The organism is Pseudoalteromonas sp. SWXJZ94C (genome assembly GCF_015864385.1).
Lineage (GTDB): Bacteria > Pseudomonadota > Gammaproteobacteria > Enterobacterales > Alteromonadaceae > Pseudoalteromonas.
Genome location: NZ_JADYXF010000013.1, coordinates 57,672 through 103,159, shown reverse-complemented (window position 1 = coordinate 103,159; position 45,488 = coordinate 57,672). Strand labels below are relative to the sequence as shown.

Genomic DNA, 45,488 nt, shown 5'->3' with positions numbered 1-45,488 from the left:
TATTTTGTTTAACTCAGTATTATATTTATTCATGCTCTGCTTTTGGGATAGATAGTGGTTTGGCGATTACTATCAGATCAAATTCAGAGCATGTTTTCAAGTTTTATTCCTTAAGATCCAACCTATGAGCTGCTTATAGGCGCTCTGCTCGGGCGGAGTTTAATTACTCATTGCGAATGTCGCTTTGGCGTAAGCAAGGTGAGCAATGGCAAATGGTGTTTCATCAAGGAACGCCTTGTGCACCGTTTACAATTTCGATGGATGATGATTAAAAATCACATAACCGTTAAAATAACCTTATTAAACATTTTATTGGGCAATTACCTCTTGTTAATGCGAACCGACCCCACTATTAGTCGACTATTAATGCTGCGAAGTGGCGCAATTGCCGTGCAATTAATCGCTGTGCTTAGCGTATATTTTTTACTAGAATATCAAATTGCGTTACTGCCTTTACTGATTGTTATTGCGTTAGAGGCTGTTTTTCAGCTTATTAGTCTATTTGCTTATCGTAATGTGAGCCGCGCTAAACCTTTAGGTATGTTGATGCAATTAACCGCTGATGTATTATTTTTAACGGTTTTACTCTCGCTAAGCGGTGGTGCAACTAATGCATTTGTATCACTGTTATTGCTCCCGATAATGATAGCCGCTGTTACTTTGCGTGAAAAAGGATTGGCATACATCGCGGTTTTAGCCATTGCTGCATATAGCTTTTTACTGATAAAGATGCCCGATCACAGTATGTATCAAATGAATATGAGTGGTCACTTTATTGGCATGTGGGTCAATTTTGTTTTAAGTGCTAGTGTAATTGCACTTGTTATTGGCGCTATGAGCAGGGCACTTAAAGAGCGAGAGCGAATTATTGCAAACGTGCGTGAAAAGCAATTACGTAATGAGCAGCTTGTTACTCTTGATGGCGCTGCTGCACAAATAACCCATCAATTAGCGACCCCTATAGCAAATTTACAGCTATTGTTTGAAGAGTTATTAGAAGATCAACCAAATAATCCCATTGTTAAACACATGCAAGCACCGCTTACTCAGTGCAGTACACAACTTAACGACTTTAGAAAACTCTCGGAGCAGTTACGCCTTAAAAATTCACAAGAACATGTGACGGTAAAGCAACTGCAAACACAAATTACAGACGCACTTTTACTGCAATACCCTGATCAGCACATTAAGTGGATTACGCCACCTATTGCAGCAACGTTGATGAGCGATGCTATGTTATTACCCGCTATTTTAAATTTATTGCAAAACGCAGCGCTCGCCAATCAAAAGCAAAGCCAAACCCAGTTAGAACTGAGTTGGCAACAAGACAACTTACATAGCGAATGCGTTTACTTATTGATTCGTGATTTTGGCTCTGGTTTTTCATCATCGCAATTAGCAGAGCTGGGTGGGCAACTTATGCCAAGCGATCAAGGAATGGGGCTTGCTGTGCTTTTATCAAACGTTACTTTTGAGCGTTTAAATGGCTCACTTACCTTGTTTAACCATACCGATGGCGGCGCTGTCGCCAAAGTTAAGCTCGCGATTGCAAACACTGAGAATAACGCCTCATGAAGTTACTTATTATTGAAGACGACATTAATTTAGCTAATACACTTGCAAGGCGCTTAACTAAGCAGGGCTTTACTTGCGAAGTGGCGCATAACCAAAGTGATGCCTTACTTGCTGCACGTAAACTGCTACCTAACTTTATATTACTAGACATGAAACTCGGTGACGATAATGGGCTGGCACTCATAAACCCATTGCGTAGTTTACTTGCACAAGCACATATTGTTTTACTAACTGGGTTTGCCAGTATTGCAACCGCAGTAGAGGCAATGCGTTTAGGCGCAAACGACTACCTTACCAAGCCAGTTGATATGGCAACATTACTAAAAGCGCTTAACACCGAGCCTGTGGCACCTACATCCAGTGCCATTGATGATGCGGTTATGTCGCCAGAGCGCTTAGAGTGGGAGCATATTCAACAAGTATTACACAGTAATAATGGTAATGTGTCGGTTACCGCAAGGCAACTTAATATGCATAGACGTACTTTGCAGCGCAAGTTACAAAAAAAGCCGGTGCAGCAGTAATTTAGTACTTAATTTAAGGAAGGTGTTATGAGTGATGATGCAGCTAAATTAATGCTTAATCAAAAAGTTATATTATTCGACGCCCAATGTAAGCTTTGCAGCGCGTGGTGTAATTTTATTATTACTCACGACACTAATACTCTTTTTAAATTATGCAGTGTGCAATCCCCAAAAGGGGAGCTGTTGCTAACACACTTTGGTTTTTCAACCACTGAATATGCCTCAATGGTGTTTGTGGAAAATGGTAAAGCGTATACGCAAAGCCATGCTTTTTTTAACGTTGTTAAGCAACTAGGTTACCCATATAAACTAGCAAACGTATTTAGTATTTTTCCAAATAGGCTTAATAATTGGTTATACGATAGGGTTGCTTTAAATAGGTATTCGTTATTTGGTAAATATCAGTATTGTAGAATTCCCAACCCAGATGATACCAAACATTATTTATAAATTAGTGGTTAATACACGGCAGTATAAGTAGATGCTAGGTTTATGGGGTTGTGTTAAAATCGCCGCGTTTAATTTTAGCTAACGGTATAAAAGGTTTTTTTCATGGCAAACACAGCACATGCACTTCACATTTTGGTTAAGCACAAAGAAATTGCAGAAGACATTATTAAGCAATTAGGTAAAGGTGCAAAGTTTCAAACCTTAGCTAAAAAGTATTCGTCATGCCCATCGGGCAAAAAAGGCGGCGACTTAGGCGAATTTGGACGTGGGCAAATGGTCCCACAGTTTGACAAAATTGCATTTAAAGGGGCAATTTTAGAGCCACACCTAGTTAAAACAAAATTCGGCTGGCATGTAATTAAAGTACTTTATCGTACTTAGTTTACTTGAGCAGTTTGGTGAATTGGCGCTATATTGGGTAGCGTCCATTACATCACCTATTCGAAATTTTATACTTTGAGCAATTAAGAATAATTCGAGTGGGTGCCATCCTAATTTTTCAATAAATTCAATGCCGTAAATATACTTATGGAAAGTTAATAAAGGAATAAGGACTTTGAGTGGAAAAGTTAAAGAATTTTTCTATAGAAAAAAATTTGCATTAATCACATTCGTTGCACTAGTTGTAGCCTTTATTGGTGTTTATGAAATTGTTGTTCACTCTAAGAGTCATTTTGATTTTTTCCCTGCGATAGGTAGTTGGGTTGGTGGAGTCGCCACGGTCTATGCTGTGTACATAGCGATAGTTGAATATTGGAAAAATAAAAAATTAGAAGGCATCAACGAGCGAATTAAAATAAACCGTCTAATTACTGATTCCTTTGCTCCAAAATTAGGATTTTCAGAGTTGGCCTTTATACAAGCAAAAAGAAGCTATGAAAGCATAGTTAATAAATCAGAAGATTTAGAAAAAAAATATAAAGATGATCTTTTAGTGGCTACAAAATCGTTAGAAGATCTTGATATAGAGATAGATAAACTCATAATTTTAGAAGAAAATATAAAAATTTCTTCTAGAAATCGATATGATGATTTAAAACCTTTTTTAGATAAAATTTTCGATTTGAGAGGGGATCTTACAGAATTGAGTTATTACGTAGATGAAAAATTATTTCATAAAAAAAACAATAATTGGTCATCTGAACTCCGGAAAGTAACAGATACGTTAAGTAAACACAGGAGTATTATTGGTATTAAAGGCATAGAAAATAATCATGAATATAAGGAATATGTGGCTAAGGTGGAAAATACAATTTTCAAACCGTTTAAAGAACAAATAGAACGTTAACATGAAAAAAGTAACACTGACCCCGGTCCTAATTTTATTAGCAAAATGTGTATTACCTAGAGACCCAATCTAAATCAAAAAAGTTACTATGAAAATTCAGACCGAGAACGGGAAGCAATTATCAGTAACTGCAAAAAGCTGCTCGCATAAAGTTTAAATTAATTAGTAAAAAATTAAAACTGCATCATACAGTCATTCCTATACGTGTAATTTAGGTTTAGTAGTAATAGCGGCTTATTTGACGAGTGATACCTGAGTAACAACATGAAAAAAGATGAACGCTTAGCCAAAAAAATAAATTCAATAGCACAGCTTTGTTTGTTCAATTATGATGGACGTTTAGTTTAATTCTTAGGGTCTAAATATGCTGTCAGATCTACTTTAATTTTTTATTGAATAATAAGTTTTATAAAATAGCAGATAAAGGTCAGGGTAGACATATTACAGATAGCATGACTAGCATTATAAATGAAAATATAAAAAGCTATAACAAGCGCCATGAGAACTTATCTGAGCTTCTAGCTAAAAAGGTATTCAAAGATGTCTTTTATTAAAATAATAATATCATTTTTTTTTATTGTATTACCAACGCTGTCACCTGCCAGTGAATTCTCACTCACTGAGATTAACGAACAAGAGTATGTTTTATCTTCCCCGAATGATGACTCTGCCAAAGTGATTGCAGATCGCCAAGCATCCAGAGATTTAGAACTTCTTGCTGTTTTGCATGTAAAATGCCTTGACAGCAACTACAGAGTACCTGTTCTACGAGGTTTTTTTGAGTCAAAAATAAGTAGTGCAGAATACCTAGAGTTTTTTATTTATGAGTTTATCAATAACCAATACCTACCAATTAAATCAATAACTTCATTAAAAGTCACATCTGATGAGATTTCAAAAGAGCACAATTTAAATTCATCATCTCAAAGTATTCCTTACGATTTCTGTGAGTATATAGACACAAAATCAGAATTTGAGAATAGTATTATTTTTTTCACTAAAGAGAACAATAAATAATCTCACTTTAATTAGCACTTTATAAGTATTAAATCCCTAGTTTAGTAAAGCGAAAATAAAAGACTAGGGTCTTATAAAGCACTAAAACCTTAACAGTGATAGAGGCTTAATTAAAGAGTGATGCCCGAGTAACAACATAAAAAGAGATGAACGCTTAGCCAAACAAGCAAATTTAGTCGCATAGCTTATCTATTATTTTCTCTTATTTAAAATTCGATGCACAACGCTGCTTCTAATTAATAAAAATTTGTGACGTTTATTATTCGCCAGTCCAATCAGGCTGATTTTCCATCCCCTCGAAGTAATCTGATGCTTTTACAAAAATGATACCGGTATAGTTCTGCTCACGAATATAATCCACCACGCGTTGATGGCAATATAAATGTGGCATATTAACATTGGCCATTTTAAAAATAAGTCGTTGTTCTTCAGGGATAGCGCGTAAAACTGAATCATCAAAAATAGTGTTATCAACAATTAATCGGTCACCTTCATCCCACAGATCTGGATCATAATCTATTTCACTTTTTTGTTTATCGATACAATCGATACCTTCAAAAAAATTAACCAGCCATAAATTTTCATGCCATTTTTCATCGTCATCAATATAAATAGTCGGAAAAAGTTGTAGTCCGTAAATATCAAATTGACGAAGAAATACCATAAACGCCTTAGGGATGATCATAGCGCCAAAATCAAGAAAGATATCAGGCAGCACTGTTTTAATGCCTAGTTTTAAGTTTTCTTCTTTGTAATTGTTAAGATAAACCATGGGGCCATCAGCAATATTAAATTTTCTGTAATGATAATAACGACGGCTTGATTTTTCATCGGTATTAATGAATAACTTATCTTTAGTATTAGCCCTGAAGGGGATGTAATATTCTTGCTGAAGTTGACTCATAGACTTGCCTTTAATAAATAATTTTGTATTGATTTTTATTCGCCAGTCCAACCAGGCTGATTTTCCATTCCTCTTTTGTAATCAGATGCTTTTACAAAAATGATACCGGTATAGTTCTGCTCACGAATATAATCCACCACTCGCTGGTGGCAATATAAATATACCATATCAACATTGTCCATCGTAAAAATGAGTCGTTGATCTTCATGGATAGCACGTAAAATCGAATCATCAAAAACAGTTTTTTTAACAACTAATGGATCACCTTCCTCCCACAGTTTTGGGTTATAGTTAATTTTACTTTTTTCTTTATCAATACAATTTATACCTTCAAAAAAATTAACCAGCCATAAATTCTCATGCCATTGGTCGTCATCGTCAATATAAACAGTCGGAAAAAGTTGTAGTCCGTAAATATCAAAGTTTCGAAGAAATACCATAAACTCTTTAGGTATGATCATTGCTCCAAAGTCATGAAAGATATCAGGCAGCGGCGTTTTACTTCCTAGTTTTAAGTTTTCTTCTTTGTATTTATTAAGATAAACCATTGGCCCATCAGCAAGGTTAAACTTTGTATGGAAATAATAGCGCCGTTTTGATTTCTCATCCCTTCCAATAAATAACTTATCTTTAGTATTAGCCCTGAAAGGGATGTAATATTCTTGTTGTAGTTCACTCATGCTTTTTCCTTCTATTTATATCATTACTATTTACATCACGGAAAACGAGGGCGTGTTGATCTTTGTGGATTGAAATTTGTTCAATCTAGGGACGATTTAATCGCGGCGCGAGGTTTGTAACCTAGTGGGCTAAGTAAAAACCGAGCAACAAAGAGTCAATCGTCCCTAGGAAGAACCCAAAGGGCAGCGCATGTTTGGTCTTTATGCTGCGTTATCGCCTATGTATGGGGAACAACCACACTTCATAGGCTCTGCCTTGCCTAAAAACCAAACATACTGCTGCAAATTCAACCACTAAAGGTCAACACGCCCTAGTCACACCATTTTATATCGACTTTAAATTTAATAAGTTGTAACGCCATCAAAGCCTTCATGGTTCTGCATGCCTTCTTCAAAGTCAGCGACTTTAATAAACTGAACGCCTGTGTATTTCATTTTCCGGATGAAATCAACAACACGTTGATGACAGTAGAGATGAGGTAGACTTACATTATTTATTTTTAGTATTAACCGATTTTCTTCTGGTATTGCATTTAAAGCCGCTTCACAAAGAGATGGCTGCTTAACTTTATGATCATCGCCTTCTTCCCATGTTTTAGGATTGTTTTTTATTCGACTTTTTTCAAAGTCCAAACAGTCTACTCTTTCATAACAGTGAATAACCGATAAACTTTCATGCCAGTTGTCATCGTCATCAATATAGACTGCAGGAAAAACCTGGATACCAGGAAGATCAAATACACGTAGAAATTTCATCATTTCATTAGGTATCACCATTTGACCCGCTACTATCATAATGTCTGGAATAGGTAATTTAACGCCTTCTTTTTTATCTTCTACCTTGTAAGAATTCATGTAAAACATAGGACCTTCAGAAAGGTTAAGCTTTCTATGTCCACGTCGCATTACCGTTTTTTTATCCATGCCAACAAATAATTTACTATCATCCATTGCCGCAAAAGGAAGATAATATTCTTGATCGTATTTACTCATTTAGCTGCCTTGGTTTGTGTGTTGTTATTGATAAAATATTGCAATATGGATTTAATATGTTGGTATGACAAAACCATCAGGGCAGTTTTCCATTCAACAAATTAACGTGACACCCATCTAATTGGGATAAATTAACGTGACACCCATCTTAATTGGGATAGCTTTGCTTGTTCAATTAAGGTATCTGTCTTGCTTTATTTTACTATATAAATTACTTGTTTATGTTCGTCGAAACTCAAATAAGTTACTGTGTCGGATGGGGTTCTGCTTATCCGACCTATGTTTTCAAATATATTTGAAGGGTGGTGGTTACCTTCTCTGCTAAGCTAGTTGTCTAATATTGAATATTCGTTGGGTTTCGCTACGCTCTACCCAACCTACGTGTTTAACTTAAATATTACGTAGGCGAGAATAGCGTTGCCTGAGCGTTCTGCCTATTAGCCGAAATAACGCCGATATCTATCCTAATTTTATACGGTTAAGCGCATCTTACGAGAATTCTAGAGGCTGTGTTAGAGATAAATCGCTTGTGATGTTACGAATAACCACACGCATTTAGTGCTGTATGTTGACGATAAAATATCTAATAAGTTTATAGTAAGATAATTCTTGTTCGCTTACTTATACGTAGTAAAAAAGGCTGCACATTGCAGCCTTTTTTAAGTGTTGAATAACAATTTTACTCGTTAAGCCTCTTGCTTGGCTTCTTCTTCACTAATTTGTTTAAGTGCTTGAATGAATGAGTCGCTTGGTTGTCCGCCAGTGAGCGCATATTTATCGTTTATGATAAACGTAGGTACTGACGTAATACCCATTTGTTTAAAGTTGTCTTGCTCTTGGCGTACGTCTTGTACGTATTTGTCTGAATGCAGGATACCGCGCGCAGTTTCTTTATCAAGACCCACTTTTTCAACAACGTCGAGTAGTGCTTCTTCTTGATTTAAGTATTTTAAATCAGTGAAGTGCGCTTCAAAAAAAGCAAGTTTAAGCTGCGTTTGCTTACCTTCTTCACGTGCCCACATTAATAAACGATGCAAATCAAAGCTGTTGATCATGATACGTTTGCCATCAAAATTAAAGGTAAACCCTGCACGTTGACCTGCTTCGAACATGTTTTTACGATTTTCGTCGCCTTGCTCTTCACTTAGGTTGTACTTTTGCATTAAATGTTCGTTTAAATCTTGACCTTCAATTGGCATATCTGGATTTAGTTCAAAAGGATGCCACGTAATATCTGCGCTCATTTCGTCTTTAAGTTGCTCTAGTGCAGTTTCTAGGTTTTTATAACCCACTACACACCAAGGGCACATTACGTCTGAAACGATATCAATTTTAAAATTTTTCATATTTATCCTTTTGAGGATTGCTTTGGTATAACAAACGATATTGGGATGAACTGCACTTTATCAATACCAAACTAAAAAGAGCAGCTATACAGCTGCTCTTTTGAAGGTATTCAGTTTAAGCGTTAAGCCCAAATGGGTCGTCAATACTGTAACTTGGCTCTGTAAACCAATGAGGGCCGGTGTCGGTCATGTAAAAATGATCCTCTAGGCGCACGCCAAATTCATCGGGTATAACTAACATTGGCTCGTTACTAAAGCACATGCCTGTGGCAAGTGGGGTTTTATCACCGCCAACTAGGTATGGCCATTCATGAATGTCTAGCCCAATGCCGTGACCAGTTCGATGCGGGCAACCTGGCGTTTGGTACTGCGGTCCTAGCCCTTGCGCCGCTAAATAGTTACGTGCGCCAGCATCTACGTCTTCGCAGGTGGCACCGATTTTAGCTACGTTAAATGCCGCCATTTGCGCTGCTTTTTCATGATCCCAAAACATTCGTTGGCGTATGGTTGGTTCGCCAAATACATAGGTACGGGTTATGTCTGATAGGTAATCGTGTACTTTACAGCCGGTATCTATTAATACCATATCGCCTTTTTTAAGTACTTGGGCGTCTTTAACACCGTGCGGAAAAGACGTTGCAACACCAAACAAAACAATACAAAAATAGTTACCTGGTGCGCCTACCTTTTGGTGTGCTTGTTTAATAAAGGCTTCTACTTCGGTGGTAGTTATTCCCTCGTAAAGCATGCTTGCTGTGGCTTGATGTACGGCTAAGGTCATATCCATTGCGCGCTGCATTAAGCTAAGCTCGTGAACAGATTTATGCATGCGGCAATGCGCCGTTACAGGCTGTGCATTGATGAGTGTTAAACCCGTTTGCGCTTTATTAATGCCGTCGAATATAAAAAATTGCGCGCTTTCATCAATGCCAATGGTTGCGTTTTCATTAATGTTTAGTTTTTTTAGTACTTCAACAAAAAGTGCATAAGGGTTTTCGTGCTCTTGCCACCCGTGAATAGGACCATCTATAACTTTAAACCCGTTTAAAGAGCCAATTTCGAAATAAGGCGCAATGTATTGTACTTCACCAAGGGCGGGTAATATTGCGCCAACCATGCGCTCGCTCGCGTACCATTTCATACCTGTAAAGTAGGTTAGGTTGGTGCCAGCGTTTAAATAAATTGCATCAATATTGTTTGCTAACATATAAGCTTGCGCCTTTGCTATGCGCTCTAAATGTTCGTCAGCAGCAATAGGGGTCAGCGTTAGTGTCATATTACTTAAGCTTGCCAACGCTTGCTCGCTTGATTGTGTACCTATACCTATAGTGGTCATGTTTTTCTCCTTGGATTTTTAGCTAGTGTGATTAATACCAAGGTAAAATTCAATGTTATGCGATAAAAGGATGCAATTACTTGCAGCTTTAAACACATAACATTCACTTTTTAGCATAAGGTAAGCGAGTTAGTTTGTTACTTGTGTGATAGCTATCAAGCCCGGTTACTGCAACTGTTTCTATTGCTTGTAAATCTAGGAAACCATCGCTTTGCAGTGCTTCTTTATCAACAAAAACATCCATAATTTCGCCAATAACGAGCTCAGTACCATTGATGGCTAAATGCTGGTTTTCTACAAATTTAACCGAGTACTTTAAGCGGCTTTCTTTTACAAAAGGCGCTGCAAAGTCGTTTAAGTATTCAGGTGTTAAGCCTGTAGCATCAAACTCAGACTCTTCTTTATCGTAACGAGCTGAGGTTTGATGAGCTTGCTTGTAAATTGACTTATTAACTTGGTTAATTGTGTAGGTGCCCGTTTGTAAAATATTTTCAAACGTATGACGCGGCACACTATGAGGGCGTATTATCATTGCGACTAACGGTGGGTTAGCCCCAAGATGAATAACAGAGCTTACAATCGATAAGTTGGTATTGCCGAGTAAATCTTGCGTGCCAATTAAATTAGCGCTTTTAAAACCCGAAAGCGAGTTGATTAAGTGTGTACGGGTATGTTTTTCAAGTGCGTCTATACGCGCTTTAGTAAAATGCATTAAAAATCCTTACCACGGTATGGTTGAGCCTTGCCAATCTAAGTAAGCAGGTTCACCGTTTAGTTTTAAATCAGGGTTATTGTTTGTTAATTCAAAAAGTTGACCAGCTACAAATTCAGGTGTAAATAATTTACCTTCAGGTACATTTTTTTGAAAGGGCTTTGAAAGTGCTGTATCGGTAGTGCCAGGATGAAACAAAATGAGTTTGGTATTTTTAGCGCGACGAGCAAGCTCTATAGCCGCCGTTTTAAATAGCATGTTAAGCGCCGCTTTAGATGCGCGGTAAGTATACCAACCACCTAATTTGTTGTCGTTTATGCTGCCTACGCGCGCACTTAATGCTGTAATAGTACACTGCGTTTTGTGGGTTAATAGCGGCAATACGCTCTGCAAACACAATAATGGCGTGAGTGTATTAGCATTTAGTAACTCGTTAAAATAATCAGCGTTTAAATCTTCTAACTTTTTTTCGGGCATGTTCTGAGTATTATGCAATTTACCGTTAAACATAATAACTTGATGTAAATCAGCTTGCTGTTGCTTAAGACTAGATGTGAGCTGAGCCAAGCTATTTGCTGAGTAGTCGGTGTTAAAGTGCTCAGTGTTGGGTGTGTTATTTATTGCAGGTTCATCTGTTTTTGAGCTAACACAGATAATTTTAAAATTGGCTGCATGATTATTCAAATGTTTAACGTAAGCTTTTGCAATAGCACTGCTTGCACCAAATAAAATAATAGTTTTCATTTGCCACCTTTGTTTTTTAAATTGCATTGCCCATTAGAACACGTTGTGTTCGGCATTAAAAATCGACTAATTGGGTGCCTGTACTTGGCGAACAGCAAATATCCGCAGTCAGCTAAAAAGCGAATAATTGGCAAGCGAAAAATTTTCAACCAGCCATGTTTTCCTACTATTTTCCATGCCTCATAAGTAACATCAAGCCCGTAAATCATTTCGCCCGATTGCTTTTGTGCTTGTAGGTAAGTCATTGCTTTATTTTTATCAATGTGCGAATAACGCTCATTAAAATCGGTGGCATTGAGATCTTCAAGAACAATCAAATTTTTGGTATCAGCTTGTTTTAGCTGGTTCATTTCGGTGCTGCATAATGGGCAATTACCATCGTAAAAAATGATCATGTTATTGCTTTGTGATTATTTTATATATGCTTTTTTACGAACAAGGTTTGCAAATCGATCTATTAAATTTGTTCTCATAATGATATTAATAGTGTCCTACGAAAAAATGGAGACTAATAAATGAGTGAACAATACGCCGCCTTGCGAGGTAATGTAAATTTACTAGGGCAACTTCTAGGACAGACAATTAAAGATGCCCAAGGCCAAGCTATTTTAGATAAAGTAGAAGAAATTCGCGCTTTATCAAAATCATCTCGCAGTGGAAACGAAGACGACAGACAAGCGCTAATAGAAGTATTACATGCGCTTAGTGATGAAGAGCTTTTACCGGTTGCCCGTTCATTTAATCATTTTTTAAACCTTGCTAATGTAGCAGAGCAATTTCATACCGTTTCGCGTTTTAATGACGTTGGCCTTGGTCAACAAAATCCTCTCACTCAAACATTAAAAACGTTAGCTACAAAAGCAGAACAAGGCCAGTTAGACAGTAATCATTTGGCCGAAACACTCTCAAAACTCCACATAAATTTAGTATTAACCGCTCACCCAACCGAGGTGACGCGCCGTACTATTATTAATAAACATGTTGAACTAAGTGATTGCTTAGCCTCATTAGAGCGAAAAGATAACTTGCCGTTAGAACGGGATACTATTTTAAATCGTATTGAACAGCTTATTAGTCAGGCTTGGCATACCGATGATATTCGTCGCTCTCGCCCAACGCCAGTTGATGAAGCTAAATGGGGTTACGCAGTAATTGAAAACAGCCTGTGGCATGCGGTACCGCGTTTTTTACGTGAATTTTCAGCCAATGTTAAAGACCAGTTAAGCTTAGAGTTACCAATAGATTACAGCCCGATTGAGTTTACATCTTGGATGGGTGGGGATCGTGATGGTAATCCGTTTGTAACATCGCAGGTTACAACAGAGGTGCTTGATCATGGTCGTTGGATGGCACTTAATTTATACATTCAAGACTTAAAAACGTTGTGCGCTGAATTATCTATGTCAGATGCCAGTGATGAGCTTATTGAGCTTGCAGGGCAAGAGTTTGAACCATACAGAGCGGTGATCAAAAAGCTTAAAAATCAGGTTGCTGAAACAGTGGCTCATCTTGGCGCTAAAATTAAAAATAAGCGCAGCGATTCACAAGACTTAATTACTAATATTAATCAGCTTAAACATCCGGTTGAGGTGTGCTACCGCTCGTTATTAAAGTGTAATATGAAAGTAGTTGCTGATGGCTTATTACTTGATTTACTGCACCGTATTAATAGCTTTGGTTTGCGTTTAGCTAAACTTGATGTGCGCCAAGATTCATCTCGCCACGGCGATGTGTTTTCAGAACTGACTCGTTACTTAGGTTTAGGCGACTACAACCAATGGCAAGAGCAAGACAAACAAGCCTTTTTACTTGCAGAGCTTAACTCGCGCAGACCGCTTATTCCAAAACATTGGCAACCAAGCCCAGATGTACAAGAAGTACTTGATACCTTTGATGTAATTGCCAAGCAAGACGAAGCAACATTTGGTTTGTATATTATTTCGATGGCGCGAACAGCGTCAGACATCTTAGCAGTACAACTATTGCTAAAAGAAAGTGGCTGTAGCTTTGATTTACCAGTAGCACCGTTGTTTGAAACACTCGACGATTTAAACGCAGGCAGTGATGTAATTACCACATTGCTTGATAATGTTTGGTATCGCGGACACATTAAAAACACCCAAAACGTAATGATTGGTTATTCTGATTCAGCTAAAGATGCCGGCATGATGGCAGCAGGGTGGGCGCAGTACGAAGCAATGGATAAACTAGTACAGCTTGCTGATGCACGCGGTATTGAGCTTGTTTTATTCCACGGACGTGGTGGTACAGTAGGGCGTGGTGGTGCACCCGCTGCACAAGCGCTGCATTCACAACCACCTGGCTCATTAAAAGGTGGTTTGCGTGTAACCGAGCAAGGCGAGATGATTCGCTTTAAATTTGGTTTACCCGATGTAGCACTGCAAAGCTTAAATATTTATGCCGGTGCAGTACTGCAAAGTAACTTATTACCGCCGCCGGAGCCAAAACCAGAATGGCGCGAAGTAATGAAGCTAATAAGTGAGGAGTCGTGTGAACATTACCGTAATGTAGTTCGCCATGATGAAAACTTTGTACCTTACTTTAGAATGGCAACACCTGAGCTTGAACTGTCTAAGTTACCACTTGGTTCTCGCCCTGCAAAACGTAATCCTAATGGTGGCGTTGAAAGTTTACGTGCTATTCCATGGATTTTTGCTTGGAGCCAAAACCGTTTAATGCTTCCAGCATGGTTAGGTGCGTTAACAGGCTTAAAAGCTGCGCTTAATAAGTACGGTGCAGAAACCCTAAACGAAATGAGCTTACAATGGCCGTTCTTTAGATCGCGCTTAGAAATGCTAGAAATGGTATTTAGTAAAGCCGATTGCTGGTTGAGTGAGCATTACGACAATGCGCTAGTGGAAGATATGTACAAACCACTGGGTGTAACACTTCGTAAAGAGCTTCAAGAAGCCATTAGCTTAGTGCAATCACTTAGCCCGCAAAAAAGCCTCTTAGCCGAACAGCCTTGGATTAAAGAGTCGATTAGTTTACGTAACCCGTACACCGATCCACTTAATTTATTACAAGTTGAGCTTTTACGCCGTGCTCGCTCAGAGGAAAAACGCAACGAAGGTGACATTGATAATGCATTAATGATCACAATGACAGGTATTGCAGCAGGCATGCGTAATACCGGCTAACATGTTATTTTATTAGGTATACCAGTTAAAATTAAAGGGAGCACGCGATGTGCTCCCTTTTTTTGCGTTTAATAACCTAGCAATTAGCGGCTTAACCTTTTAAACTACTTAGCCATTGAATAATGAAAAAATGTTATGGCTTCAGCAACTTTTACTGTACAGCAAGATACAGCACTTACAAATTCGCACATCACATTAAACGTAGCGCAAACAGCGTCATTACGTAGTCAATTAAAATCACAATGTGGCATATTAAATTCTAATAATATTAAACAGTTATGCACGCAGCTTAATGTATCTGATGATGCATTATTACAAGGTTTAGTGCCTTTAGCTTCTGAGTTTGCTGTTGCACCGGTATCGCATTTTCATGTGGGTGCAATTGTTAAAGCGCTTGATGAAAAAGGCGAGGTAAACTTTTACTTTGGTGCAAATGTAGAATTTAACCAGCAAGCGTTGAGTTTAGTCGTTCATGCAGAGCAATCGGCAATAAATAACGCATGGTTAAACGGCGCTAAAAAAATAGTTAAAATAGCGATTAGCGATGCACCGTGTGGGTATTGCCGCCAGTTTATGAATGAACTAGCCGATGCAAAAGAGTTTGATATTTTACTTCCTGGTCAGCAATTTAAACTCGCTGAGCTACTGCCGCATTCATTTGGTCCTACCGATTTAGGTAACGAATTTAGCTTATTTAACCCAAAACCACAGCAAGCCAAGTTTAGCGTTGATGATGTTTATGAAACACTTGCTCGTTTTGCTCTTAATGCTTATGCACCTTACAGCCAAAACTTTAGCGCCGTAAAAATAAGTACATTTGGTGATGGTGATTTTTACGGAAGTTACGCCGAAAATGCAGCTTACAGCCCAAGTTTATCGCCACTACAAAGTGCGCTAAGTCAGTTCTTTTTAGCTGGGCTTAGCTTTAACGAAAGCACGGTGAAGGGAATAACATTGTTAGAAACTGCAGGCCGAGAAAATCAGTCGCAAGTAGCAAAAGCTGTGCTTGCCAGTTTTACGCATTTACCAACACTTAAAGTAATTAGCGCACCACTTAAATAGTGGCTCGCATACAATAAAGCACAGCCAGAGCTGTGCTTTATTAAAACGTGCCATTTTATCGCATTAAATAACTCACTAACAGCGTTAAAAATTATTCATATAAAACAACTATACTTCATAATTTTTGCTTGTTACTGAGCCATTTTCTTATCGTTATAATAGCCCACTAATTAATATAACCTATATTAATCAAGTAATACTTTAGCTGCTTCTAATACGACTGCTACAGATTTACGTTCAATTTCACCGTGGTCAACATTTGGTATTTCTTGGCGAGTACGGTTAACAAGTACGCCTGCTACACATGCAGCTTGTAAACCAAGGGCTGCACACATAGTAAATAATGTTGCTGATTCCATTTCGTAGTTCATCACGCCCAGTTTTTGCCACTCTTCGCAGCTACCTTGTAGTGATTTAGGAACGTAACCAGAATGCGTATCGTAACGCTCTTGCCCTGGGTAGAATGTGTCGCTTGATGCAGTAATACCAATATGGAAGTCGATATTTAAGTTTTTACATGCTTGTACCATAGCTTGTGTTGCATAAAAGTCAGACACAGCAGGGTAGCTAAGCGGTGCAAAATGTTGGCTAGCACCGTCTAAACGTACAGACGCTTGGCTAATTAAAATTTCGCCTTCGTTAATATGTGGCTGAATTGCACCTGTTGTACCAATGCGTAAAAATTTACGCACGCCAAGTTGTGCTAATTCTTCTACTGCAATAGACGTAGATGGACCACCAATACCCGTAGAACAAACAACCACAGAATGGCCATTTAATTGACCTAAATAAACATGAAACTCACGAGTTTGAGCAAGGCAGGTTGGATTGTCTAGGAATTGTGAAATGCGTGCAGCACGATCTGGGTCACCTGGTACAATCGCAAGTTTTGCACCTTTAAGATCGTCAATACATAGTCCTAAGTGAAATACCTTTTCCATAGCTAAGCCTTATTATAATAAATTGTGTCAATCTAGCATCATTGCTAGAAACGTTTACTAAGTACAGGACGATTGTCCGTTTTACCTTAACTCCTCCAATTAAGACTTAATAATGTTATGTGCCAATTTGATTTATTCATCAACTATGAATATTCAACCAAGTACTTATATACCCAGCACAAACGCACTGTTGACTTGTTCAAGTAGACATAATAAGTATCACTCAAGCGCGTAACTACAATTAAATAGTTGATTGCCTAATGCTATTAATTTCAATTAAATTCAACCACTTACATCGAACTTGGTTGCTTCAGAGCTAAAGTGTTTATTTACTTTAGGCACTGATTTATTTAGCAAAGTAAATTTTATTTGAAGTTTAGGCATTTTTAGTAATTTTGCATAACTAATCAAAATTAATTAGCTACGTACAGAATAAAAAACGAAAGGGTTTATTATGAGCACACAATTTGAAGCATTTAAAAACAAAGTTGAGCACTGTTTGTGCGCACCAGGTGATGGCGTATACACAGTAAACACTGCAAAAGAGCGCAAAGCCGCACTGCGTAATAAACTTTATGGGCAAACTGAAAACGTTGATAACTTATGGCGTGAATCATTAAATGAATTACCAAATTCGCCACATAAAGCGGTAATGCTAGGTATTAGCTCTGATTGTGGCGGTGGTATTTTACGCGGCGCAAATTGGGGGCCATTGTTTGTGCGCTCAGCATTAATTGATCAGCAACCGCAGTGCCATTCGTTTGATTTAGGTGATGTACGTGTAATTCCGCATTTACTTCATGATAAATACCTAAATGATGCAACCATTTCTAATTGCCAAAAAGCCCTATACGGGAGCGAAGATAACGACTATTACGTAAGTCCGTTATCAATCACTGAGGATGTATGCGACAGTTTTTACGCAACATTTAAAGATAAAGGGATATTTGGCATTGGTGGCGATCACTCAATAAGTTACCCACTTACTAAAGCGTACTTAAAAGCAAAACGTGAGCAGGGCAAACGCACCGCTATTATTCACTTTGATGCCCATACCGATTTACTTGTTGAGCGCTTGGGCATTGATTTATGTTTTGGCTCTTGGTGTACACATATTTTAGAATTTTTACCGGCACCACATCATTTAATTCAATTTGGTATACGCTCAAGTGGTAAGCCTAAAGCGCACTGGGAAAGTACCTTTGGCGTTAAGCAACATTGGGCTGCTGATATTATTGAGCGTGGCGCAGCAGCGGTTGCTGCCGATGCTATTGCGCAATTAAAGGCTGATAACGTAGATGAAGTATACGTAAGCTTTGATATTGATGCGCTTGATGCAGAGTTTGCATCTGCCACCGGTACGCCAGAGCATAACGGTTTAACACCACAGCATGCGCTTGATATTTTATCAGCCATTGCAGATGAGTTCCCGATTACGGGTGCGGATATGATGGAAATAGCGCCATTTACCGACAGCTCTTTAGTTGGTCAGTCAAGCTCTGAAACAACACTTAGAGAAGGGGCAAAAATTTCAGCCTTTTTGATTAATGCAATGAACAAGTAATAATCTTAATTTAGCTAATTAAGTAATCTAGTCCTATCTACGTATATGGCTAGATTTATATTGCAAGAACTGGCAGTTAACCTGCTCTAAGCTATATTTAGCGTATACCTAGTATAAGCATTTAAAGGTTTCGTTGAATGAAGGTTTTATTATTTTTTTTATGCATCTTAAATATTAGTGTTAGTGCAACAGAAATAACATTGGTGACTGAAGTTTTCCCTGATTTACAGTATATAAATAAAGATAATCAACTAGTCGGTAGCTCAATCGACAAAGTAAATAAAGCACTTGATGGCTCAGGTATTGATTACACTATTTTAGTTCATAATTGGACCGTGTCTTATAATGCTGTACTACGTGACAAGTACACCTGTATTTTTTCTATGGTTAGACTGCCAAACAGAGAAAAAAAGTTTACCTGGATAGCTGAACTCGAACCTTTTGACTCTGCTATTTATGCCCTAAAATCTCGCAGTATAAAACTAAATACTTTAAACGATGCTAAACGCTATAAAACAGCCGTACTTAGAGAAAACTTTAGCCATCACTATTTAGTTGAGCGAGGGTTTAGTGAGTCCCAGCATTTATTACTAATCGACAACTTAGATAAAATAGATAAATTAGTGAGTACAAGGCACGATATTTTAGATTTTATAGTATTAAGTAAAAAGCAATTTGCTCATAGAGCTAAAACTGAACCAAAGTTAAAGTTACTTGAACCCGTACTGAGCTTAAACACCGCACAATCTCCTTTGTACTTTGCGTGCAATATTAATATGGATCCTTCCTTAGTAACTCAATTAAAAGCCGCCTTTAGTAAAATTTAAAGAGTGAAATTTATAGTTTTACAAGCTTAACTAATTGAAATTTAGTGGTTAAAATATATATTGTAAATTTAAATTGCTGCGTTTAAAAAAGCGATTATAATCAGCTGCTTTTGTTTCAAAAGCACTAACTTTTTTGGAGCGTTAAATGGGTGATTTAATCGGGATTAGCTTATTGATCTTGATCAGTGCGTTGTTTGCTATGTCGGAAATAGCAATTGCAGCGTCACGAAAAATAAAGCTGCGAGTAATGGCAGATGAAGGCAATATAAAAGCGGCTGCGGTATTAAAACTGCAAGAGAATCCGGGTGCTTTTTTTGCCATGATTCAAATAGCACTCAATGCAATTGCTATACTGGGCGGTATTGTAGGCGAGCAGGCACTATCTCCTTATGTTGAAAGTATATTAGTACTTTTTTATCAAGGCGCGCATTTAGAAAAAATTAGCTTTTTATTCTCGTTTTTTACTATTACTTCTTTATTTATATTGTTTGCCGATTTAATGCCAAAACGCTTAGCGATGATCATGCCTGAAGCGGTAGCAGTTAGAGTGGTGACAATAATGCGCTGGGTTACCTTTGCATTAACGCCGCTGGTTATGTTTTTTAACGGCGTAACAAACTTTGTACTGCGTTTATTTAAAGTACCGGCTGAGCGAGAAGACAATGTAACAACGGAAGATATTGTAGCAATGATGGACGCAGGTGCTGCATATGGCAGCTTACAAAAACAAGAATACGAACTCATTGGTAATGTGTTTGACCTAGAAGCCCGATTTTTATCGAGTGTAATGACGCCTCGCGACCAAATTGTGTATTTTGATTTAAACGAAAGCAGCCATGATATTGCGACTAAAATTATTGACCATCCTCATAATCACTTTTTAGTGGTATCAGGAAACTTAGATAAATTACATGGCTCAGTAGAATCTAAAGATATTTTAAGGCAAGTGCTTAAAGGTGATGTAGCAAATATAAATGATGAGCTTATTGATAAGGATGTTTTTTACCTTCCAGAAACACTGAGCTTATCTGAGGCGTTAAATGCATTTAAAAGTGCAGCAAAACCATTTGCCGTTGTGGTTAATGAATATGCTTTATCGGTCGGTATTGTTACGGTTAAAGATTTAATGAAAGGCTTTATGGGGGATTTAATTACCCATCAAGGTGATGAGCTAATAATTGAGCGCGACATGGACTCTTGGCTGGTGGATGGTTTAACACCTATTACTGATTTAGCTAAAGTATTAGATATAGAAGAGTTTCCACAGCAAATGCATTACGAAACGGTTGCTGGTTTTTTAATTTATACCATGAAACGTATTCCTAAACGTGCCGAACATTTTACGTATGCAGGGTTTAAGTTTGAGGTTGTTGATGTAGAAGGAATTAGGGTGGAGCAGTTACTTGTTTCCCGAGTAGCTCCTACAATAACGTCACCACCTGTAACTGAGTAAATTGCACTTTTAAAGTGAGAGTATTTATCTATAGGTACATTTAAAGGCCAAGCTATGCTTGGCTTTTTGTTTTTAATTAGTAAATAACCATTACTGCTATTTTATTAATAAGCTAGATTATTTAATTTTCATCAGGTTAACATGGTGCACTACCTAATACTTACATTGTTTTTTTAGAGTGTAAGTTTCTATAAATTTCGTCGTATTAAGATTCATTATTGAACACTTTTACTTTAGAATGATCGTTCACTCTAAATTAAAAGGTATTTGACATGCAGCGTTCCCGCATCGCTTTATTTGTATTATCAGCCCTCGTCGGTTCTGTTGCTTTAACTGGTTGCGACCAGGCAGCTGAACAGTCGCAAGCTTCTGCACCAAAAGCCGTTCCAGTAGGGGTTATTACATTAAAAAGCCAAGCGCTTACTCTCAAAAAAGAACTTCCTGGTCGTATCAGTGCATTTCAAATTGCTGAAATTCGCCCACAAGTAAGTGGTATTGTGCAATCTCGTTTATTTGTAGAAGGTAAAGAGGTTAAACAAGGCCAGGCTCTGTATCAAATAGACCCTGCGACATTTGAAGCAGACTTAGCAGCAAGTGAAGCAAGTGTTGCACGGGCTCAGGCAAGTATTTCAAGTAGTAAAGCCAAGGCATCTCGTTTTAGCGAGCTTTTAAAAATAAAAGCGGTAAGTCAGCAAGATTTTGACGAGGCTGATGCTGCATACAAACAAGCAAAAGCTGAATTGTTAACAGCTAAGGCGCAGTTACAAACAGCGCAAATTAATCTTGATTACAGCCATGTGTCTTCGCCAATCAGTGGGCAAATTAGTAAATCAAGCGTAACTGTTGGTGCTTTAGTTAGCGCAAACCAATCAACAGCGCTTGCTACCGTTACTCAGCTTGATCCAATTTATATCGATTTAACACAATCAAGTAACGAACTTACAAAGCTTAAAAAATCACTTGCATCTGGCGATTTAACGGTTGATTCTGCGAGTCAAACTGATGTTGAACTCACTATGGAAGATGGGTCAATTTATCCTCACAAAGGCACATTGCAGTTTTCTGAAGTGACTGTTGACCCAAGTACTGGCTCAGTAACACTACGTGCTAAATTTTCAAACCCAGAAAAATTATTACTGCCAGGCATGTACGCCCGAGCTTCTATTGTGGAAGGTGTTAAGGCGGGTGCTATTTTAGCTCCGCAACGTGGTGTTAGCCGTAATTCAAAAGGCGAACCAACAGCAATGGTTGTGAGCAAAGACAACACAGTAGAAAGCCGCGTATTAAAAGTAGACAGAACGATTGGTTCTGATTGGCTTGTTACTGATGGCTTAATGGATGGCGATAAGTTAATAGTTGAAGGTTTACAAAAAATCCGCCCTGGTGCACCAGTTAATCCATCTGAAATTCAATCGTCTGCTAAAGCCGATCAAGCGCAATAACGGAGAGTTTTAATGTCACGATTTTTTATCGATAGACCGATATTTGCTTGGGTACTCGCTATTGTAGTGATGCTTGCAGGTATTTTGGCGATTAGGAGTTTACCTATTTCGCAGTATCCTTCAATTGCACCACCTGCAGTGAGTATTACTGCAACGTACCCTGGTGCATCTGCACGTACACTAGAGGATACGGTTACGCAAGTTATTGAGCAAAAAATGAAAGGACTTGATGGCTTGCTTTATATGTCATCTACTTCTGAGTCGAGTGGTTCTGCTACGCTTACACTTTCGTTTAGCGCTGAAACTGACCCTGATATTGCACAAGTTCAAGTGCAAAATAAACTAGCGACAGCGACTCCACTATTACCAGAAGCCGTTCAAAGGCAAGGCGTTGTAGTTGCAAAGTCTGCACGTAACTTTTTAATGGTTTATGCTTTTGTGTCTAAAGATGGCAGCATGAATAACATTGATATTGGTGATTATGTTTCATCAAACGTGCAAGATATTGTCTCGCGTGTTGAAGGCGTAGGTGAAGTGCAGTTGTTTGGTTCTCAGTACGCGATGCGTATTTGGTTAGACCCTGCAAAGTTACAAAATTATAAGCTTACACCTGCTGATATTAGTGCATCAATTAGTGCGCAAAATGCACAAGTATCTGCCGGTCAACTTGGCGGTATGCCTGCCGTTGATGGTCAGCAACTTAATGCAACAGTAACTGCGCAAAGTCGATTACAAACGCCAGAGCAATTTGAACAAATATTAGTTAAAACCAATCCAGATGGCTCTTTTGTACGTCTAGAAGACGTTGCTAGAGTAGAGCTTGGCGGTGAAAGCTACCGCGTTGTTGCTCGTTACGATGGACAACCAGCATCAGGATTAGGTATTAAATTAGCCAGTGGTGCTAACGCACTTGATACTGCCGCTGGAGTTAAAAAAGCAATTGAAGAGCTAAAACCGTTTTTTCCAGAGGGGTTAGATGCTGTTATACCTTACGACACAACGCCGTTTGTATCGTTATCTATCGAAAAAGTTATTCATACATTAATTGAAGCTGTTGTACTTGTTTTTGTAGTTATGTATTTGTTCCTACAAAACTTTAGGGCAACGCTTATACCGACAATAGCAGTGCCAGTGGTTTTACTAGGTACGTTTGGTATTTTATACACCTTTGGTTATTCAATAAATACGCTAACGATGTTTGCGATGGTGCTTGCCATAGGCTTATTAGTAGATGACGCAATCGTTGTTGTAGAAAATGTTGAGCGCTTAATGACCGAGGAAAAGCTCTCGGCGCTTGAAGCAACACGAAAATCTATGGATGAAATTAAAGGCGCGCTGGTAGGTATTGCCATGGTGCTTTCTGCGGTATTTATCCCAATGGCATTTTTTAGTGGTTCTACCGGTATTATTTATCGTCAGTTTTCTATTACGCTTGTATCGGCAATGGGCTTGTCGGTATTGGTGGCACTTATTTTAACACCTGCATTGTGTGCAACGCTTTTAAAACCAAGCCATGTTCATGATAACACGTCATTTATTGGCAAGTTTTTCACTGGTTTTAACCGTGGGTTTGATAAAACTAATAGCGGTGCGCAAGGCTTTGTTAGCCGAATGATCAACCACTCTAAGCGTTATTTACTTATTTACGCGGTGATAGTGGGTGGCATGGTGTATGTATTTTCGCATTTACCAACGGCATTTTTACCAGACGAAGACCAAGGTATTTTATTTAACCAAGTTTCATTACCAGCGGGTTCTACAACACAGCAAACGCTAGAAGTTGTTAAAAAAATGGAGAACCATTACCTAAATGAGCAATCTGAGGCTGTTAACGGTATCTTTACTGTAACAGGATTTAGTTTTGCAGGTTCAGGTCAAAACTCTGCAATTGGTTTTGTTAACCTTAAACATTGGGATCAGCGTCAACGCGATGATTTATCGGTACAAGGTGTTGCAGGTAAAGCAATGGGGTACTTCTCAACTATAAAAGAAGCATTTGTTTTTGCCTTTCCGCCACCTGCAATTGTTGAACTGGGTACTGCTAATGGTTTTAATATCTTTTTACAAGACCGTGTAGGCCTAGGGCATGATGCACTTTTAGCTGCGCGAAATCAGTTGTTAGGTTTAGCAAGCCAAAGTCCAATTTTAGCGGGCGTACGTCCAAATGGACAAGAAGATATGCCAGAACTACAACTTGATACAGATTTGGCAAAAGCCGAAGCGCTTGGCGTGTCGCAAAACGATATTAACAGTACACTTTCGACAGCATGGGGTAGTAGTTATGTGAATGACTTTATTGACCGTGGTCGAGTTAAAAAAGTGTATATGCAAGGTGATGCACAATCGCGCATGGTGCCTGAGGATCTAAATAAGTGGTATGTGCGCAATGATAATGGCGATATGGTGCCGTTTTCAGCGTTTGCTAGTGCCTACTGGACGTATGGTTCGCCACGTTTAGAGCGTTACAATGGTTTTTCAGCAATGGAAATTCAAGGTAGCGCAGCGCCGGGTTACAGTACAGGTCAAGCAATGGATGAAATGGAGCGTTTAGTTAAACAATTACCTAATGGTATTTCGTCTGAGTGGACCGGTATTTCATTCCAAGAGCGCTCAAGTAGCGGTCAAGCACCTTTACTATATGGCTTATCGCTGTTGTTTGTATTTTTATGTTTAGCCGCGCTTTATGAAAGTTGGTCGGTACCGTTTGCGGTAATGATGATTGTGCCACTGGGTATATTTGGGGCAATTATGGCTGCGGTAACAGGTGGATTATCTAACGATATTTACTTACAAGTAGGCTTATTAACCACCATTGGTCTTGCCTCTAAAAATGCGATACTGATTGTAGAGTTTGCGATTCATAAAATGGATGATGGGCTCGGATTAGTAGATGCAGCAGTTGAAGCAGTTCGCTTACGTTTACGTCCAATACTCATGACTTCGATGGCCTTTATTTGTGGTGTTATACCACTTGCTATAGCCTCAAGTGCGGGTTCTGGTGCGCAAAATGCGTTAGGTATTTCTATTATTGGCGGCACACTCGCATCATCAATATTAGTTGTTGTATTTGTACCGTTGTTTTTTGTATTAGTTCGTCGTGTATTCCCTGGTAAGTCTAAAGAACCTATTAAGGAGAGTGCAGAATGAGTGTGAAAACATTTACTTTAAGTGCTATAGCACTTGTTGTATTAAGTGGCTGTCAACTTGCACCTGAGCAAAAAGATATCACTTTACCAGTACCTGATGCATATGCATCGGGTGCTGGGCAAGCACAAGAAGCGGCTTTAAAGTGGCAGCAGTTTTTTAGTGATAAAAAACTACAATCACTTATAACGCAAAGCTTAGAGTACAATAAAGATATGCAAATGGCTGTGCTTAATGTGCAACGTGTACGTGGTTTATATCAAATTGAAGACTCTGCATTGTATCCGTCATTAGACTTTAATGGTTCGGGTACGCGCCAGCGTTTACCGGCTGATTTGTCGGGTACTGGCGATGCAGCTATTAGCTCTCAATACAGTGCTACGGTAGGTATTACGTCGTACGAGTTGGATATTTGGGGAAAAGTACGCAACCAATCAAAGCAAGCTCTGCAAAACTTATACTCTACTGAGCTTAGCCAATACAGCACGCAGGTATCGCTAGTAGCAGAACTTGCTAATGCGTGGCTAAATTACGCTGCCGATCAGCAGTTATTAAAATTAGCTCAAGATACGTTAACGTCTCAACAAGAGTCGCTGTCGCTTACTCAAAAAAGTTTTGATTTAGGTGCAGCTTCAAAAATTACGCTTGAGCAACTTAGAAGCACAGTGGCTACTGCAAAAGTTGATATTGCAACCTATAAACGCCTGTTACAGCGCGACAAAAATGCGCTTGATTTGTTAGTAGGTAAGCCAGTGGCGAGTGATTTATTGCCAAGTAAATCATTGGATTCACTTTTAAGTTTACCCGCTATACCAGTAGGTTTGCCATCTGACTTATTAACTCAGCGACCAGATATTAAAGCTGCTGAGCACTTGTTATTAGCTGCAAATGCCAATATTGGTATTGCGCGTGCTGCTTTTTATCCAAGTATTAGTCTAACGGCTAATGCCGGTACAGCGTCTAGTGATTTAAGTGATTTATTTGATGCAGGCTCTGGTACGTGGAGCTTTGTGCCATCGGTGAGTTTACCTATTTTTAATATGGGTCGAAACCAAGCTCGTTTAGATGTAGCACAAGCAGATCAAGAAATTGCATTGGTTACGTATCAGCAAAAAATTCAGCAAGCTTTTCGTGAAGTATCTGATGCATTAGCTGATAGGCAAGGGTATCAAGAGCAATTAGATGCACTTGATATGCTACTAAAAAGCCGACAATCAACATTTGATTTATCGCAAGCACGATACGATAACGGTGCCGATAGTTACCTACAAGTACTTGATGCTCAAAGAACGTGGTACAGCGCCCAGCAACAGAACATTGTTGGTCAACAAGCTTTACTCGCTAGTAAAATTAGCCTGTACAAAGTAGTTGGTGGTGGCTGGGATCAAAACGTTAAAACTAGCCAAGCTAAGTAATATAAATGGCTGTACTTAATTATATGTATAGCCATTTAATACAGTAGTAGGTCTAAATAGCTGGTGTAAGTTAGCGCGTTGAATACACTTATATTTGTATATGACTTACCATTAAAACACCTTTTGTCGAACCGATTGGTTTGGTAATGGAGTTTCGTATGAAAACCAAAAGACACACAGACCCAGCACTTGCACAGGCGCGAAGAGAGCAAGTTCTTTGCGCTGCAGCTGATTGCTTTCGCCGTAAAGGTTACCATGGTGCAGGTATGGCTGAAATATCAAGAACAGCAGGCATGAGCGCTGGGCATATTTATAATTACTTCGAAAGCAAAGAAGCAATTATTGAAAGTATTATAGAAAAAGACATGGAAGAGATGTTTTCTATATTTCAAGAGTTTGAAGATCAACCAGGCGATATTTTGACGGTTTTATTAGATGGTTTAAATATTGGCGTTAAAAGACACATGGACACAGGTGCATGCGTTGTTGATTTAGACATGATGGCTGAAGCAGGCAGAAACTTTAAAGTAGCGTCTTTATTGCGAGATGCCGATACGCAAGCACGTAACAGAATGCGCCAGCTTCTTATTAGTGAAAGCAGTGTTATTAAAGACATTGATGAGGCGGAGTTAGATAGTCGTATTAATGTTATTTTTTCTGTAATGGCAGGGTTATTACTTAGAAAGGTACTTTACCCAGAGCTTACAGAAGAAACTGTATTAATAGCGCTTCGCCCAGCAATGAAAACCTTACTTATGCCATTTGAGCGCTAATAAAAGTAAATCTAAAAACTAGCCAATAAACTTGGCTAGTTTTACTTTAATGAGCACAGGTTTTAAAATCGCTCTATAGACCACTGCAAAGCAATAAGTGCAATTGCAATTGAGCCTATTGGCATTAACCATTTTTTATACCAATCGTAATTTCTTACCCAAATCAATAGCGGCAAGGCAACAAGTAAAATACTAAGCTGACCAAACTCAACCCCTAAGTTAAATGCAAGAATACTTAGTAATTGATAATCGCTAGATAACCCAAGCTCGCCTAATACACTGGCAAATCCCATTCCATGTAATAAACCAAATGCGAACGTGAGCCAACCCAGACGAAGTACTACGGGCCATACATTATTTAGCGCGGCAAAAAGTACAGATATTGCAATACCGAGTTCTACCCAGCGACTATTTGGTGACACAAGGTTTAATGCCGTCGCGGTGAGCGTAATAGAATGCGCAAGCGTAAATGCGGTAACTATCCAAGCCGTGTGCTTAATTATTTGTTTTTTTGATGTAATACCTTGCCACTGCTTTTGTGTACGAGTAAGTACGCATGGCAGCAACAGGGCAATTAAAAATAAAATATGATCAACACCAATTAAAATATGTATAACGCCTTGATACACATACTGACTGAAGGTGCTTAAATAGCTTGACTGAGTAACACTAAACGTTTGCTTTGCATCGTTAATATTAAATACACGCGATACATTGTTTATATTCACAATTGCTTTGTGATTTGCATCGGTTTTAAAAAAAGCACTGTAATTAAGCGTGACTGAATTATTGCTATCGCAATTAAATAAAAGTGGGATCACTAAATAGGGCTGATTAAAGTGATTATCTAATTGGTACGTTGCTTCACTCGATAAAGCACATACCTGCTCAGTTTGTGATAGCGTTAAACTAGCGCTAATAAATTGGTTGATTGAGCTGCGTTTTGCTTTAATTTCTGCCCACGATATTTGTCCGTTTTGATCTAGATCGAGCGGGACTATTTGTTCTAAATCGGCAATGTTAACTTGCCAATCACCGATGTATTGATTTTTATTAGTGTCGTTGTTAAGCGTTATATAACTGGTACTTAACTGATGAGAAAAACTACTTGCTGAGTAAAAAAAAAGTATTGAGGTAATAATTAATAAGAAAAAAGTTCTCATAGAGTGTCTCGTTGCATCGCTTTAGCTTGAATAATTAATTGCTCGTCTGCGCTCATTTTTGCTTGTTGCCAATTAATATTTGCCCAATATAATGCTTTTTGACCATTAGGCTGCACTGCAATGTAATATTTTGCTAAATCGCTGGCATGAAAAGTATCTTGGCGTAACTCACGTAAATCAACACGGCTTTTCATCATAGTTTGCCATTTTTTATCAGAATTATTTAGTTTTTTTTCTGCAATGGCAAGTCTCAGTAAAATAGCATCTTCTAAATTATTATTATCGGTGAGTAATTCCCCCAAAGTATCTAGCAGTTGCTGGTCATTATTTAGTTCAAGTTGTATGTCTGCCCACAAAACAATAAGACTGACAGGGGCTTTTCGTAAATCTATATCTTGTATATATGCAAAAGCAGCATCATAGTTATTTAAGCGGTAGCTCATTTCACTCAGCACGTGTGTAGTTGCTAGGCTTATATCTTTATTTTGAGTTATCTTTTTTAAAGATTGATAGCTTTGTAAAAGGTCATCGTGCTGACTTTGTACATCTAATACACATGTACTCGTAGTTGTTATACTTACTAATCCGATTAATGCCACGCATTGTTGTTTTGCTTCAATAAACCGACCTTTAGTCATGTAAATGTTTGCAAGTAGTAAGTGGCTATTGCTGTGATTAGGCTCAATTGCTAATACTTGATTGGCTACGTTTATAGCTTCGTTAAATAGGTGTTCTTTTTGTAATACGCGTGCATATAAATAGCCAACTTGAGGTGTTGGGTTTTGCTTATACAATGTAGCTAAACGTGTTTTAAGCATGCCTTGTAAGCGCTCCGTTTGTCCTACATATTGGCTGTTAACCACGAACGAATTTATTTCATCAAGGGAGAGTTTAGCTGTAATTAAAGAGCTACTAGATGCTACAACGCTATCGTCACTCGGAATATAAGGCTTTGTAAAAGCATTACATGAAAATAAAGTCGCAATAAGTGCGGTTGTTAATTTAACTGATTTAATGCTGGGTAGGTGCATTTTAATATCCTTAAAAAAGCCATCCATGGCCTGTCAGCTTAATATTTACTGATTAGTTATTATTTGTAGAAAGCAAGTCATCAACATCAGTATCTGCGTTTGTAAAAACACGACCATTTACTGAAAGAGGCTCTGCATTAGGACCTTGATTAAATGCATCTGTTGCAAATTGAGCAAAGTCTACTTGCAATGCTTCAATTGTAATATTAACGCTAGCGCTTACTTGTTCATTAACGCCATCTGATACGCTAAATACAAAACTATCAGCGCCAGTTGCTTCTTTATTTGGCGTATAAGTATAACTACCGTCTGCATTTACAACAGTGCTGCCAAGCGTAGAGTTTGACGTTAAGCTATAGGTTAGTGCATCGCCATCTACGTCATCAGCTACTAGCATGTCATTAATAGCAACCTCAGTTTGCGTTGTAAGTGCGACATTACTTGTTGTTGGTGCTGAATTTACAGCGGGTGATGATTTTTTATCATCATCACTACATCCACTTATTACTAAAAAACTAACAAGTAAACACGCATGTGAAGCTTTTAAATTACGCATTATCGTGATCCTTATTTAGAACCCGCAAGTGGTGTTGCAAGATATGGGAAGCTAGCATCCATCATAGATGCATTTACAGGTGCACCATCGGTAAATGGTACAGTCCCTACATTAGCATCCTCTGGTGTACAAAGACCTAAATCAGTATCTTCTCCACCTACAGGAATAGGATGACATAAACGTCCCATTACAACGCGTAGCGCAATATCAACTACGTCATCACCAGGGCGACGACCGTTTGGAAAGCCAGCTAAGTCGTTACCAACTACACCAAATGTTGATTGATCAGCTTGCGCTGTGGCTGCAATAGCAGTGTTTAATCGCAACATTTCTGAAGGTGTTACCGTAGCTTGTTGGTTAACGCCTGCAAAGCCTGTTAAAAATGCGGTAATTAAATCTGTGCGTGGGAAGTTTGTTGGTGCAAGTGTTTCTAAATTAGCGCCAAGTGTTGTGTTAACAGCATCTTTAAATAAAATATTTAATAGTTCAGGTAAAGCAGGATGAGAAACATAATCTAAAAATTGTGCGTCATCTTTTGGATGAGCTGTAGAAAATGTATCTTTGTCTTTAATACCAATTACAAGTTCGTTTACAAGTGGATTACCTAAACGAGAAACTTGTGTTAATGCGCCGCCGTTAACAGCGTTGTTAGCAAATTTAGCATTAGGATTTAAAATGCGTGCTTGTGGTAAGCTCGCTGTTGTCCACGAACCAATTACACCATTTCCTTCACCTACAACACAACTTTTAGGAATTTCGATAGCGATAGAGGTTATGTTTTTATCAGCTAAATCATCGTTGTCAGCAGATTGTGTAATACCACCTGGAAAGCCACCGCCATCGCCAGCACCTGGAGCACTATCGCCTTCAACTGGTACATAATTTACCAAATCAAATGTTTTGCCTAAATTTACTACGAATGGGTCTTTACGTTGTCCAACAAATACTCTTGCCATTGAGTTACAGTTAGGAATTGAAACTTGATACATAAATTGATCTGCATAAGTTTGATAATTTTCCATAGAAGTGAATGTTTTATTACCAATGTAATCAAGCGGCTTTTTAAATGTTGTTGAATTTGTTGCTGTATTATTTAGCTCAACACTAGTGCCTACTTTTTGAGGACCGTTAATCATACTTACAGTGTAAGATTCACTAAAGTTAGCCGCACTGTCATTACCTGCTGACACACCGCCTACATTTTTAAGTGGAACAGATACCGTACGTTGGTTACCCTCAGGACCTACTGTTAATTGTACGCCTTGATTATCGTTTGGCAGCATGCTTTCAAAGTTAAACGCAAATGTAATGTCTTCAACTGCATCGCCGTCGTTATCAATGTGAATGTTGTATGTTGCGTCTGGGTCCATTGCAAAATAATTTGGACCACCGTATGCATCTTGTAATGGGATGTAGTTAGCAATTAATGTAACGAAATCGTCACGACCTTGTTCATAACTATTAAAAATATAAAAATCTGTAGAGTCTAAAGTCGGGAAGCGACTAATATTTGGTGCTTCTCTGTGGCTTGACGCCTCGCTTGGTGCACTAGCAAATGTACTGCATATTACTACTGCAAGTATTGATGGAGTTAAAGCTTTCATGACTTTGTCCTTTAGTTTTTGATTGAAGTCATGAGTAATAACGGGGCAGGTTTTAAATTGGATGCAAAAAAGTTAAATTATTTTATATTTTGTTAAAAATTGGCTACTTTTAAAAGTAGCCAATAAAAAGTTATAAAAGGATTAACTCAGTTGTATACAACACTTCGGTAGGTAAACCATTAGGCGAGCCGCCAATAGGCTCTAAGCTTACCGCTAGCAGAGTAATATTACTGGCATTAAAGCGTTTATCTTTTAGTAATATTTTACCGCCTTGTTTGGGCAATAAACCAAGAGAAATAGGAGTATCTTGACCTTTAAGTATCATCCAAAGCTCATAGTCTTTATTTGTTTGAGCAACTAGCTGGCTGCTTGCTTTTATTGAAAGTGCTTGTTCATTTACATCTATAAACCAAAGTGATTGTTTATCTTGATTTTGAACTAACGCAATTTGTTGCGTATTTTCAATTTTAGTAGCCGGTTGTATTACTAAAAAGGCTAAAACAATACACGCAGCCGTTGCTACAAAAGACCATGTTCTCCAAAGTGATGGTTTGGTGTGTATTACTTTTTTACTTTGCTGCGGCTGGTTTTCAATGCGCTGTATAATTTGTTGCCATACATCATCGCTAGGTGTTTGCGCAGTAATAGAGCTCGCTAAATTATTTAAATTTTGTTCCCACATCGAAATCGCTTCGCGCGCTTGATGAGAAGTAAGTAGCAAGCGTTGAAAGCGTTTTCGGGCTAGCCCTCTTAGTGTACCAAGCACATATTGGCCAGCAAGCGCATCTAATAGTTCAGGTTTGTTATAATTCATAATGTTAAGCACCTTTGTAGCTGCATAAGCCCGCGCCTGATCCAGCTTTTAACTGTGCCCAGGGGCGTATCAATATGATCAACTAATTCGCTATGACTTAGTCCTTTGTAATACGCTAAGTGAATAGCTTGTTTTTGTTGTGAATCTAATTGCTCGATACATTCTACGAGCTTAGTTTCTTCATCGTAAGTTACATCAATAGCTTGCTCGTTATAATCGTCATCACCCATTGATTGCTCTTTTCGTACTTTATTGTAGCGAAGTGCATCAAGGCTTCTGTATCTAACAATACTAATCATCCAACTAATAACCGTACCTTTAGATGAATTATATTCTGAGGCATTATGCCAAATTTTTATAAAAGCATCCTGTAATACTTCTTCTGCATGAGCTCTGTTTGTTAGCATATTTAATGTTATAGCGAACAATTTACCGTTCGTTTGTTGGTAAAGATTTGAAAAAGCATGCTTGTCTCCTTGTGCTGTTGCGCACAAAAGTGGTAGTAATTCATCATTATCCATAAGGTTCCTGTTTTTTCTTGTTGTCATTAAGTAAACGTATAAAGGTGAAGTTTGGATGCAAAATAATGTGAAGCAGATATTTGAACCAACTAAACTATACGTTACAACAAGTAAATAAAGATCATTTTTGTAAATATATAGTTATGGGAATATTTGACTTATTACAATGTAAAAAGCACATAACTTTAATTCAGTGTTATTAAGTGAATTTTTAGTTATGAAATAGTCTTTTAAATTAATAGCTTATGTTTTTAGCGTGTTGCGCCTTAAACTTTTATATGGCGCGTTATTTGCAACGTTAAAAATTCAACCGTTTAAATAAGCAAAAATAATAACGGTAATACACCATTAAAGGAGACAGTATGTGGGCTGCAATTAGTTATTTAATACTAGCGTTGTTACTTATATTGACAGGCTGGGAAGTAAACTCAGTTTATTTTTCGATTGTTTTTTACTGGACCGCTCTATCACTTACGCTTGTTAGTGCTGCTTATATTTTTAATATAGCCAAAATATTTAGAAAGCGTGAAAACGGTGTAATTCCTTTTTATATACGTTGGGCATTCGTACCATTTTTGTTTGGCGTGCAAATATATAATGCGTGGGCACGTAAACATGACAAAGTGCCGCCCATTCAACAAATTAATAAGCACTTGTTTTTAGCTTGTCGGTTATTTCCTTCAGATATAGATACATTAAAAAGTAACGGTATTACGGCAATTTTAGATGTAACTTGCGAATTTGATGGGTTAGAGTGGAGTTCTACGCAAGAAAATATAAAGTATTTAAATATCCCTGTGCTTGATCACAGTATACCTTCGCACTCACAGCTAAATCAGGCTATTAACTGGATACACCATCATATTAAAAAAGACCGTCGTGTTGTTATACACTGTGCTTTAGGCCGAGGGCGTTCTGTTTTTGTTATGGCTGCTTACTTACTAAGCCAAAATAAAAATGCAGATGTACATGAAGTACTCGCTCAAATAAAAGAAACTCGCCAAACAGCTAATTTGAATAAGCGCCAATTACGTCACCTTGCTAAGCGTCATAAAAAAGGTGAGTTAATAATTAAAAACAAAGCATTTTTAATTGCCAACCCAGTATCGGGTACAAAAATATGGCAAGATAAAGAGCACATAATTATTGCTCGTTTATCAGCTTATTATGATTTAACGGTTTTAACTACATCAACACAAGTTAATGGTACGGCTTTAGCTGAGCAAGCTATGAAGCACAACCCAGACATTGTTATTGCTTGTGGTGGTGATGGCACCGTTGCAGAAGTGGCTAGTGTATTAGTTAATACATCTTGTAAGCTAGGTATTATCCCCTTAGGGACTGCTAATGCACTTGCTCATGTATTAATGGGAATTAGCTCTAAATTTATTCCTGTGGAACAAGCATGTGATTTAATTATTGATGGGCAAACCAGCCTTATAGACACCGCTTACTGTAATAATGAACTTATGTTGTTACTAACGGGTATTGGTTTTGAGCAATCAATGATAGAAAAAGCAGACCGAGAGTCTAAAAATAAATTAGGTCAGCTTGCTTATATCAATGGTTTTTTACAATCATTTAGCGAACAAAAATCGCAAATACTTAACGTTAAACTCGATAATAATGAACCACGAGAAATCTGCACAAATAGCTTTATTGTAGCCAATGCCGCACCTTTTACTACATTGTTAGCACAAGGCGGTGGGCAACCCGACCACAGTGATGGTTTACTTGATATAAGCTGGCTAACCCCTAATGACGAAAACTCTACAACGGTATTAAGTATTGCAGAGCTGATGTTTAGCAGTATTACACAAACACATTTAGCAATTAATTCTCATCATACCAATGCTAAAAAAGTCGAAATTACGGGCGAAAATACAATTAAGTATGTAGTTGATGGGGAAGTTAAAACAGCTGACAAGTTAGTTATTACCATAGAGCCGGCATCACTAAATGTAATTTGCAAAGAGGTATAAAAAGGTATGTAAGAGGGGGCTAAAGTATAAAGTGATGTATAACACGGTTATACATCACTTTATAAATTATTTTTTAATAGAAGGCCAAACAAATCCTGTTGTATCAGGTGCTTGATTTGACGTTTCTCTAGGCGCACTTCTTGGTCTGCGAATAGGTTTGTTATTTATAGTATGAATGTAGAGAGCTTCTACTTTATCGCGTGCCCATGGTGTTTTGCGTAAAAATTTTAAACTCGACTTAATGCTTGGCGCATCAGTAAAGCATTTTATTTTCACTTGCTCACCGAGTGTTCTCCAGCCAAGTCGCTGTTCTAACTCAACAAGTATTTGTTCTAACGTTACCCCATGTAAAGGGTTTTTAGGTTGATTATTCATAGCTGCACTGCTTATTTAAACTATGCGCATTGTAGCTTATTTCACGCATAGAGGCTAATTCACTGTGATTTTTTTAGGCTGCGACGGGTAAATAGCATTGCCTTGTTTATCTATTTTAAGCCAGATTAACTGACTGTTATTTTGTTGTGGGTTTTTTGCACCACAAAGTAATGTAAAAGAGTGTACTTGTATTAAAGCTCCCTCGGTGTAGCGTTTATTATCGTACCAGCAACTAGAATCGAGACTAATAAATTGCTCTGCATCCACCACCGAAAGCGTTTTATTAGAACCTGCATGGCTAAGCATTGTGAATGTTAAGCAACTAAAACAAAAACATAGAATATATAAATTGCGCATTTCTCACCTTAAATTTTCGCGATTTTAAAAATAATACACTAGGGTCTGTTGATCTTTGCGGATTAAAATTTGTTCAAACTAGGGGCTATTTAATCGCGGCGCGAGATTTGTAACCTAGTGGGCTAAGTCAAAACCGAGCAACAAAGAGTAAATAGCCCCTAGGAAGAACCCTTTGGGCAGCGCCTGTTTGGCATTAATGCTACGTTATCGCCTATTTATGGGGAATAACCACACTGTATAGGCTCTGCCTTGCCTAAATACCAAACAGACTGCTGCAAATTTAACCTTGAAAGATCAACAGACCCTAGAGTTAATACAAATTACATTTAATACAATTGGTATAAAAAACATGCTAGGGTAAGTAATATACAACACACTCAACAAAACACAGAACAATAAAAAGGTGAACACATGCAATTTAATCAAACTATGATAGAAGAATTTACATTATTAGCTAAATTCCCTCGCGACAGTAAAATGCAAGGAATTAAACTACATTCAGATGCAGAGCCCAGCCTACTTAGCGCGGCGCAGCGACTATTTGACAAAGGAATTATAGATAGCCCCGATGGCGGTTACTTAACCGATCTGGGCTTGGATTTAATTGAACATATTACGGTTATTCATAGTGCGCTTCAGAGTTAGTATTTAAATTACTTTAATTTGCATCGGGTTGGTTTTGCGGTGCAGCATCACTAAATGCAGCTAATTTATTACAATGTATATAAATAGCTGCAATTTTTGGGTATAAGCTCATATCTATATTAAAACGAATTGCGTTATATACTTGAGGTACCAAACAAATATCAGCGAGTGTAGGCTGGTTACCAATACAGTAGTCATTACTTTTGTTTAGCATGAGTTCTATTTTGTTAAAGCCTTCTTCAATCCAATGTTGGTACCATTTATTTTTACCTTCAGTATCAACACATAGCTCGTCCGATAAATATTTAAGCACGCGTAAATTGTTCAACGGGTGAATATCGCAGGCAATTGCAAAACTCAAATTTCTTATTTGTGCTTTTTGCCACGCAGTACCAGTCACTAATGGACACTGTGGGTATGTTTCATCAAGCCATTCTAGTATTGCTAGTGATTGCGCTAACACGCCTTGGTCGGTTTCAAATGCGGGGAGTAAACCTTGCTTATTAGTCGTTAAATAATCATCCCCAAGTTGTTCTGACTTTAGCAGGTCTACAATAGCGAGTTCGTGCTTTATATCCTTTAAGTTTAAAGCAATACGAACTCTATAAGCAGCAGATGAGCGAAAGTAACTATATAACTTCATGGTTAATTTGCTGAACCCGTAAATTGTTTTTTAATTGTTTGCCAGCAGTCAGTGTAATTTGGTTGGCGCTCTGTACCTTCTAATGCGTATTTTGTTGGCGAAATTATGTAACGTGACTCAAACATAAATGCCAAGGTGTTTTCGTATTTTTGCGGTGTAAGCTCTGCATTTGATGCTTTATTAAATACGTCAGCGTCAGGACCGTGAGGCGACATGCAGTTATGTAAACTAGCACCTCCAGGTATAAAACCGTGCTCTTTTGCATCATACACACCTTCAATTAAGCCCATAAACTCGCTCATTATATTACGATGATAATAAGGCGGGCGGAACGTATTTTCGGCTACCATCCAGCGTGGAGGAAAAATAACAAAATCGACATTTGCCATTCCCTTCGTAGCAGAAGGAGAGGTTAACACTGTAAATATAGAAGGGTCGGGGTGATCAAAGCTAACGCTATTCATTACATTAAAACGTGATAAATCGTATTTATAGGGTGAGCTATTACCAGTCCATGCAACAACATCAAAAGGGGAGTGCTTTATTTCACAGCTAAATAAATTGCCATTAAATTTAGAAACTAGCTCAAAGTTGCCTTCTTTATCCTCAAATGCAGCAACAGGGTATTGAAAGTCTCTGTCGTTTGCATAACCGTTAGCACCAACGGGTCCACGCTCTGCAAGTTCTAATGCATGTCCGTAGTTCTCACAAATATAACCACGAGCGGTATCATTAATTAAATCAACAGAGAACTTAATACCTCGCGGAATTACCGCTATTTCACCTGGTTTAATATTTAACTTACCGCACTCAGTATGTATTAATAATTCACCTTGCTGAGGCACAAACAGCATTTCGCCATCGGCATTACAAAAGTAACGCTCTTGCATTGACTTGTTAGCGACATAAATATGAATACCAATCCCCGATTGACTATTAGCGCTTCCATTCGCGGCCATGGTAACTAAACCGTCAATAAAGTCAGTATCAGCAGTTGGGATAGTAATAGGATTCCAGCGAAGCATTGTGGGCGGGGTTATTGCTTCTGTAATGGGGGCTGTTCTAATTAAACCATTATCTACTGCTTTATAATCACCTTGCACTACCGATGGGCGCAGGCGATAAAACCAAGTTCGGCGGTTTGAAGCGCGAGGAGCCGTAAAAGCCGTTGAGCTAAATTGTTCAGTATATAAATTGTACTTAACTTTTTGCGGACTAAATTGACCTACCGGTAATGCACCAGGTAGCGCTTGTGTTTCAAATTCATTACCAAAACCGGTCATATAATTTAATTGTGTCGACATTACTCGCTCCTGTGAGAGAAGGTTGGTTTAATGTTTATCTCATTTCAGTTAAGGTACTCTCAAGTGAGACTAATATCAAATGTGCTGTTACTCGTAATTGTAAATAAAAATGAACAGTAAAGTAAACTTTATAGATTTGGAATAAACAATAATGAAAATAGATTTAGCAACGTTTTTACCCTACCAGTTAACAAATATAGCAACGCTTGTGAGTAACGATTTTGCTGAGGTTTATCAGGCTCAATATGGTTTAAATATTCCTCAATGGCGAATACTTGCTAATTTAGCGCAGTACGGACAAAGCAATGCAAGAGATTTATGTCGACAAGCAAATATGGATAAATCAACGGTTTCGCGTGCAGTAAAAGCACTTATTGATAAAGAATTTGTGTGCAGTCAGCTAAATGAGCAAGACAAGCGTGCAGCATTATTAACGCTTAGCAATAACGGATGGACTTTATACGAACAAATAGCACCCGATGCACTTAATTGGGAAAAGCAATTACTGAGTGCTTTAAATGATGAAGAATACGCAGTGTTAAACAATATTTTTGATAAGCTAAAAAGTAAATTACAGCAATAAAAAAGCCCATCAAAAGATGGGCTTATAAACTATTACTAATTCAACATGTCAAATTAGAACGTGTAACGAACACCTACACGTAGTTCCCATAAAGACGCATCACGCTGAACTGTCGTGTTTGCATTATTTGGGTTGAAACCTGAATAAACGTAACGACCTTGATCATCAGTAGCTACGCTAATCATTTCAGCACCAACAAATGGACCTTTGTTAAGTACGCCCCAGTCATCGTTAAGTAAGTTAGTAAGGTTATCAATTACGAAGAATGCTTCACCTTTATGACCTTCCATAAATCCAGGCACTTCTTGCGTTAGCTTAAAGTTAAACTTAACAAACCAATCTGAATTTTGCGTATTACGACCAGATATTTCACCACGTTTTAAGCCTTCAGAATCAATGAAGTCATTAAACTCACTAATTTCGTCAGCACTCATGTTGTAAACAACATTAGGATCGTTCACTAATGGAACGTACAGAAGTTGACGAGAACGGTTTGAGTTAACGTCTCCAAATACGCTGTCACCACCATCAAATGTAAAGCTGTAAGGTAAGCCTTTATATGCTTCACCGAATAAATTAAAGCGTGTGTCATATCCATCGAAAAATTCGTGAGTATAACCAAGGTTTAATGTAAAACGATGTGGGATTTCGTAATCTGATGAAGATACACCAGGGTTTAACGGATTAGATGTTGCTAAGTTACCGTAGTTAGAGCTTGCTGTAGAACTCGTCATTGGGTTTACATCATCAGCATCTGTATAAGCATACGATAGTTGTACTCTAATACCGTTATCGAACGCTTTGCTTACTGCTGCAGAGAAAACAGAAGATTGACCGCTATCACCATTAACATTAGTAAGCAGCAAATCGCCATCACGACCTTCAACAGATTCTAAGATAGGACGACCATCGAATGTAGTGACACCAGAGTCTGTAATACCTAAATCAATCGTCGTCGCAGCGTTACGCTTGTCTGAATACAAGAAGTCTAAAGCATAAACATAATCGTTTTCAGTTGTGTAAGTAGCGCCAATTGAATATTTCCATTCTGAAGGAATTTCAAAATTCGGGTCAACTGCATTTGTAGAGCTATCGCCAGAACCAATAGTTACTCCTGCTACAGCATCAAACTGTGATTGAGGTACATCAAAACCAGGCGTGCCACCGTTTGCATTAGACGCAGCAAATAAGTCGATTGCACCGAACTGATTTGCACTAATGTTGGTAATACCATCATTTGAGTATGAATTAGACAACCAAACGTTAGGGTTACCACCTGAGAACAAGCCAACACCAGCACGTACTTCAAGTGCATCTGTTGCATACCATTCAAAGCCAACACGCGGTTGAATTAAATCAATGCCATCAAATGTAGATTGGTTACTAAATCCGTAACGGTCAGTGTAGTTTTGGTTTAGCGTTGGTTTGTCATCGCTTGTGTATTTGTCGTAACGAAGACCAAACGTTAAAGAGGCATCAATATTTGTTAAGCTATATTCATCTTGAACATAAAAAGTATGTTGCGCATACGAGAAGTTTGCAGCAGCGTCAGTTGGATCATTTGTGCCTGCAGCATTGTTGTAAAAAATTGCGCTTGCGATACCGGCTTCGTAATCATCAATTGAATCGAATTGCCACTCACCTTGCGTGTGTTGTACAAACTGGTTAAATACTTCTAGTTCTTCATACTCATACCCTGCAGTAATTGTATGTTGGTCTAAGTAATAAGTACCCGCAATTTTTGCTGTGATTGTGTCATAGTTTAAATCGTTTGATTGACGAGAATCATCTGGACCTAAATATACTGTACCGCCATCGTCTGTATCAATTTGGAACTCACCAAAGCTGCTCGCCGCGTCTAATGATTCCGAACGTGCGTCAAGTTCTGATTTACCTAAGCGAATTTCAGTTGAAAAATCATCGCTCCAATCTGAGTAAAGCGAAGCAATGATTGAATTTAATTCTGCGCCTTGCTCATAAAAATGACTATCTAGTGAAAGGCGTGTAGAGCCTGTATCTGACTGAGATAATGTAAAGCCATCGTTGTGGTTATAAATTAAGTTAGCACGATGATTTTCATTAATATTCCAATCTAATTTAATTAAGATTTTTTCATCTTCTACTGGCGCGCTTGGAGGCGTAGTACCTGCATTATAGCCATACACGTCTTGAGTTATTTGTTGAATACGCGCTAAATCGCTTGCAGAAACACTTGAACCTAGTGGATCGTAGTTAAATTGTGCTACGCCTTCTAGTTTTTCATATGAAGTGTATAAAAACAGTGAATCTTTTATTAGTGGTAAGCCAACATTAAAACCGTAGCGCTTTTCGTTGTAACTACCGTTATCAACGTCTTCGCCTTCAATTTTATCACCTTTTAGTGAATCGTTAGTGTAGTCGAAGAATACACTACCGTGTACTTCATTACCGCCAGACTTTGTAACAGCATTGATGTTACACGATGTAAAACCACCGTACTGCACGTCAAATGGTGCAAGTTCAACAGCTACTTGCTCAATTGAATCGAAAGAGAAAGGGGCACGGATAGTAGGGTAACCGTTTGAGCTTAAACCGAAGTTATCGTTCATACGAACGCCATCAAGGGTTAAGCTGTTAAAGCGTGGATTACCACCACCACAGTTAATAGTACCGCGGCTATCATCGATTGCTACACGTGGATCAATTCGAATGATGTCTTTTAAATCACGGTTAATTGCAGGAGTGTTTTCAAGGTCTGTTAGCGTAAATGTTGAAGCTGGACCTGAACCACCAGACATTGCACTGATTGGCGCGCCTGTTACCACTATTTGTTCAATGTTTGAAATTGACTCAAGCGATGCGTTTACAGGGTAATCGTTACCAATGTTCAAAATAATATTATTGAACTCTTGGTCTGCATAGATGTCAGAATCTACGATTACTCTATATGGTCCACCAACACGTAAACCTTTAGCTGTGAAGTAACCAGCGTCGTTAACTTCAGTTGTTTTTACTGAGCCTGAAGGTACGTGTAAAATAGTAATTTTTGTGCCAGCAGCAGGGTTGCCACTAGGTCCTGTTATTTGACCTTTAATTGCAGACGTAGTTTCGTTTGCTATGGCTGCGCCACTAACACTAACACATGCTGCGATAGCAAGTGAAAGAGCTGTTTTACGAAGTTGAGTTTTCATTTAATTTTCCCGTGTAGTTAATCATTAAATTTTTTATATTTTTATTTTAAATTGTAAATTTTCAACAAAATAAACAGTTCAAGTTCATCTTATTAAAAATCCGTTACTAGTGTACCTCATTTCTTTGTTACAAATAAAATACAACTGCAATGTTTTTTTAATAAATAGTACTATTTTTGAATATTTGAGTGTTTTTTGAGTAACAACTCTATAACGAGGAACATATTACGTGGGTTTTATGACAAAAATGTGAAATTGGGGTGTAAAAAGCAAAAAACCCATTACAATTTTGCAATGGGTTTTGTTAACAAATAACTTAATGTGTTACTACTTACCTATTAAGGCTTAAAATTTGTAGCTCACACCTACTTTAGCTTGCCATGCAGATGATGATTGGTTGATTTGCGAATAGTTACGTACATCAGCGCCGCCAAAACTACTGTCTAATATGTAACGTCCTTGATCATCAAGTCCTTTAAAGTCATAAATAGTTTGGTTAGAATATCCTAGGCGCTTTTCAACACCCCAGTCGCTATTTAACAAGTTTGCGAAGTTATCTATCATAAAGTAAACCTCACCAGAGTGACCTTTAGCAAAACCAGGGATTTCTTGTTTAATGCTTATATCCATAGTAGTAACCCAAGGCTGAGTTGCGGTGTTTTTACCTAAAATACCACCACGCTGAGATATTCCAGCACGTTCTAATAATGGCTCTAATTCAGCCCAAGAAATACCAGATTCATCCCAATTTACGTTTGCATCATCAGCGCCAGTTGGAATATATGGTAAGTAAGCACCATTAGAGAAGAAAGTACTTGTATCCCCTAAGTCACCGTTTTTATACATATTCATTGTGTAACTAAATGGACGACCTGAACGGCGTTCAAAGTACACGTTAAACTTAGTTGCGTACCCTGTAAAAAATTCAGTGTTGTAAGCTAAGTTAACTTTAAAACTGTGCTCTACTTCGTAAAAGCCACGAGCCGCAATATCTTCATTACGGTTAACCGTAATATTGTGCTTGTAGTTACCTTCAGCTTGAGAAGCGGAGCCCGCTGATGATTCTGTTACGTCTTGATGAGCATAACTTGCCGATATAAATAAACCGTTATCCCATTGTTTAGCAATACCAGTTGAGATAATAATTGAACGACCATCCTCAGATGAGTTTGTCATTTCTATATCTGCGTTATCGCTTAAAGAGCCACTGTATATACTTTGGTTAATAACACGCTCACCGTCAGCAGCAAGGCCGATTGGATTAATTGATGTGTTATGCCATACCGCTTCATTTTCTTTTTTATGATAAGCAATTTCTGCTTGCCATTTAAAGCCGTCACCTAGTAATTCAGAATCAAATTCGTATTCAAAACCTATTTGTGTACGAATGCTTGAAGGCAGTTTAAAGTCAGGGTCAATATAGGCAACGCTACCAGCGCCTTGTTCTAATGAATTTTGAATTTCACTAGGCACTTGGGTAATATCAGCTGGATTATTTGCATAGTAATCGTTTATTACATTATTAGGCGCTGATACAAGTGTTATACCATCACTTTGAAATGAGTTGTTATACCAAACGTTTGGTATACCACCTTGGAAACGACCAATGCCACCATTAATAGTAAGTGCTTCGGTTGCATAGTATTTAAAGCCAATACGAGGAAGAATTATGTCTATACCATCAAGGTTTTCTTGGTTGGTAAAGCCATAAGTATTAGCAAAATTTTCATTTAGAGTTGGTTTGTCATCTGACGATAAACGCTCATAACGAACACCTGCCGTTACTTCTAAATCATCACCTACATAAAAAGTATCTTCTATGTAAAGGGCTAGCTGATTACGTCTTACGTCGTAAGCTGTATCGGCAGAATCATTGGTGTATGCATTTTGATAAGAGAAATCATATGCACCCACTTCACGGTTTTCAAAGCTTTCAAAGCTATCAAATTTCCATGAACCAAGCGAGTTTTGAGCAAACAAGTTATATAAACGAAGTGACTCGTATTGAGCACCAAAGTTTATTTCATGCTCATCCATTAAATAAGTAGCATCTAATGTTAAGGTTAGATTTTGTGTTTCAGAGCGATTAGCATGACGATACTGATCTGTTCCAAAGCTGTAATAAGGACCATTTCTGCCGTCTTCTTCTACAGTAATACTTCCTAAGTTAGAGCGAGTTGCGCTATCAGAGGTAACATCTTTATACGACACACCAATTTCGGTTGAAAAGTTTTCGCTCCAGTCAGAATAAAGCTTTGTCGCAAAGTTATTGAATTTTGTTACATAGGCATAAGTACTTGATACTAATGCAATATTGTTGCCGCCTGTGCTGGAGTTTTTTTCGTCTTGGTCGTCTTGCCATTGGTAAGTAAAGTCTAAGCGATGATCGTCGCTTGCGTTCCAGCTTAATTTAACTAACAAGCTTTTATTTGTATCTTCTGGGGCACCGGCTAAAGAGTCAGTCAAGCCGTATTCATTATTTAAAATAGAGATAAAACGGTTATAGTTCGCTTCTGAGGTATTAAATTCATTTGAAGCACCTGAACCATCAAAGCCATAATCAAGATCTAACTCACTTGACCATTCAGAATAATTAACAAAGTAAAATAGTTCGTCTTTTAAAATTGCACCACCTACATTGAAACCGAATCTTTTTTCAGTTTTAATTGGCTCAACTTTTGTTGTTGAAAACGTTTTATGACCTAACTCATCAAGCCCGTCTTCTTCAATTATATTTTTAACATCGCCCGCTATTTCAGGTGTTGAAATTTCGTAAAAACCAGAGAATTTAAATTCGTTGGTACCTGACTTAGTTACCGCGTTTATTGTTCCGCCACCAAAGTTACCTTTTGAAGCCGAAAATGGCGATACATCTACAGACACTTGTTCAATTGCATCAAGTGATACAGGTGGTTGAGACGTAGGGTAACCACCAAAATTCAAACCAAAGTCATCATTTTGACCAATACCGTCAACCGTTAAGCCGTTTGTACGCGGGTTACTACCCGCAAACGTAAGCTCGCCGTTACCATTAATGCTAGCAAGCGGGTTTAAACGTGCAATGTCTTTAATGTCACGATTAAAACTAGGCATGTTTTCAATGGTATCTTTACCAAATGTACTGCTAGAACCGCCAGATTGCTGAACAATTTTATAACCAGACACTTCAATCTTTTCAATGTTTAACGGCGCTAATTGCGACGTTAAACGATATGTTTCACCAAGGTTTAAGAAAATATTTTCAACCGTCGTGTCATTAAATGTGTCTGAGTCAATAATAACAGTATAAGGACCACCTACACGTAATCCATTTGCGATAAAAGTACCGCTTTCGTTTGTAGTAAGTTCACTTACAGTACCTGTTGGTTGGTGAACTACTTTAATTTTAA

39 protein-coding genes (1 of these 39 only partly in view) are annotated in these 45,488 nt (G+C 38.1%); 18 read left to right on the top strand and 21 right to left on the bottom strand.

Features of this window, described 5'->3' with window-relative positions:
* Positions 1 to 333: 333 nt before the first annotated feature.
* The 6 genes from I6F65_RS07705 to I6F65_RS07680 all read left to right on the top strand — a co-directional run bounded on the left by I6F65_RS07705 (position 334) and on the right by I6F65_RS07680 (position 4,854).
* Entirely contained in the window at positions 334 to 1,575 is a 1,242-nt protein-coding gene (locus tag I6F65_RS07705; protein WP_197112291.1) for a HAMP domain-containing sensor histidine kinase, read from the top strand.
* Positions 1,572 to 2,099, top strand: a complete 528-nt coding sequence (locus tag I6F65_RS07700; protein ID WP_024610367.1) for a response regulator transcription factor — start codon at positions 1,572 to 1,574, stop codon at positions 2,097 to 2,099. Before I6F65_RS07705 ends, I6F65_RS07700 begins: the two co-directional genes overlap by 4 nt.
* 27 nt (positions 2,100 to 2,126) lie before the next feature.
* Positions 2,127 to 2,549 carry a thiol-disulfide oxidoreductase DCC family protein gene (locus tag I6F65_RS07695; RefSeq protein ID WP_197112287.1) on the top strand — a complete coding sequence of 141 codons (423 nt, stop codon included), beginning with the start codon at positions 2,127 to 2,129 and terminating at the stop codon, positions 2,547 to 2,549.
* Positions 2,550 to 2,651: 102 nt separating this feature from the next.
* Positions 2,652 to 2,930: a peptidylprolyl isomerase gene (locus I6F65_RS07690; protein WP_008171402.1), complete on the top strand. Its 279-nt coding sequence runs from the start codon at positions 2,652 to 2,654 to the stop codon at positions 2,928 to 2,930.
* 175 nt (positions 2,931 to 3,105) lie between these two features.
* Positions 3,106 to 3,837, top strand: a complete 732-nt coding sequence (locus tag I6F65_RS07685; protein WP_024610365.1) for a hypothetical protein — start codon at positions 3,106 to 3,108, stop codon at positions 3,835 to 3,837.
* A 540-nt stretch (positions 3,838 to 4,377) separates the two neighbouring features.
* A complete protein-coding gene (locus I6F65_RS07680; RefSeq protein ID WP_024610364.1) occupies positions 4,378 to 4,854 on the top strand; it encodes a hypothetical protein in 477 nt (158 codons plus the stop codon).
* A gap of 259 nt (positions 4,855 to 5,113) precedes the next feature.
* On the opposite strand, the gene I6F65_RS07675 is transcribed toward I6F65_RS07680, so the two are convergent.
* The 8 genes from I6F65_RS07675 to I6F65_RS07640 form a co-directional block, all read right to left on the bottom strand.
* Positions 5,114 to 5,758, bottom strand: coding sequence for a DUF1629 domain-containing protein (locus I6F65_RS07675; RefSeq protein WP_197112285.1), 645 nt, complete (start codon positions 5,756 to 5,758; stop codon positions 5,114 to 5,116).
* A gap of 35 nt (positions 5,759 to 5,793) precedes the next feature.
* Positions 5,794 to 6,438, bottom strand: coding sequence for a DUF1629 domain-containing protein (locus I6F65_RS07670; protein WP_197112283.1), 645 nt, complete (start codon positions 6,436 to 6,438; stop codon positions 5,794 to 5,796).
* Positions 6,439 to 6,780: 342 nt separating this feature from the next.
* The gene (locus I6F65_RS07665; RefSeq protein ID WP_197112281.1) at positions 6,781 to 7,431 is read right to left on the bottom strand and encodes a hypothetical protein; all 651 of its coding nucleotides are present in this window, start codon (positions 7,429 to 7,431) and stop codon (positions 6,781 to 6,783) included.
* Positions 7,432 to 8,117: 686 nt separating this feature from the next.
* Positions 8,118 to 8,777 carry a DsbA family oxidoreductase gene (locus I6F65_RS07660; protein WP_197112279.1) on the bottom strand — a complete coding sequence of 220 codons (660 nt, stop codon included), beginning with the start codon at positions 8,775 to 8,777 and terminating at the stop codon, positions 8,118 to 8,120.
* Between the two features lie 115 nt (positions 8,778 to 8,892).
* Complete coding sequence (locus tag I6F65_RS07655) at positions 8,893 to 10,113, bottom strand: Xaa-Pro peptidase family protein (RefSeq protein WP_024611542.1); 1,221 nt, start codon at positions 10,111 to 10,113, stop codon at positions 8,893 to 8,895.
* Positions 10,114 to 10,216: 103 nt separating this feature from the next.
* On the bottom strand, positions 10,217 to 10,825 hold the full coding sequence (locus I6F65_RS07650; RefSeq protein ID WP_024611541.1) for a flavin reductase family protein: 609 nt from the start codon (positions 10,823 to 10,825) through the stop codon (positions 10,217 to 10,219).
* Between the two features lie 9 nt (positions 10,826 to 10,834).
* Positions 10,835 to 11,569 (bottom strand): SDR family NAD(P)-dependent oxidoreductase, encoded by a 735-nt coding sequence (locus I6F65_RS07645; RefSeq protein ID WP_197112278.1) that lies wholly within the window; start codon positions 11,567 to 11,569, stop codon positions 10,835 to 10,837.
* Complete coding sequence (locus I6F65_RS07640) at positions 11,566 to 11,964, bottom strand: thiol-disulfide oxidoreductase DCC family protein (protein ID WP_197112276.1); 399 nt, start codon at positions 11,962 to 11,964, stop codon at positions 11,566 to 11,568. The genes I6F65_RS07645 and I6F65_RS07640 overlap by 4 nt, the downstream gene beginning before the upstream one ends.
* Positions 11,965 to 12,084: 120 nt before the next feature.
* Between I6F65_RS07640 and ppc the strand changes: the two genes are divergently transcribed.
* Complete coding sequence (ppc, locus tag I6F65_RS07635) at positions 12,085 to 14,730, top strand: phosphoenolpyruvate carboxylase (RefSeq protein WP_197112274.1); 2,646 nt, start codon at positions 12,085 to 12,087, stop codon at positions 14,728 to 14,730.
* 135 nt (positions 14,731 to 14,865) lie between these two features.
* Positions 14,866 to 15,792 carry a cytidine deaminase gene (gene cdd / locus I6F65_RS07630; RefSeq protein WP_197112272.1) on the top strand — a complete coding sequence of 309 codons (927 nt, stop codon included), beginning with the start codon at positions 14,866 to 14,868 and terminating at the stop codon, positions 15,790 to 15,792.
* 185 nt (positions 15,793 to 15,977) lie between these two features.
* On the opposite strand, the gene udp is transcribed toward cdd, so the two are convergent.
* Complete coding sequence (udp, locus tag I6F65_RS07625; RefSeq protein ID WP_007582384.1) at positions 15,978 to 16,733, bottom strand: uridine phosphorylase; 756 nt, start codon at positions 16,731 to 16,733, stop codon at positions 15,978 to 15,980.
* 454 nt (positions 16,734 to 17,187) lie between these two features.
* Here udp and I6F65_RS07620 point away from each other — a divergent pair, with 454 nt between their 5' ends.
* From I6F65_RS07620 to I6F65_RS07590, 7 genes are all read left to right on the top strand, one after another.
* Positions 17,188 to 18,297, top strand: a complete 1,110-nt coding sequence (locus tag I6F65_RS07620; RefSeq protein ID WP_166113942.1) for an arginase family protein — start codon at positions 17,188 to 17,190, stop codon at positions 18,295 to 18,297.
* A gap of 137 nt (positions 18,298 to 18,434) precedes the next feature.
* Entirely contained in the window at positions 18,435 to 19,124 is a 690-nt protein-coding gene (locus I6F65_RS07615) for an ABC transporter substrate-binding protein (protein WP_166113939.1), read from the top strand.
* Positions 19,125 to 19,269: 145 nt separating this feature from the next.
* Positions 19,270 to 20,577: a hemolysin family protein gene (locus I6F65_RS07610; protein WP_166113936.1), complete on the top strand. Its 1,308-nt coding sequence runs from the start codon at positions 19,270 to 19,272 to the stop codon at positions 20,575 to 20,577.
* A gap of 272 nt (positions 20,578 to 20,849) precedes the next feature.
* The gene (locus I6F65_RS07605; protein WP_024611765.1) at positions 20,850 to 22,019 is read left to right on the top strand and encodes an efflux RND transporter periplasmic adaptor subunit; all 1,170 of its coding nucleotides are present in this window, start codon (positions 20,850 to 20,852) and stop codon (positions 22,017 to 22,019) included.
* Between the two features lie 12 nt (positions 22,020 to 22,031).
* Positions 22,032 to 25,166 (top strand): efflux RND transporter permease subunit, encoded by a 3,135-nt coding sequence (locus I6F65_RS07600; protein ID WP_197112270.1) that lies wholly within the window; start codon positions 22,032 to 22,034, stop codon positions 25,164 to 25,166.
* Complete coding sequence (locus I6F65_RS07595) at positions 25,163 to 26,578, top strand: efflux transporter outer membrane subunit (protein ID WP_197112268.1); 1,416 nt, start codon at positions 25,163 to 25,165, stop codon at positions 26,576 to 26,578. The genes I6F65_RS07600 and I6F65_RS07595 overlap by 4 nt, the downstream gene beginning before the upstream one ends.
* A 158-nt stretch (positions 26,579 to 26,736) precedes the next feature.
* Positions 26,737 to 27,351: a TetR/AcrR family transcriptional regulator gene (locus I6F65_RS07590; protein WP_024611767.1), complete on the top strand. Its 615-nt coding sequence runs from the start codon at positions 26,737 to 26,739 to the stop codon at positions 27,349 to 27,351.
* A 62-nt stretch (positions 27,352 to 27,413) separates the two neighbouring features.
* On the opposite strand, the gene I6F65_RS07585 is transcribed toward I6F65_RS07590, so the two are convergent.
* From I6F65_RS07585 to I6F65_RS07560, 6 genes are all read right to left on the bottom strand, one after another.
* Positions 27,414 to 28,514 carry a HupE/UreJ family protein gene (locus I6F65_RS07585; protein WP_166113927.1) on the bottom strand — a complete coding sequence of 367 codons (1,101 nt, stop codon included), beginning with the start codon at positions 28,512 to 28,514 and terminating at the stop codon, positions 27,414 to 27,416.
* Positions 28,511 to 29,545, bottom strand: a complete 1,035-nt coding sequence (locus tag I6F65_RS07580) for a lipopolysaccharide assembly protein LapB (RefSeq protein ID WP_197112266.1) — start codon at positions 29,543 to 29,545, stop codon at positions 28,511 to 28,513. Before I6F65_RS07580 ends, I6F65_RS07585 begins: the two co-directional genes overlap by 4 nt.
* A gap of 52 nt (positions 29,546 to 29,597) precedes the next feature.
* Positions 29,598 to 30,101: an Ig-like domain-containing protein gene (locus I6F65_RS07575; protein WP_024611770.1), complete on the bottom strand. Its 504-nt coding sequence runs from the start codon at positions 30,099 to 30,101 to the stop codon at positions 29,598 to 29,600.
* Positions 30,102 to 30,112: 11 nt separating this feature from the next.
* Entirely contained in the window at positions 30,113 to 31,705 is a 1,593-nt protein-coding gene (locus I6F65_RS07570; protein ID WP_197112264.1) for a DUF4331 domain-containing protein, read from the bottom strand.
* 130 nt (positions 31,706 to 31,835) lie between these two features.
* The gene (locus I6F65_RS07565; RefSeq protein ID WP_024611772.1) at positions 31,836 to 32,519 is read right to left on the bottom strand and encodes an anti-sigma factor; all 684 of its coding nucleotides are present in this window, start codon (positions 32,517 to 32,519) and stop codon (positions 31,836 to 31,838) included.
* Entirely contained in the window at positions 32,516 to 33,040 is a 525-nt protein-coding gene (locus I6F65_RS07560; protein WP_024611773.1) for a sigma-70 family RNA polymerase sigma factor, read from the bottom strand. Before I6F65_RS07560 ends, I6F65_RS07565 begins: the two co-directional genes overlap by 4 nt.
* A 362-nt stretch (positions 33,041 to 33,402) precedes the next feature.
* On the opposite strand from I6F65_RS07560, the gene I6F65_RS07555 reads away from it, so the two are divergent.
* Positions 33,403 to 35,022, top strand: coding sequence for a diacylglycerol kinase family protein (locus I6F65_RS07555; RefSeq protein ID WP_166113918.1), 1,620 nt, complete (start codon positions 33,403 to 33,405; stop codon positions 35,020 to 35,022).
* 66 nt (positions 35,023 to 35,088) lie between these two features.
* Here the strand turns inward: I6F65_RS07555 and I6F65_RS07550 are convergent, their stop codons facing one another.
* Positions 35,089 to 35,397: a VF530 family DNA-binding protein gene (locus I6F65_RS07550; RefSeq protein WP_166113915.1), complete on the bottom strand. Its 309-nt coding sequence runs from the start codon at positions 35,395 to 35,397 to the stop codon at positions 35,089 to 35,091.
* Between the two features lie 54 nt (positions 35,398 to 35,451).
* On the bottom strand, positions 35,452 to 35,754 hold the full coding sequence (locus tag I6F65_RS07545; RefSeq protein ID WP_024611776.1) for a DUF1496 domain-containing protein: 303 nt from the start codon (positions 35,752 to 35,754) through the stop codon (positions 35,452 to 35,454).
* A 411-nt stretch (positions 35,755 to 36,165) separates the two neighbouring features.
* Here I6F65_RS07545 and I6F65_RS07540 point away from each other — a divergent pair, with 411 nt between their 5' ends.
* Complete coding sequence (locus tag I6F65_RS07540; RefSeq protein WP_024611123.1) at positions 36,166 to 36,399, top strand: TIGR02647 family protein; 234 nt, start codon at positions 36,166 to 36,168, stop codon at positions 36,397 to 36,399.
* Positions 36,400 to 36,412: 13 nt separating this feature from the next.
* On the opposite strand, the gene maiA is transcribed toward I6F65_RS07540, so the two are convergent.
* Positions 36,413 to 37,042 (bottom strand): maleylacetoacetate isomerase, encoded by a 630-nt coding sequence (gene maiA, locus I6F65_RS07535; RefSeq protein ID WP_197112262.1) that lies wholly within the window; start codon positions 37,040 to 37,042, stop codon positions 36,413 to 36,415.
* A gap of 2 nt (positions 37,043 to 37,044) precedes the next feature.
* Positions 37,045 to 38,346, bottom strand: a complete 1,302-nt coding sequence (gene hmgA, locus I6F65_RS07530; protein WP_197112260.1) for a homogentisate 1,2-dioxygenase — start codon at positions 38,344 to 38,346, stop codon at positions 37,045 to 37,047.
* A gap of 151 nt (positions 38,347 to 38,497) precedes the next feature.
* Between hmgA and I6F65_RS07525 the strand changes: the two genes are divergently transcribed.
* The gene (locus I6F65_RS07525) at positions 38,498 to 38,929 is read left to right on the top strand and encodes a MarR family winged helix-turn-helix transcriptional regulator (RefSeq protein ID WP_024611125.1); all 432 of its coding nucleotides are present in this window, start codon (positions 38,498 to 38,500) and stop codon (positions 38,927 to 38,929) included.
* A 53-nt stretch (positions 38,930 to 38,982) separates the two neighbouring features.
* Here I6F65_RS07525 and I6F65_RS07520 read toward each other — a convergent pair whose 3' ends face one another.
* Together I6F65_RS07520 and I6F65_RS07515 are read right to left on the bottom strand one after the other, a co-directional pair.
* On the bottom strand, positions 38,983 to 42,099 hold the full coding sequence (locus I6F65_RS07520) for a TonB-dependent receptor (RefSeq protein WP_197112258.1): 3,117 nt from the start codon (positions 42,097 to 42,099) through the stop codon (positions 38,983 to 38,985).
* Between the two features lie 345 nt (positions 42,100 to 42,444).
* Positions 42,445 to 45,488: the 3' portion of a TonB-dependent receptor gene (locus I6F65_RS07515; RefSeq protein WP_197112256.1), read on the bottom strand. Its footprint extends 139 nt past the window's final position; only the last 3,044 of its 3,183 coding nucleotides appear in the window; the start codon falls outside the window, past its right edge; it ends in the stop codon at positions 42,445 to 42,447.

Coding starts and splice junctions, on each gene's coding strand:
- I6F65_RS07645 (WP_197112278.1), bottom strand. CDS start 11,569: ATGAAAACTATTATTTTATTTGGTGCAAGCAGTGCTATTGCAAAAGCT.
- I6F65_RS07545 (WP_024611776.1), bottom strand. CDS start 35,754: ATGCGCAATTTATATATTCTATGTTTTTGTTTTAGTTGCTTAACATTC.
- I6F65_RS07665 (WP_197112281.1), bottom strand. CDS start 7,431: ATGAGTAAATACGATCAAGAATATTATCTTCCTTTTGCGGCAATGGAT.
- I6F65_RS07560 (WP_024611773.1), bottom strand. CDS start 33,040: ATGGATAATGATGAATTACTACCACTTTTGTGCGCAACAGCACAAGGA.
- I6F65_RS07550 (WP_166113915.1), bottom strand. CDS start 35,397: ATGAATAATCAACCTAAAAACCCTTTACATGGGGTAACGTTAGAACAA.
- cdd (WP_197112272.1), top strand. CDS start 14,866: ATGGCTTCAGCAACTTTTACTGTACAGCAAGATACAGCACTTACAAAT.
- I6F65_RS07670 (WP_197112283.1), bottom strand. CDS start 6,438: ATGAGTGAACTACAACAAGAATATTACATCCCTTTCAGGGCTAATACT.
- I6F65_RS07595 (WP_197112268.1), top strand. CDS start 25,163: ATGAGTGTGAAAACATTTACTTTAAGTGCTATAGCACTTGTTGTATTA.
- I6F65_RS07605 (WP_024611765.1), top strand. CDS start 20,850: ATGCAGCGTTCCCGCATCGCTTTATTTGTATTATCAGCCCTCGTCGGT.
- I6F65_RS07575 (WP_024611770.1), bottom strand. CDS start 30,101: ATGCGTAATTTAAAAGCTTCACATGCGTGTTTACTTGTTAGTTTTTTA.
- I6F65_RS07655 (WP_024611542.1), bottom strand. CDS start 10,113: ATGACCACTATAGGTATAGGTACACAATCAAGCGAGCAAGCGTTGGCA.
- I6F65_RS07570 (WP_197112264.1), bottom strand. CDS start 31,705: ATGAAAGCTTTAACTCCATCAATACTTGCAGTAGTAATATGCAGTACA.
- I6F65_RS07580 (WP_197112266.1), bottom strand. CDS start 29,545: ATGCACCTACCCAGCATTAAATCAGTTAAATTAACAACCGCACTTATT.
- I6F65_RS07690 (WP_008171402.1), top strand. CDS start 2,652: ATGGCAAACACAGCACATGCACTTCACATTTTGGTTAAGCACAAAGAA.
- I6F65_RS07640 (WP_197112276.1), bottom strand. CDS start 11,964: ATGATCATTTTTTACGATGGTAATTGCCCATTATGCAGCACCGAAATG.
- I6F65_RS07555 (WP_166113918.1), top strand. CDS start 33,403: ATGTGGGCTGCAATTAGTTATTTAATACTAGCGTTGTTACTTATATTG.
- I6F65_RS07675 (WP_197112285.1), bottom strand. CDS start 5,758: ATGAGTCAACTTCAGCAAGAATATTACATCCCCTTCAGGGCTAATACT.
- I6F65_RS07615 (WP_166113939.1), top strand. CDS start 18,435: ATGAAGGTTTTATTATTTTTTTTATGCATCTTAAATATTAGTGTTAGT.
- I6F65_RS07540 (WP_024611123.1), top strand. CDS start 36,166: ATGCAATTTAATCAAACTATGATAGAAGAATTTACATTATTAGCTAAA.
- I6F65_RS07680 (WP_024610364.1), top strand. CDS start 4,378: ATGTCTTTTATTAAAATAATAATATCATTTTTTTTTATTGTATTACCA.
- I6F65_RS07695 (WP_197112287.1), top strand. CDS start 2,127: ATGAGTGATGATGCAGCTAAATTAATGCTTAATCAAAAAGTTATATTA.
- ppc (WP_197112274.1), top strand. CDS start 12,085: ATGAGTGAACAATACGCCGCCTTGCGAGGTAATGTAAATTTACTAGGG.
- I6F65_RS07520 (WP_197112258.1), bottom strand. CDS start 42,099: ATGAAAACTCAACTTCGTAAAACAGCTCTTTCACTTGCTATCGCAGCA.
- I6F65_RS07610 (WP_166113936.1), top strand. CDS start 19,270: ATGGGTGATTTAATCGGGATTAGCTTATTGATCTTGATCAGTGCGTTG.
- I6F65_RS07525 (WP_024611125.1), top strand. CDS start 38,498: ATGAAAATAGATTTAGCAACGTTTTTACCCTACCAGTTAACAAATATA.
- I6F65_RS07620 (WP_166113942.1), top strand. CDS start 17,188: ATGAGCACACAATTTGAAGCATTTAAAAACAAAGTTGAGCACTGTTTG.
- hmgA (WP_197112260.1), bottom strand. CDS start 38,346: ATGTCGACACAATTAAATTATATGACCGGTTTTGGTAATGAATTTGAA.
- I6F65_RS07650 (WP_024611541.1), bottom strand. CDS start 10,825: ATGCATTTTACTAAAGCGCGTATAGACGCACTTGAAAAACATACCCGT.
- udp (WP_007582384.1), bottom strand. CDS start 16,733: ATGGAAAAGGTATTTCACTTAGGACTATGTATTGACGATCTTAAAGGT.
- maiA (WP_197112262.1), bottom strand. CDS start 37,042: ATGAAGTTATATAGTTACTTTCGCTCATCTGCTGCTTATAGAGTTCGT.
- I6F65_RS07565 (WP_024611772.1), bottom strand. CDS start 32,519: ATGAATTATAACAAACCTGAACTATTAGATGCGCTTGCTGGCCAATAT.
- I6F65_RS07590 (WP_024611767.1), top strand. CDS start 26,737: ATGAAAACCAAAAGACACACAGACCCAGCACTTGCACAGGCGCGAAGA.
- I6F65_RS07700 (WP_024610367.1), top strand. CDS start 1,572: ATGAAGTTACTTATTATTGAAGACGACATTAATTTAGCTAATACACTT.
- I6F65_RS07705 (WP_197112291.1), top strand. CDS start 334: ATGCGAACCGACCCCACTATTAGTCGACTATTAATGCTGCGAAGTGGC.
- I6F65_RS07600 (WP_197112270.1), top strand. CDS start 22,032: ATGTCACGATTTTTTATCGATAGACCGATATTTGCTTGGGTACTCGCT.
- I6F65_RS07660 (WP_197112279.1), bottom strand. CDS start 8,777: ATGAAAAATTTTAAAATTGATATCGTTTCAGACGTAATGTGCCCTTGG.
- I6F65_RS07585 (WP_166113927.1), bottom strand. CDS start 28,514: ATGAGAACTTTTTTCTTATTAATTATTACCTCAATACTTTTTTTTTAC.